The 57,671-nt window shown below is 70.8% G+C and carries 43 protein-coding genes and 1 pseudogene (2 of these 44 cut by a window edge); 19 read left to right on the forward strand and 25 right to left on the reverse strand.

Annotated features, from left to right (window positions below; all coding sequences use genetic code 11):
* On the forward strand, positions 1-1,058 hold the 3' portion of the coding sequence (locus tag ACIQF0_RS46180; protein WP_401041198.1) for a hypothetical protein. The gene continues 127 nt to the left of window position 1, outside the view; 1,058 of the gene's 1,185 nt are visible here — the last part of the coding sequence; its start codon lies beyond the left edge, outside the window; it ends in the stop codon at positions 1,056-1,058.
* 186 nt (positions 1,059-1,244) lie between these two features.
* Here ACIQF0_RS46180 and ACIQF0_RS46185 read toward each other — a convergent pair whose 3' ends face one another.
* From ACIQF0_RS46185 to ACIQF0_RS46205, 5 genes are all read right to left on the reverse strand, one after another.
* On the reverse strand, positions 1,245-1,394 hold the full coding sequence (locus ACIQF0_RS46185; protein WP_401041200.1) for a hypothetical protein: 150 nt from the start codon (positions 1,392-1,394) through the stop codon (positions 1,245-1,247).
* Positions 1,395-1,580: 186 nt separating this feature from the next.
* The gene (locus tag ACIQF0_RS46190) at positions 1,581-3,866 is read right to left on the reverse strand and encodes an ATP-binding protein (protein WP_401041202.1); all 2,286 of its coding nucleotides are present in this window, start codon (positions 3,864-3,866) and stop codon (positions 1,581-1,583) included.
* 482 nt (positions 3,867-4,348) lie between these two features.
* Complete coding sequence (locus ACIQF0_RS46195; RefSeq protein ID WP_401041204.1) at positions 4,349-4,519, reverse strand: integrase core domain-containing protein; 171 nt, start codon at positions 4,517-4,519, stop codon at positions 4,349-4,351.
* Between the two features lie 254 nt (positions 4,520-4,773).
* On the reverse strand, positions 4,774-4,983 hold the full coding sequence (locus ACIQF0_RS46200; protein WP_401041206.1) for a hypothetical protein: 210 nt from the start codon (positions 4,981-4,983) through the stop codon (positions 4,774-4,776).
* 471 nt (positions 4,984-5,454) lie between these two features.
* The gene (locus ACIQF0_RS46205) at positions 5,455-6,900 is read right to left on the reverse strand and encodes a recombinase family protein (RefSeq protein WP_401041208.1); all 1,446 of its coding nucleotides are present in this window, start codon (positions 6,898-6,900) and stop codon (positions 5,455-5,457) included.
* A 469-nt stretch (positions 6,901-7,369) separates the two neighbouring features.
* On the opposite strand from ACIQF0_RS46205, the gene ACIQF0_RS46210 reads away from it, so the two are divergent.
* The 3 genes from ACIQF0_RS46210 to ACIQF0_RS46220 all read left to right on the forward strand — a co-directional run bounded on the left by ACIQF0_RS46210 (position 7,370) and on the right by ACIQF0_RS46220 (position 10,342).
* A complete protein-coding gene (locus tag ACIQF0_RS46210; protein ID WP_401041209.1) occupies positions 7,370-7,813 on the forward strand; it encodes a hypothetical protein in 444 nt (147 codons plus the stop codon).
* Between the two features lie 450 nt (positions 7,814-8,263).
* Positions 8,264-9,376, forward strand: a complete 1,113-nt coding sequence (locus ACIQF0_RS46215) for a hypothetical protein (RefSeq protein WP_401041211.1) — start codon at positions 8,264-8,266, stop codon at positions 9,374-9,376.
* 276 nt (positions 9,377-9,652) lie between these two features.
* Positions 9,653-10,342, forward strand: coding sequence for a hypothetical protein (locus tag ACIQF0_RS46220; RefSeq protein ID WP_401041213.1), 690 nt, complete (start codon positions 9,653-9,655; stop codon positions 10,340-10,342).
* Positions 10,343-10,514: 172 nt separating this feature from the next.
* Here ACIQF0_RS46220 and ACIQF0_RS46225 read toward each other — a convergent pair whose 3' ends face one another.
* Together ACIQF0_RS46225 and ACIQF0_RS46230 are read right to left on the reverse strand one after the other, a co-directional pair.
* A complete protein-coding gene (locus tag ACIQF0_RS46225; RefSeq protein WP_401041214.1) occupies positions 10,515-10,811 on the reverse strand; it encodes a hypothetical protein in 297 nt (98 codons plus the stop codon).
* 75 nt (positions 10,812-10,886) lie between these two features.
* A complete protein-coding gene (locus tag ACIQF0_RS46230; protein WP_401041216.1) occupies positions 10,887-11,024 on the reverse strand; it encodes a hypothetical protein in 138 nt (45 codons plus the stop codon).
* 231 nt (positions 11,025-11,255) lie between these two features.
* Between ACIQF0_RS46230 and ACIQF0_RS46235 the strand changes: the two genes are divergently transcribed.
* Together ACIQF0_RS46235 and ACIQF0_RS46240 are read left to right on the forward strand one after the other, a co-directional pair.
* Entirely contained in the window at positions 11,256-12,407 is a 1,152-nt protein-coding gene (locus ACIQF0_RS46235) for a helix-turn-helix domain-containing protein (protein WP_401041217.1), read from the forward strand.
* Between the two features lie 181 nt (positions 12,408-12,588).
* The gene (locus tag ACIQF0_RS46240; protein ID WP_401041218.1) at positions 12,589-12,849 is read left to right on the forward strand and encodes a hypothetical protein; all 261 of its coding nucleotides are present in this window, start codon (positions 12,589-12,591) and stop codon (positions 12,847-12,849) included.
* A gap of 73 nt (positions 12,850-12,922) precedes the next feature.
* On the opposite strand, the gene ACIQF0_RS46245 is transcribed toward ACIQF0_RS46240, so the two are convergent.
* From ACIQF0_RS46245 to ACIQF0_RS46265, 5 genes are all read right to left on the reverse strand, one after another.
* A complete protein-coding gene (locus tag ACIQF0_RS46245) occupies positions 12,923-14,185 on the reverse strand; it encodes a glutamate synthase-related protein (protein WP_401041220.1) in 1,263 nt (420 codons plus the stop codon).
* A complete protein-coding gene (locus ACIQF0_RS46250) occupies positions 14,182-15,174 on the reverse strand; it encodes an asparagine synthetase A (protein ID WP_401041222.1) in 993 nt (330 codons plus the stop codon). Before ACIQF0_RS46250 ends, ACIQF0_RS46245 begins: the two co-directional genes overlap by 4 nt.
* Before the next feature lie 32 nt (positions 15,175-15,206).
* The gene (locus tag ACIQF0_RS46255) at positions 15,207-16,442 is read right to left on the reverse strand and encodes a methylaspartate mutase (protein WP_401041223.1); all 1,236 of its coding nucleotides are present in this window, start codon (positions 16,440-16,442) and stop codon (positions 15,207-15,209) included.
* Positions 16,439-16,876 carry a cobalamin B12-binding domain-containing protein gene (locus ACIQF0_RS46260; protein WP_401041225.1) on the reverse strand — a complete coding sequence of 146 codons (438 nt, stop codon included), beginning with the start codon at positions 16,874-16,876 and terminating at the stop codon, positions 16,439-16,441. The genes ACIQF0_RS46255 and ACIQF0_RS46260 overlap by 4 nt, the downstream gene beginning before the upstream one ends.
* 102 nt (positions 16,877-16,978) lie before the next feature.
* A complete protein-coding gene (locus ACIQF0_RS46265; RefSeq protein WP_401041226.1) occupies positions 16,979-17,344 on the reverse strand; it encodes a nuclear transport factor 2 family protein in 366 nt (121 codons plus the stop codon).
* Positions 17,345-17,482: 138 nt separating this feature from the next.
* Between ACIQF0_RS46265 and ACIQF0_RS46270 the strand changes: the two genes are divergently transcribed.
* Complete coding sequence (locus ACIQF0_RS46270) at positions 17,483-20,329, forward strand: AfsR/SARP family transcriptional regulator (RefSeq protein ID WP_401041228.1); 2,847 nt, start codon at positions 17,483-17,485, stop codon at positions 20,327-20,329.
* 48 nt (positions 20,330-20,377) lie between these two features.
* On the opposite strand, the gene ACIQF0_RS46275 is transcribed toward ACIQF0_RS46270, so the two are convergent.
* Genes ACIQF0_RS46275 through ACIQF0_RS46285 form a run of 3 tightly spaced genes read right to left on the reverse strand, consistent with a single transcriptional unit; the run spans position 20,378 to position 23,861 of the window.
* A complete protein-coding gene (locus ACIQF0_RS46275) occupies positions 20,378-21,142 on the reverse strand; it encodes a thioesterase II family protein (protein WP_401041229.1) in 765 nt (254 codons plus the stop codon).
* Positions 21,143-21,150: 8 nt separating this feature from the next.
* The gene (locus tag ACIQF0_RS46280) at positions 21,151-22,824 is read right to left on the reverse strand and encodes an amino acid adenylation domain-containing protein (RefSeq protein ID WP_401041231.1); all 1,674 of its coding nucleotides are present in this window, start codon (positions 22,822-22,824) and stop codon (positions 21,151-21,153) included.
* A complete protein-coding gene (locus ACIQF0_RS46285; protein ID WP_401041233.1) occupies positions 22,821-23,861 on the reverse strand; it encodes a TauD/TfdA family dioxygenase in 1,041 nt (346 codons plus the stop codon). The genes ACIQF0_RS46280 and ACIQF0_RS46285 overlap by 4 nt, the downstream gene beginning before the upstream one ends.
* A 192-nt stretch (positions 23,862-24,053) precedes the next feature.
* Between ACIQF0_RS46285 and ACIQF0_RS46290 the strand changes: the two genes are divergently transcribed.
* From ACIQF0_RS46290 to ACIQF0_RS46325, 8 genes are read left to right on the forward strand one after another with little or no spacing between them, the layout of a single operon-like run.
* The gene (locus ACIQF0_RS46290) at positions 24,054-28,694 is read left to right on the forward strand and encodes an amino acid adenylation domain-containing protein (protein ID WP_401041234.1); all 4,641 of its coding nucleotides are present in this window, start codon (positions 24,054-24,056) and stop codon (positions 28,692-28,694) included.
* Positions 28,691-33,133, forward strand: coding sequence for an amino acid adenylation domain-containing protein (locus ACIQF0_RS46295; RefSeq protein ID WP_401041236.1), 4,443 nt, complete (start codon positions 28,691-28,693; stop codon positions 33,131-33,133). The genes ACIQF0_RS46290 and ACIQF0_RS46295 overlap by 4 nt, the downstream gene beginning before the upstream one ends.
* Before the next feature lie 33 nt (positions 33,134-33,166).
* Positions 33,167-33,361, forward strand: coding sequence for an MbtH family protein (locus ACIQF0_RS46300; protein WP_401041238.1), 195 nt, complete (start codon positions 33,167-33,169; stop codon positions 33,359-33,361).
* Between the two features lies 1 nt (position 33,362).
* Positions 33,363-33,653, forward strand: coding sequence for a phosphopantetheine-binding protein (locus ACIQF0_RS46305; RefSeq protein WP_319973836.1), 291 nt, complete (start codon positions 33,363-33,365; stop codon positions 33,651-33,653).
* Positions 33,650-34,417: a thioesterase II family protein gene (locus tag ACIQF0_RS46310; RefSeq protein WP_401041241.1), complete on the forward strand. Its 768-nt coding sequence runs from the start codon at positions 33,650-33,652 to the stop codon at positions 34,415-34,417. Before ACIQF0_RS46305 ends, ACIQF0_RS46310 begins: the two co-directional genes overlap by 4 nt.
* On the forward strand, positions 34,398-35,573 hold the full coding sequence (locus ACIQF0_RS46315) for a cytochrome P450 (RefSeq protein WP_401041243.1): 1,176 nt from the start codon (positions 34,398-34,400) through the stop codon (positions 35,571-35,573). The genes ACIQF0_RS46310 and ACIQF0_RS46315 overlap by 20 nt, the downstream gene beginning before the upstream one ends.
* 14 nt (positions 35,574-35,587) lie before the next feature.
* Positions 35,588-36,817, forward strand: coding sequence for an MFS transporter (locus ACIQF0_RS46320; protein WP_401041244.1), 1,230 nt, complete (start codon positions 35,588-35,590; stop codon positions 36,815-36,817).
* Between the two features lie 15 nt (positions 36,818-36,832).
* Positions 36,833-45,271: an amino acid adenylation domain-containing protein gene (locus tag ACIQF0_RS46325; RefSeq protein WP_401041246.1), complete on the forward strand. Its 8,439-nt coding sequence runs from the start codon at positions 36,833-36,835 to the stop codon at positions 45,269-45,271.
* 22 nt (positions 45,272-45,293) lie between these two features.
* Here ACIQF0_RS46325 and ACIQF0_RS46330 read toward each other — a convergent pair whose 3' ends face one another.
* From ACIQF0_RS46330 to ACIQF0_RS46340, 3 genes are all read right to left on the reverse strand, one after another.
* The gene (locus ACIQF0_RS46330; RefSeq protein ID WP_401041248.1) at positions 45,294-45,941 is read right to left on the reverse strand and encodes a hypothetical protein; all 648 of its coding nucleotides are present in this window, start codon (positions 45,939-45,941) and stop codon (positions 45,294-45,296) included.
* The gene (locus ACIQF0_RS46335; protein WP_401041249.1) at positions 45,938-46,573 is read right to left on the reverse strand and encodes a DUF1028 domain-containing protein; all 636 of its coding nucleotides are present in this window, start codon (positions 46,571-46,573) and stop codon (positions 45,938-45,940) included. Before ACIQF0_RS46335 ends, ACIQF0_RS46330 begins: the two co-directional genes overlap by 4 nt.
* 78 nt (positions 46,574-46,651) lie before the next feature.
* Positions 46,652-47,461: an alpha/beta hydrolase family protein gene (locus tag ACIQF0_RS46340; protein ID WP_401041251.1), complete on the reverse strand. Its 810-nt coding sequence runs from the start codon at positions 47,459-47,461 to the stop codon at positions 46,652-46,654.
* Between the two features lie 187 nt (positions 47,462-47,648).
* On the opposite strand from ACIQF0_RS46340, the gene ACIQF0_RS46345 reads away from it, so the two are divergent.
* A complete protein-coding gene (locus tag ACIQF0_RS46345; protein ID WP_401041253.1) occupies positions 47,649-48,515 on the forward strand; it encodes a diacylglycerol/lipid kinase family protein in 867 nt (288 codons plus the stop codon).
* Between the two features lie 283 nt (positions 48,516-48,798).
* On the opposite strand, the gene ACIQF0_RS46350 is transcribed toward ACIQF0_RS46345, so the two are convergent.
* Positions 48,799-49,476: a hypothetical protein gene (locus ACIQF0_RS46350; protein ID WP_401041255.1), complete on the reverse strand. Its 678-nt coding sequence runs from the start codon at positions 49,474-49,476 to the stop codon at positions 48,799-48,801.
* A gap of 658 nt (positions 49,477-50,134) precedes the next feature.
* On the opposite strand from ACIQF0_RS46350, the gene ACIQF0_RS46355 reads away from it, so the two are divergent.
* Positions 50,135-50,896 carry an endonuclease/exonuclease/phosphatase family protein gene (locus tag ACIQF0_RS46355; RefSeq protein WP_401041257.1) on the forward strand — a complete coding sequence of 254 codons (762 nt, stop codon included), beginning with the start codon at positions 50,135-50,137 and terminating at the stop codon, positions 50,894-50,896.
* Between the two features lie 95 nt (positions 50,897-50,991).
* Here ACIQF0_RS46355 and ACIQF0_RS46360 read toward each other — a convergent pair whose 3' ends face one another.
* The 4 genes and pseudogenes from ACIQF0_RS46360 to ACIQF0_RS46375 form a co-directional block, all read right to left on the reverse strand.
* Positions 50,992-51,210: a hypothetical protein gene (locus ACIQF0_RS46360; RefSeq protein WP_401041369.1), complete on the reverse strand. Its 219-nt coding sequence runs from the start codon at positions 51,208-51,210 to the stop codon at positions 50,992-50,994.
* A 107-nt stretch (positions 51,211-51,317) separates the two neighbouring features.
* A pseudogene (locus ACIQF0_RS46365) lies at positions 51,318-51,515 on the reverse strand (recombinase family protein); the annotation flags it as partial.
* 246 nt (positions 51,516-51,761) lie between these two features.
* The gene (locus ACIQF0_RS46370; protein WP_401041258.1) at positions 51,762-52,133 is read right to left on the reverse strand and encodes a hypothetical protein; all 372 of its coding nucleotides are present in this window, start codon (positions 52,131-52,133) and stop codon (positions 51,762-51,764) included.
* Positions 52,134-52,310: 177 nt separating this feature from the next.
* The gene (locus ACIQF0_RS46375; protein WP_401041259.1) at positions 52,311-53,189 is read right to left on the reverse strand and encodes a hypothetical protein; all 879 of its coding nucleotides are present in this window, start codon (positions 53,187-53,189) and stop codon (positions 52,311-52,313) included.
* Between the two features lie 149 nt (positions 53,190-53,338).
* Here ACIQF0_RS46375 and ACIQF0_RS46380 point away from each other — a divergent pair, with 149 nt between their 5' ends.
* Both ACIQF0_RS46380 and ACIQF0_RS46385 read left to right on the forward strand, forming a co-directional pair.
* A complete protein-coding gene (locus ACIQF0_RS46380; RefSeq protein ID WP_401041260.1) occupies positions 53,339-53,710 on the forward strand; it encodes a hypothetical protein in 372 nt (123 codons plus the stop codon).
* A complete protein-coding gene (locus ACIQF0_RS46385; RefSeq protein ID WP_401041262.1) occupies positions 53,710-56,241 on the forward strand; it encodes an Hsp70 family protein in 2,532 nt (843 codons plus the stop codon). Before ACIQF0_RS46380 ends, ACIQF0_RS46385 begins: the two co-directional genes overlap by 1 nt.
* Here the strand turns inward: ACIQF0_RS46385 and ACIQF0_RS46390 are convergent.
* Both ACIQF0_RS46390 and ACIQF0_RS46395 read right to left on the reverse strand, forming a co-directional pair.
* Positions 56,226-56,555 (reverse strand): hypothetical protein, encoded by a 330-nt coding sequence (locus ACIQF0_RS46390; protein ID WP_401041264.1) that lies wholly within the window; start codon positions 56,553-56,555, stop codon positions 56,226-56,228. The two genes, ACIQF0_RS46385 and ACIQF0_RS46390, sit on opposite strands and share 16 nt — an antisense overlap.
* Before the next feature lie 57 nt (positions 56,556-56,612).
* A protein-coding gene (locus ACIQF0_RS46395) for an integrase core domain-containing protein (RefSeq protein ID WP_401041266.1) crosses the window boundary here: on the reverse strand, positions 56,613-57,671 show its 3' portion. Its footprint extends 12 nt past the window's final position; 1,059 of the gene's 1,071 nt are visible here — the last part of the coding sequence; its start codon lies beyond the right edge, outside the window; it ends in the stop codon at positions 56,613-56,615.

Here is a 57,671-nt window from a genome sequence, read left to right on the forward strand (position 1 = left end):
AGGAGTACCTCGCGGTCCTGGCCTCTGACATCCGCAAACCGCATTCAGTGCTGACCGAGCCGGCTCTCGTGGGGTTCCTCAACGACGCGGAAGCGTGGAACCTTACTGATGTGGCTGCCCTCCTCACGACCGCCGCCCCGGGGAGCAGGCTGGAGCAGCTCGAAGTGGTTCCCTCACAGTGCTGGCCGGTACTCGCCGCACACGACCTCTTCCGTTCGACGGTGCGGAACGTGCGAAGCTACCTCTCGACTGTCGGCCCCATCGACGACCACCTCGCGGCCCTGCTCGTCCGAGCCGGAAACATCGAGCAGGACGAGCACAACGACCAGGACCAAGCGAACGCCGTCGCCATCGAAGTCCTCAACGCCACCGCCACCATCCCTGACGCTCGTCACCGGATCGGGTTGGTCGTGAGCATGGACCTCCGCCAGGTCATCCCGGCCGCGGGGATCACCCCAGAAACAGGCGTCCTCCTAGCGCTGCTGCTCAAGCACAATCTCGTCGACGACAGCGCTGACACCTTCCTGCACTTTCGCAGCGCCGGTTGGGAGGCGATCGAACCCGCGATCGCCCAGTCGTCCGGATTCGCTGAGTTCATGTCGCCCACCCTGGTCGACGGGTTCGTCGCGGAGCTGCTCGCCGGCGAACGGGTACCACTGCCGGTCCGTGACATGGTCGTCAGCGAACTCGCGCAGTACGTCCCGCAAGATGACGCCGCCGCGCTCCGTGCGGCAGGACTCCACGTCCTGAGCTTGCAGCGGTCGCTCCCGCTGGACCAGGTGTGCAGGGTGGCCGCGACGACCCACGCCCCGGACCTGACGAGCCAGCTGCTGGTCGCCTGCACTCCCCTGCCCTCCGGACAGGACATCGCTTCGGTGCTGGCGCAACTCGGCGAGCCGTACAGCTCGCTGGTCACCCGCGACGAGAACGAGTTCGACGTACCGGAAGACCAGCCGCACCGGACTCTGTTCGAGAAGATGAAGAGCGACGGTGTCATCACCGGCCTCAAGAAGCGACCGAGAAAAGAGATTTTGGTTGTGTCGCTGGAAATTTCATGACACGCCGAACTGAGCCTCCTTCATCCTCGCCCGGATGTATTGGCACGCAAGGGATGTCGATCCCAAACGGCGGTATTCGGGGTGTCAACGCCCGGACGTGACGAAGCCCGTGGCAGTAGAGCTTTCGACCAAAATCGTCCCACTCCCAAGGTCTTCACGTGCTGTTCTACCGTGCTGCGCTTCCGTCTATCGCGGACGACCGTGAGTACGGCGCAACACCGCGACCTCATGCCGCAACACCAGCAACTCGACGTCCTGCGCTGCCGGAGACCGGCCGAGCAGGATCAGCCAGCCACCTAGCTTGGCAAAGATGAGGTATAGCAGTCGCAGCGCCACGCCCACGATGATGCCGACCGAACAACAGGGCCTGGTCACCGCAGCTCAACGGATATGTGCAGACGTCTGGCACCCCACAGCCTGATCCAGGCAGCGCTCACGATCAACACGCTCATGCAGGACCAAGGCTTCACCGACGCGATCGCGGGCTGCGTCCAAGCGGCGGCGAGCTTAATTGACCGAAGTCTAGTTTCCGAATTCGACCTCCCGAGGTGGCTGGTCAGCGTCGTGGTTCGTGCCGAGGTCATCGAGTTGCCGCTGCACGCGGGTGGCGTCGTCGTCGCGGCCTTGTTCCTGGTATAGCTCCAGCGCCTCCTGCCACGCCTCGCAGGCCTGCTCGAGTTGTCCGAGGGCGGCTTGGGGGTGGCCGAGGTTGTCGAGAGTGGTCGCGACCTCGTAGGCATTGCCGAGGGTGCGGTGCAGGGCGAGCGCCAGGTGGTAGTGGTCGAGGGCTCGCTGGTGGTCGCCGGTGCGGTGGGCGATGAGCCCGAGGCTGTCCAGGGTGTACGCCTCACCGTCGGGGTCGTGGTGGTGCCGGTTCAGGGTGAGGGCGGCGTGGCAGTGGTCGCGGGCGGTGTCGTAGTCGCCCAGGCGCGCGGCGGACCGGCCCACCACGTTGAGCGCGTCTGCTTCCCACACCGGTTGGTCGAGGGTGCGGTAGTGGTCGAGGGCGTGTCGGGCGTGCCCCAGTGCCCGCCGGTCATCCTCCCGCTGCCCCCAGGCGTATGCGAGCGTCCGGTGGGTGTGTGCCTGTGCGGTGGGGTCGTGGTGGCGTACGGCTAGGTCGAGTGCCTGGTCCAGGTGTCCGATGGCCTCCTCGTGCAAGCCAAGCACGGCACAGACATAGCCGAGCATCCGGTGCGCACGGCTGAGGATGGCAGGGTCGCGCAGGTGGGTAGCGGCGTCCAATGCCGCCCGCCACATGGCGAGCGCGTCCCACCGGTGCCCCCGCCGGAGGTGAAAGGTGTCCAGTGCCCAGGCGAGGTGCCAGACGGCGTGGTGGCGGCCCAGGGCGGCCGCGGTGCGCTGGGTGGCCAGGAGGGTGCTGTGCTCGGCCTGCAACCAGGCCATCGCGGCCGCAGTGTCGGGCAGCGAGTGTGGGTGGACGCCGGGTGCGGGTGGGTCGGGTTGCATGAGCGTGCGGTCGGGGGTCAGGATGCGGTTGGCGATGTGGGCGGTATGCAGGTGGAAGTCCATCACCCGCATCAGGGCCATCTCTCGCAGATCGTCGGGCAGCTGGTGGGCGGTGGTGGCGGCGTAGGCGCGGACCAGGTCGTGCATCGCGTACCGGCCGCCCGGTCGTCGTTCGAGCAGGGACGCGTCCTCCAACGCCGATAGCGCCTTGCGGACGCGGGCCGGAGGCAGGCCGGTGAGGGCGGCCACGGCGGGCGGGGTGGTGTCGGTGCCGGGGGTGATGCCCAGCAGCGCGAACACGGTGCGGTGTTCGTCGTTGAGCCGGCGCAGGGACCAGGAGAGGACGGCGGGCAGGCTGGCGGCGGGGTCGGTGTCGTGGTCGAGCATCTCCAGGCCGAGCTCGCGCAGTTCGGCGGCGATCTCGGTCAGCGGGAGGCCTGGTCGGGTCGCGGCCTGGCGGGCGGTGATCGACAGGGCGAGCGGGTAGCCTCCGCACAACGCGACCAGCTCGTCCACGGCGCCGTCCTCGGCTGCAACACGGTCCGCGCCCAGACGTGCGGCCAGCAGGGCACGCGCCTCGTCCCGGGTCAGAACGTCCAAGGTCAGGTGACGGGCGCCATGCCGATCAATCAGCGAGGCGAGCCGGATGCGACCGGTGATCAGTACGGTGCAGGTCGGGCTGCCCGGCAACAATGGGATGACCTGCTCGGCGGTGGCGGCGTTGTCCAGCACGATCAGCATCCGCCTCCCGGCGCACAGGCTCCGATACAGCGCGGCCTGTGCGTCAAGATCTGCCGGGATCCGGCCGGGATCGACCCCGAGGGCGTCGAGGAATCCGCGCACCGCCACCGGCGGAGTCATCGGCTCATGTGTGGGGCTGAACCCGTACAGGTCCACGAACAGTTGCCCGTCGGGGAACCGGTCCAGGTGGCGGTGTGCCCACGCCAACGCGAGCCAGGTCTTGCCGATCCCGCCGGCCCCACCAATCGCCGAGACCACCACCGTCACACCCCCGACAGGCACATCAGCGGGCACGGCGGCGCGAGCCGGTCCCCGCACGGCCGTGTCCCCGTCTGACGTGGTGGCGGCGGTCGACGCACGGTCCAACCTGGTCAGCTCCGTCGTCCGCCCCGCGAACAGTCCTGGCGCGGCGGGCAGCTGACGTGGCACCACCGGCCCAGGTGGCGTCGCTGGCGAGTGCAGATGCACGTCACCGTGCACCACCCCGGCCTGCACCACCGCACCCACGACACCGCAAGCCGTGTTGTGCACACTAGAACCGTCACCGCTGACGGGCTCGGCGTCAGGGTCGTTGGGTTCTTCCACCTCGGGTGTCACAAACGGAAGACACCTCCCGGTCCGGTCACTGACTGGCGGCTCCCCAGAGTTCCACCACACCACTGGGACACCGGTTGGTGCCGACGAAATTCACCTGACCGCCGAATCCATTTCACAGGAAGAAGAATCCACAGCGTGCCGCTCACCACCCCGTGTCACGGTGGCGCCTGGGTCTGTCAAACGAACGGGGTAACTCGGGTTGAAGAAAACTAATCGCGTCCGGCGGCCAGGCAGCCGTCGAAGGCGATGCCGAAGGCGATGTCGAACGCGTTGAGCGCGGGTTTCCAGCGCATCGTCCAGCGTGTGCGGCCGGTGCCGGTCGGATCCTGTGGGGTGCCAAAACCCGGCCCAGCAGCCTGACCTGCGCATCACGCTGCTGCAGGTTCGTACTCGTTGGTCAGTCCACCTAGTACTCGCCGACAACGCACGGACCTGCAGCGCGGCTCTGCGATTGGGTGATCGGGTCGTGGTGGAGTGTGGCGTCACGCTCGGTGTGGTAGCCGGTGGTTGTAGTGGGAGACGTAGCGGTTCAGCACTGACTCCAGGTGCCGCTCGTTGATGATCAGCAGCCGGTCGGTGAGCTCGCGTCTGACGGTGCCGACAAAGCGTTCCGCATAGCTGTTAGCCCGCAGACATCGCGGTGGGATCTTCACAACGTCGATGCCGGCGCCAGCGAGAACGGAATCAAACGACGCCGTGAACTGGCCAGCCCTGTCACGAACCAGGAAACGAAACTCGCTGGCCGAGCACCCAGCTCCATGAGGAAGTTACGAGCCTGCCGTGTAGTCCACCGGCCGTCAGGGTTGGTGGCAGTGCCAAGAATATGGACATAGCGGGTGCCGACCTCCATCACGAAGAACACATATACCCGCTTCAACGTGACCGCGCAGTCGACATGGAAGAAGTCTCACGCCAGCATGCTCGCCGTCTGAGCACGCAGAAACCGCCGCCACGACGTGTCGGTATCCCGGGCCGGCGAGGGCGGTATCCCCAGACGCTTCAGCACCCGGCGAACAGTCGACGCGGACGTCCGGTGACCAAGCTTGAGCAGCTCACCTTGGATACGGCGGTAACCCCAGCCGGCGTTCTCCCGCGCCATCCGCTCGATCAGTGCCACGACAGGCTCATCGACCCTGTGCGTGCCGAAAACTACATCCATGCTGGTCAAGGCACATGGCGATACTCGTGGATGACTCAGTCGAGAAGAACATGTCGATCTTTGATGCGGCGTTCGATCTGAGCGGGTTCGCCAGGCTGAGGCCGGCTCCGCAGGGATGCCGCGTCAGCGAGCGATCGGCGGGCTCGGTGCTCGCCGCAGTACCGCTCGTACTCACCCAGCGCCTAGCGCAAATGGGCCTGATTCCAGATAAGCGGGCGGTCGAAGAGGTCGCCGCGAAAGTTCTTGCTCCAGTCGATACTGATCAGCACAAAAGATTGATTAGTGTCGACTGGCCCTCTATACTGGGTTCGAGCTATCCAATAGCGCATGAACACACGAACTGCGCACGCTTGCTACACGTGGGGGGCCAAGTCCCCCTCGGACACGGAATTGCCCCACGGGAGCGATTTTCCCTGTGGGGCAATTGATTTATATGGGCACCGGCGGCGTTCCCGATCCCCAATCCAGCGCTAACGCCGCTTGCGTTGCAGGTAGAGTTCGCGCGGGATTTCGGCTGGTTAGCCAGGGTCTTAGTTCCAGATCAGACCCTACGCAGGTAATTGCTAGTTGTAGATCGTGGAGTTGTGCTGCCAGATCGGACTCCGGATTGCGCCCGCGCTCAGCGATTAGTCCTGATAGCGCCTGAAGCACGACGTCCTCGCGGACGTAGGTGTTGGCCGGCGCGTCCGGAGGCCTGGTCGACGCACTGTTGAAGCCGTGCCGACACCGGTAGGCAGGCCTGCCGTGCACCCAGTGAGCGTCCATCCTGCGGTCACAAGTCCCACAAACGATCAGACCAGCCAACGCGTATCGGCGTGCCCCGCCGTCCTTGGTCTGCCTCGATGCTCTGATTCGATGAACCACCACAAAGGTCTCATCGTCGACCAACGGCTCGTGCGAGAGCTTCTCCGAGACCTCCCATGCCGTGACCGGGTTGCGGTTCACTCGGCCCGCGGCACGACCACCGCGCCGGCCTCCAGGTCCCCTCCCCCGCGTCCCGTGCCGATTCCACACCTGCCTGCCGGTGTACCGCGGGTTCTCGAGAATCGCCGCGACCGCGGTCACCATCCACCGCCCGCCCGTCCTATGCGAGTTGCGTCCCGGATCCGCACTCGACGGACACGGAACACCACGGCTATTCAGTTCGCGCGCGATCGACGCCAGCGCACGACCACCCGCACGCTCACCGAACATCCACCGCACCCACGGCGCGGTCACAGGATCCGGCGCCAACACCTGCACCCGCCTACCCCACCCGCTGTGCCGGGCATTCGGATGCGGACCACCGTCGACCAAGCGGTACCCGTAGGGCGGACGGCCGCCTAAGAACCGGCCCTGCTGGCTCGTCTGCGCCCGCATCGCCGCGAGCACGCGCTGCCGGGCGCGGGCCACCTCCCGCTGAGCCTGTGCACCAAGCAACACCATCAGCGCCTGATGGACTGGACTGTCCAATTCGACCGGACCGCCAGCCTCAGGTAGCCACACCTGAACACCCAGCTCGTTCAGCCGCGAGACCACTTCGCGGAACTGACCTCCGTAGAAGGCGCGCTCGTACTCACCGATCACCACAGCGTCGAACACACGGTCTGACCGGGCCGCCGCGGCAAGCAACGCAGACGACTCTGGACGCTCCCACCACGACCAACGACGCGACCGCCCCATATCGAAGAACTCCACCACCACCGAGCCGACGCCCTCGATCAACTCATCCGACACGGCACGCTGCCACGCTCGAGAGGTCTGCGGGTCCTGGAACTCACTTGTCGACATCCGGCCATAGAACGCGAACCGCACACCCGCCTCGTGCATCGGCGTTGGCACTGGTCGGTGGTTTGCCACCACAGCCAGCAATTCGACGTTCGTCAGCATGGTCATCATCGGCTCCTCAGGTCAGAGCCGAGACCGCAACGCCCCAGGGCACATGACGAGACCCGGCGCACGTCCACCCGAACAGCGCAGTCCGCCACTCTCGGACTGTTCTTCGCCGACGTCGGGCACGAGGTCCCGACCTGTGCGTGCCGAAAATTACGTCCGCACAGCTCAGGCGACATGCCGATACTCGTGGAGGACTCCACCGAGCCGGTCCCGTCGGAGTACCGCAAGGCGTTCGATCCGCCTCATGGTTGCTGCCACGGCGACGCTCCGTTCCTCGGACATCGGCCCTTTCTTATTGCGCCCCAACACGCGCTCGTTACACAGGTGGTCCCGTTGAGCCGGCCGAGTGAACCTCCGCTGGAACGGTCACAACCGAACTCGGGCCACCGATAGGGGAAACGCCGGTCCGGCAGCCGCGCGTCGACAGAAGACGATGCGGGCGGAACCGCGCGCTCACAAGGAAGTAGCCATGACTCGTCGCACGCTGGTCGTGACATTCACGGTCGTGCTGGTGGTCATCGGCGCGGCCATCGCGTTCCTGTTGCGCGGTAGCGGCTCGGCGACCGACGCGACGACGTCGTCGTCGACCACCGCGCCACCGAGCACGTACGTTCCTCCTCCCCTGACGAAGGAGCAGGCGACGGCGATGGCCGCGAACCTCACGAGCGGGTCGGAAGAGCGGTTGCGGCAAGCGATCGCCGTCTCACCGCAACAAGCGCTCGACCCTGCTGTGGCGGGTCAGCTGGCGTCGATCTCGTCGGTGGAGCTCGACATCGCGACCTTCCGCGTGGAGGGGGACGGCACAGCTCGGATGACCGCACGCACGAACGGACCGGCCGCGGCGGTGTGGACGGTGGCGCTCGTCGCGGTCGACGGCCAGTGGCGGATCAGCTGGACAGAGGCCACGCCATGACAACACGCGTGCGCAAGCCGACGGCGTACGTCCTGGCGCTCCTGCTGGCGGTGTCCCCTGCCGTTCCGGCACGAGCGCAGCCCACAGCGGAGGAAAGCTGCGCCGGCACCCCGCCGAGTCTGGAGCACACGGACCTCTCGGCATCGCGACGCCCGGTCGTGCTGGTGCATGGGTGGACCGGTGGGCGAATGACGGAGACGGCGACGATTCTGCAGGAGAAACTCGGCAACCGGGTCAGCACGTTCACGTTCGACTACGGTCCTTGGTCGTTGCATTGGGCGTCGGACGCGCACATCGCACCTTGCCTCGCCGTCTACATCAAGAAGGTGGCAGAAGCCCACAAGAACGTAAAGGGCGACGGCAAAGTAGTCGTTGTCGCGCACTCCATGGGCGGTCTCGCACTGCGCTACGCGATGAGCCAGATACCGGCCGGCACGCACGGTGCTGGAAGTGATCACACTCGGCACACCGCACCTGGGGTCGCCGTGGGGTGGACCGGACGTCGCGCCGCTCTACGAGAAGGCCCTCACCCTCCTCGGCAAGGAGGAGCCACCTGACGCGAGCGGTGGGTTTTGCCTCCCCTGGCACGAGAAGGGGGCGCCGCTGCTGGGAGACTGCGGTCCGCTGCCGCCCTACCTGCCGGCCGGGGTGACGGTGACCCAGCTCGCCGGGGGCATCACCGTGGACCGCTCGTTGTTCGGGTTCACGATGTACTCGCTTCCGCTGTCGACCGACGGGATCGTGCCCGTGACCTCCGCACACGGATACGCGACATCCGGCGAAGGTGGCGCCAGCCCGCCCGGCCGCGCAATGGTGCGATCGCGCACCCAACCGTGCCGGGCCGACTTCGCCAAGCTCCACGAGACCGCCGCCCTGGCGACTTTCGCACCCACCGTGGCGTTCGACTTCCTCACCATGCAGGACCTCCAACGAGGCAGCCAGACGCCGACGGTGATGGGTCTGGCGTTCGCAGCGATGTTCATCGCCTCGTGCGGACACAAGAAGCAGCCAGCAGACCCCAAGACGACCGACCAGATCGTCGAGGTGATCAAGGCGATGCCTCCGCCGTTCGTCGACACGTCGGAGGTCCGGTTCGACGGCATCGGCGAGTTCACCCTCGCCCTCACCGCCACGGATCTTCGCGCACGCGGTTACGTCAACAAGGGCAACCAGTACGCGGGCCCGAACGCCGTCTGCGTCCGCTACGCCCGCGAGGGCCAGCCGCTCGGCTTCAGCGTCGAGTCGTCGACCGGCCGCGTCCTGGCGATCAACAACTCCGCGGGGGTCAAGGCCCTGCACACCAAGGTCGGCAACATTCGCGTCAACTCCACCCTAGGCGAGCTGCGCACCGCCTTCGCCAGCCATCAGATCGAGGAGCTCCTCGACCACGACTTCGGTCAGGGCAGCAACGGCGTGATCGTCAACGGCCCGGATGGCTCAATCGCGTTCAGTCTCGACGATGCACCGAACGCCGACTACGCCTCCGGCCGGGCCAGGATCACCTATCTCAACGGCGTCGGGCTGCGAGGCCACGCCCCCACGAGCGCCGAGGACGGCTGCTGAGGCAGGGCTGGCACCAGCAAGGATCAGCGGAGTGACCTGATCGTTGTGCAGCCGTGGGATTCCTAGGGTTCTGGCCATGGTCCAGCATCTGACTCCCCTGCGCCGCAGGGCGATCGCGCTCGGTTCCGCGGAATATCAACTACTCGAACAATGAAGCGTACCAGCCTCAAGGGCCAGTTCCTGCGGGGCGGGGGAAGCGGAGAACGCCCGCGTCTACCCGCAGCCGAAACGGACCATCTGCCTTTCCCAAGTCTAGCCCCGTCATAGGATCCGGTCATGGCGAACCGTTCGTACCTGTACAGCACCGGCAACCGGCCGGAGTCCTATGAGGATCGGCCGGAGACAGTCTCCGGGTTGTCGGAATGGCCCTACGCCATCCCGTTCTCCTTCCTGGTGCTCCTGTCCGGCGATCCTCGGCTGTGCGCGTCCCTGATCGCCGACGGGTTCGACGGCGAGCCCCCGGAGAGCAGGACCACGCTGTACGCCATCAGCGGTGAGTTCGACGCCGGGTTCGCGCGGCTGACGAAGTTCGCCGCCGCCGTGCGCGCCGTGAGCGACGCCGAGGGCCTGCACACCGGGCTCGCCGAGGCGGAGCGGTTCCTCGACGCGCACCGCGACCGGTACGTCCTGCTCGAGACCATCGAGCTCGACACCATGATCGAGAGCGGCGAAGCCGAGCTGCGGGCACTCATCGAGAGCCACCTCGACCTGTGCCGGGCGGCAGGCGCGGCCATCGACGCGCTGCCCGACGACGCGGCGGCGGCCGGGGCCGTGCTCGCCGCGGCAGCGGCCGAGCGGTCGGTGCCGCCGTTGGACGCGTTCCACGGGCTCGTGCTGACCGACGACTTCGACAACACGCGTGACGACAGGACCGAGCACCCGATCGGCCTCAGCTGGTGGACCGACGTCCTCTACTTCGCGCTGTGGAACCGGGCGGAGTACGCCGCGAACCAGCCGAATCAGTAACCCGCGGCGGCCAGGAGCGGCCAGAAACTCCCGCCATGTCGTGCCGTATCGCCGCGGCGCCGGATCGATGCCCGCGCGGTTCAGGATCTCCCAGACTGTCGAGGCGCCCAGGCGATGGCCAAGCCGAACCAGCTCGCCATGGATCCGCCGATGACCCCACCGCGGATTCTCTCTAGCGAGTCGGAGTACGAGCGCCTTGATCGCTGCTGCGGTTGAGGGACGTCCGGCGCGCGGTGTGATCCCACTTCCGGGCCTGCCACCACGAGCGATGCACCAGTCTCGACAGCACCGCGAACCAGAACCGGTCCGCAGGCTCGTAACGAACCGGCCCCGTCAACTGCCGACGAAGCACGACGTTCTCGTGCCGCAGAACAAGAAGCTCCGCATCCTTGGCCGCCTCACCTCGAAGCAGCACGGCCGGAACAGACAACAACTTGCAGACCACCCGGTACAACAGCGAACCGACCACCCAGACATGCTCTCAGCTGGGAATACCGCACCGCTCGGAGCACCGATGACTTTCCGGGCTGCACAGGTGGCGAGCTCACTCCCAGGGGTTGCTGCCGGCCACCGTGGTGGGGGTCGCGTCGGTGATGGCGTGGGCGGTCGTGGCGCCGAGGGTGGTCAGGGCCGCGAGGACGAGGGTGGCGGCGGCGATTTTGGCGATGACGGTGCGGGTCATTTGGGGCTCTCCTAAGTTGTTTCTCCGGCGACGAGACAAACGTTATGAGGCTCGATAATCTCGCAGCTATCACGTGGTTTATCCCAGCGCTATCACGGTCACAATGGTGACGCCAGACAGGTCCTGAGCTGGGAAGATGCGGGATAGCGCCGGTGATTTACGGTCGGGATATCGGCGGGGATGGCAGCGTGATAGCGGGGGTGCAGACGATTGGCGAGACAAAATCCCCCCGTGAAAGAGGATGCCGAGATGGCCATTCCGCCCGCCTTGGACCCCGGACTTCCGCCCTTCGCCCGGCTGTTGCGCAGGCACCGCAGCCGGGTCGGGTTGACGCAGCGGGAGCTGGCCGATCTGTCGACGGTGAGCGTGCGGGCCATCCGGGATCTGGAGCAGGGGCGGGCGTTGCGGCCACGGCCGGACACCGTGCGGTTGATCGCCGAGGGGTTGCGGCTGGGCAGCCGGGCTCGGCACGACCTGGAGGTGGCCGCTGACCCTCACCGGCGCGCTGAGGTCGACTCAGCTGCCGCTGTGCCGCCCACCGCGTTGGCCGCCCAGGTGGGGCGTGACCTCGAGACCGGTGCGCTGGCGGCTGAGCTGGCCGACGGGTGTCGGCTCGCTACCGTCGTGGGGTTGCCTGGCGTGGGGAAGACGCGGTTCGCTGCGGCGGTGGCCGGGGTGGTGCACGCCAGGATGCCGGTGCTGTGGGCGGGGCCGGATGGCACGCCGTTGCGGGACCCGCGCTTGGCCGAGTTGGTGACGGCGTGGTCTACGGCCGTGCGCACGGGTGGACGGGTGGACGACGACCTCGCCGAGGTGGTCGGCGCTCGGTCCGCGCTGGTGGTTCTCGACGGGGTCGACGGGCCGGTATGCGGGGACAGCGTGCTGCGCCTGCTCGCCGACTGCCCCGGGGTTCGGGTGCTGATCACCGCGCCGGCGCCGCTCGGACTCGCCGGAGAACGGGTGTTCCTCCTCTCGGGCCTGGAGCCCGCCGACAGTGCCCTGCTGTTGCTCGCCGACCACGGTGGCGCGGCGGACCCGGTGGACGTCGATCGCCTGTGCCGTGCCCTCGACGGACTGCCCGCGGCGCTCGCCGCCGTCGGTTCGTGGCTGTCGGTCTACCCGTTGCCGGAACTGGCTGCGACCGACCCGACCTGCCTGCTCGACGACACCCTGTTGCGCGCCCTGGCCGGCGCCGCCGAGCCCTACCGCCGGATCCTGGAGAACCTCCCGCCGCGCTTCGGCCCGTCGGCCGACACCGGCCGCCTGCTGCGCGACCTCCTCCACCGCGGCCTGGTGCGGCCCGTCGAGACCGAGACCGGCCGCAGCTTCACCGTCTCCCCTCTGATCCGCTCGGTGCTGGCGGCCACGCCGCCGACGCCCTGACACGCCCCCGGTCTGCCTCCGCGACTGCCGAGGACGCCGCCTTCCTCGTGGTGGACTGGTCTTCGGCGCCGAGCACGGGAGCGTGACCATGGCCCACATGACCGACAACGGTCCGATAGGCGTCGCAACGGCATCCCCTGTGCACGCCTTTTTCGTTCCCTCCGGCCCGGAGGTTCTCAGCGTGTGGCCACCCACCCCGCACGCCCGCCGGGCGGCGGCGTGGGCCCTGCGGACGCTGGGGTACAGCCACCTGGGCGGCCTGGTCTGCCTGATCGCCCCCACCTCCGACGCCCGCGCGGAGTGCGTGGCCACCGCACTGGCCGTCGCCGACGCGGCAGCCGGCGGGCACCGACCACCGGGACCACTCCCGGACCTGGCCGTCCGCCTGCGCGCCGACCCGGTCCACCTGTGCGGCCTTCGTGCCGCCGCGGGGCTCGACTGAGCCAGGAACACCACGTGCCCGCACCGGACATCGGTGCGGGCACGTGGTGTTCCCAGGACGCAGAGGACGTCAGCTATCCCTGCGCCACCAACGGTCTGACGGCGGGGACCGACCAGCCGTCCGGGAACCACAGGTCCTCAGTGGACAAAGCGGCCGGGTCGTACTTGCCCAGTGCGCTGATGAGGAGACGCAGTTCCAGGATCATCGCCTCCACCAGGCGGGTCAGGCCCGAAGCGGGGTTCTCGTCGACCGCCAGCAGGGCCGCCCGGCCGAGGCCCGTGGCGGTGGCCCCGGCCGCCAGGCACTTCACGGCGCGCAGCCCCTCCCAGACCCGGCCCGACACCAGGAGACAGCCACGCGGGGAACCGATGCGGCGCAGGCATTCCGCGAGTGGGAGGCCGACGCCCGCCAGCGACGCCGTGGGGGCCCATCCGCTGCCACCCTCGGCCCCGTCCACGGTGACCGCGTCCGCGCCCGCCTGCCACGCCACGTCCGCCGCCGCGGCGACGTCGCGTCCCGGTGGGAGCTTCACCCACACCCGCGCACGCGGATAGTTGTTGCGCATCAGGCGGACCTGCTGCCGGAGGATCTCCTCGGTGAACGTCCCAGGGCTGGCGCAGCGCAGCACCCGGTCCCCCGCGGGGTCGATCAGCGTTTCCAGGGCGAACTGGTCGGCCAGCCGGTCCGCCTGGGCGCGATCGACGACGGTCAGGCCGCCGATCCCGGGTTTCGCGCCCTGACCGACCTTGAGCTCGAAGCCCAGCCGTCCCGACTCCAGCAGGGAACGCGTCGCCGGGTCGCTGTAGACGCGGTTCCAGACCTCGGCGTCGGCGTCCTCCGTGCTCTGCTGCACCACGACGCCGCCCACCCCGTCCGGGACGTGGCCGGCGTAGGCGGAGATCCTGGCCAGCAGGGACCGTTCGCCGGTGTAGCCGTCGACCGGGACGACGTTCTCGCCGACGACCATCGGTATACCGAGGGCACCCGCCTGGGCGGCGGCGGCACGGCCCAGGTCGGTGCCCACGGCACGGGTCGACCCGAAGGCGGACAGGTACAGCGGTAGCCGTGCGGCGAAACCGCCGACGGTGGTCTCCAGGTCGACGTCGCCGTGCAACGGTTCGCGGGCCAGGTCGATGAGCTTCTCCAGGCGCCGCGGCATGAACACCGGCGGCACCAGGCGAACGGCGTCGAGGGCGTCGCCCGGCGAAGAGCCCTCCGGCTCGCCCAGCAGGGCGCGGCCGTAGTCGGTCAGCGGGGGGAACGCCGCCGCCGCACCGGTGCGGGCCCGCTCCCGGACGGCCTGTTCCGGGAAGGTGTCCGCGCGCAGCGCGGTCACGGGGACACCACGCCGGGGATCTTCGGGAAGGCGCTCGCCTGCCAGACCGCGTTCAGCCCGCACAGGTAGCGGACCAGCCGCTCCAGGCCGATGCCGAAGCCCGCGCTGGACGGGACGCCCTCGCGCACCATCTTCAGGTACCAGGCGTACTTGGCCGGGTTCTCGCCGGTTTCGCGCATCCTGGCGATGATGGCGGCGTACTCATGTTCGCGTTCGCTGCCGCTGCACAGCTCGCCGAAGCCCTCGGGGGCCAGCAGGTCGAAGTTGAGCAGGTGGCCGGGGTCGGCCGGGTTCTCGCGGTCGTAGAAGCCGCGGGAGCCCTTGGGGTAGTCGGTGAGGAAGAACGGCCTGCTGGCCTTGGACGACAGGACCGCCTCCCCGACCCAGTCGATCTCGGCGTCGGGGTTCTGGGCGTGCCCCGTGTCGTGCAGGTCGGCGACCGCGGCGGCGTGGGTGCGTCGCTCGAAGGCGCTGCCGGACAGCAGATCCGCGAAGGCGTCCGGGTCGCGGCCCAGGACTTCCAGCTCGGCGGCGCAGCGCTCGACGACCCGGCGCACGACGTGCACGACGAGGTTCTCGGCCACCCGCGTGGCATCGTCGCGAGAGGCGCCGGCGACCTCGACGTCGATCTGGTGGAACTCGGCGAGGTGCCTGCTGGTCGAGCTGGTCTCGAGCGGCTCCAGGCGCACGTTGGGGGCGATGCAGAAGATGCGGTCGAAGGCGGTCAGCGACGCCTGCTTGTAGAGGATCGCGCTGGTCATCAGTTTGTAGCGGTGGCCGTAGTAGTCGACGTCGACCTGCTTGGCCCCGCGCGCGCCGGGGTCGGTGACCGGGCCGATGACCGGGGGAAGCATCTCGGTGAAACCCTTCCCGCCCAGGTGCTCGCGCACGGCGTCGAGCACGCGGTGCTGCACGCGCAGCACCGCGCGGGTGGCAGGTGAGGTCAGATGGGCGCGCGGGTCCGCCGGCGCCGGGGTGGTGGTGTCCATCGTGGTCACTCCTTGGGGACGGGGCGGGGGTTTCAGCCTCGGTCGAAGGTGCGCTCGACGTGGGTGAGCGAGCGCAGCAGTTCGTCAGCGGTGGGTGTGGCGGCGGGGACGGCACGGTCCGCGGGCAACGGCAGGGCACCGAGGCGCGACCACTGCAGCCGCCCGTCGCCGTCGACGAACGCCCGCGTGCGGCCGGCGTTGTCCTGGTGCAGGCAGTAGGGCACGTCGAGGTAGCCGCGCTCGACCGCGCGGACCAGGGCGATGCCGACGTCGGGCGCGAGGTCCAGCACGGCCTCCACGAGCGCGCGGGCCTCGGCGAGCACGCCGGTGTCCTCGACCACGCCACCCGGCTCGGCACGCGCCGCCGCTGCCCCGGCGGCCACCAGCGCGGCGACGTTCTCGGCGACGGTGGGGATGCGGTGCGCCTCCGCCGTCGTCTTGACGATCAGCCTCTCCGCGCCGGTGCGCACGGCCAGCTCCGCAGAACGTTCCAACAGGGCGGTCGCGCCGCGCGGGGTGCGCGGGAACACGCCCATGTACGTGTAGAGCACGACATGCCAGTCCACATCGGACAGATGTTCGGCGGCGAGGGCGCGCAGTGCCGCCACGGCCTCGGCGTCCTGGTCCTGGTCGGTCTGCTGGGCGTAGCTCAACGACATGCTGTCCACGCCGTGCTGGCGGAAGAACAGGCCCTCCAGCACGCTGATCGCCACCAGCAGGCTCGGCGGGCACAGCTGGCCCATCATGCAGCCGCCGAAGGACTCGAGGTGCGGCCGGGCGCCGCGCTCGCGGGCGTCGGACAGCAGCAGGCAGGACTCGGCCCACGCGCGCACCGACTCGGCGACCGGGACCCTGCTGTAGGGCAGGCAGTACGACAGCGGCCCGCCCTCCGTCGCATCCAGACCGGCGGCCAGTAGAGCCGCGACGATCTTCTGCGGGCACGCCGAACCGTGGCGCACCTGCACCGGGAAGTCCGGTCCGTGCAGGCCGTTCAGCACGGACCGGGTCATCTCGGGCGAGTGGGTGGCGATGGGATAGCCGTTGAGGTCGGCGCCGGCGGTCAACGCCTTGCGCACGGCGACGTGGTCCCCCACGCGCGTGAAGCTGTCCACGGTGATCGTGCCCGCCGCCCGCACCCCGGCCCCGTGCACCGCGGCGAGACCTGCCCGCATCTCCGCCGGGCCGGGCACGCCCATCCTGGGCTGCACGACCAGTTCGCCCGCGGCGGCGGCACGGGCGACGAAGTCGCCGAACGAGCCACCGGTCACGACCGCACTCCTGCGGCGAGCCGGTCGACGTAGCCGCGGAACGACGTGATCGCGTCGGCGTCCTCGAACACCGCGTCGAACCCGGCGGCCAGCAGCTCCTGCGCGTGGCCGCCGCTGCCGTCGACGCCGAGCTTGCCTCCGATCACGACCGGGGTGCTCGCCAGCCGTGCGCGCAGCGGTCCGATGACGCGCCTGGCGTCCTGGAACCCATGGCCGTTCACGCTGCTGAGCACGACGAGGTCCGGTGCCACCTGTCCGCACCGGGACGTGAGCAGTCCGTCGGGGACGCACGCACCCAGGTTGGTCACGCGGTGGCCCATCTCCTCCAGCACCAGCTGCAGGTAGACGAGGTTCCAGGTGTGCGCGTCGGAGGCGAGCCCGGAGACCACGATGTCGAGGCGGGCTGCGTCCGGCCGGGCGGCGTCCAACTCCATGGGGCGAGCTCCCTGTGTCGCGGGGTGGTTCCCTGCCCCGAAACTAGAAGCCCCGCCCCGCGCCGCCAGGCAGCGGCGACGGCAGCCGTCCGGCAGTTGGCGCTATAGGGACGGCGGATCGAAGTAGTAGAAGCGCCGGCTGCACAGCAGCAGTCCCTCGTCCGACAGGGTCACGACGTCGGCGAACTCGGACGGGGTGCTGCTCTCCGCCTCCGGAGGCGGGGTGTAGCGGCCCACGACGACCACGGTGTCCTTGCAGGCCACGACTTTGTGGATGTGGTGCCGCCCCCGCAGGGCGGGAATGGCGTTCAGCAGCCGGACGGTGTCCTCCCGGCCGTGTCCCGGTGGCGCGTCGTGGCGTTTGAGCTGCATGTCCGGGTGCAGAAGCGAGGCGTAGCCGTCCAGGTCCCCCATGTCGAGGTAGTCGTAGGAGAGGCGGACGTGGTCGACGCCTGCGGCGGAGCTCATGGCGGTTCTCCTCACGCGATGAACGACAACCGTCCCGCCGCCGGGCAACCTGCCGATATCTCCACGCTATCGCCGGGTTGTACTTCTTCGTAACCGTCTGATTACCTCGGGGTGTCTCAGACCTCGAAGGGTGGCCGCATGTCTCCAGGGAGGTTCCGGGTTCTCGGCCCGGTGGAGGTCGACGGTCCCGGAAGCGCGGCGCGGATCCCGCCTGGCAGGCAGCAGATGATCCTCGGGCTGCTGCTCGTGGAGGCCAACCGGATGGTGAGCACCGAGACGCTGGTCGACGCCCTGTGGGAGGAGAACCCTCCGGACACCGCCCGCACGCAGGTGCAGATCTGCGTCTCGCGGCTGCGCCGCACCCTGGCCGCGGCGGGCATGTCGGCGGTCATCGACACCCGTCCGCCGGGCTACGAGCTGCGCCTCAACGGCGACACGCTGGACCTCGCCGACTTCCTCTCCCGCACCGCCGAGGCCCGCGTGCTGGTCAAGGAGGGCCGCACCGCCGAGGCGGCCGCGCTGCTGCGGGAGGCCTCGGCGCTGTGGAGCGGGCCGTGCCTGGGCGGGGCCCCCAACCGGTCGCTGCGCACCCGTGCGCTGCGGCTGGACGAGGAACGGCTCACCTGCGTCGAGGACCACCTGGAACTGGAGCTGGAACTGGGCCAGCACCACCAGCTCGTCGGGGAGGTCACGCGCCTGGTCCACGAGCACCCGTTGCGGGAGCGTCCGCGCGCCCTGCTGATGGTGGCGCTGCACCGCTCCGGCAGGCAGGCCGAGGCCCTCGACGTCTACCGCACCGGTCGTACCCTGCTGATCGACGAGCTGGGTCTGGAGCCGGGGGAACGGTTGCGCGGCCTGGAAGCGGCGATCCTCGCCGGCGAGATCCCGGCCCAGCCCCGTGCCGGCACCGCGGCGCCCGCACCGCAGAGCGCCGACACCACACGACCGGTTCGGCCACGGCAGCTGCCCGCCGACACCGCCGACTTCGTCGCCGACGAGGAGATGTTGCGCGGCGCGGAGTCCGTGCTCGTCGGGAGCACCGCGCGCACGGCCGTGGGGGTCGTGGTGATCACGGGGCGGCCCGGCGTCGGCAAGAGCACGGTGGCCGCCCACCTCGCGCACCGGGTGGCGCAGGAGCACTTCCCCGACGGGCAGCTCTACTGCGACCTGCACGGCACCGACCAACCGTCCGCTGTGGACGATGTGCTGGGCCGTTTCCTGCTGGCACTGGGAATTCCAGGGCATGTGATCCCCGACGGCCTCGACGCCAGGCTGGAGATGTACCGGACGCTGCTGGCCGACCGGCGGGTGCTGGTCGTGCTGGACGACGCGGCCTCGGAGGGACAGGTCCTGCCGCTGCTGCCGGGCAGCAGCACGTGTGCGGTGGTGGTGACCAGCCGGTCGCGGCTGACCGGTCTTCCCGGTGCCCGCCAGGTCGAGCTTGACGTCCTCGACGCCGGGCAGTCGCTGCGGTTGCTCGGCCTGGTCGTCGGAGAGGATCGGGTGGCTCGCGAGCCCGAGGCCGCCGCGGCGCTGGTGCGCACCGTCGGCGGACTGCCGCTGGCGCTGCGGATCATCGCCGCCCGCCTGGCCGCCCGGCCGCACTGGACGCTCGCGTCGATGGTGCAACGGCTCGCCAGCGAGCGGCACCGGCTCGACGAGCTCGCCCACGGCGAGCTGACCATCCGCGCCAGCCTCTCGTTGACCCACGACGGCCTCGACCGCCGGTCCCGGTTGCTGTTCGGGCTGCTGAGCCTCGCCGAAGGGCCCTCCGTCCCCGGCTGGGTCGCAGGCGCGGTCCTCGACGACGACCGGTACTTCCCGTCGGACCTGCTCGAACCGCTGGTGGACGTGCAGGTGCTCGACGTGGTCTCGGTCGAGCCGACCGGCGAGTTCCGCTACCGCTACCAGGACGTCCTGCGCCTGTTCGCCAGGGAGAAGGCCGCGGAGGAGATCCCCGCCGGCGACCGCGCCGCCGCCGTGTCCCGGCTGCTCGGCGGGTGGCTCGCGCTGGCAGAGCAGGCACATCGGGGCGTCTACGGCGGTGACTACACCGTGCTGCACGGAACCGCGCCGCGCTGGCAGCCCCCGTCCGTCCTCGCCGACCCGCTGGAGTGGATGGACGGCGAGCTGGCGAACCTGCGCGCGGCCGTCCAGCAGGCGGCCGCCGCGGGTCTGGACGAGCTGTGCTGGGACCTCGCGGTCACCTCCGTCACCCTGTTCGAGTCGCGCGGCTACCTCGACGACTGGGAGCGGACCCACGACGTGGCACTGAAAGCCGTGCGCGCGGCGGGCAACACCCGCGGCACGGCGGCGGTGCTGAGCTCGCTGGGCACCCTCCACATCAACCGGGGCCATCTCGACGCGTCCCGTGCCGTCCTTCACCCGGCTGCGGAGCTGTTCGAAGACTTGGGCGACACACACGGCCTGGCGCTGTGCCACCGCGACCTGGCCCTGATCGCCCGCAACACCGGCGACGACACCACCGCGCTCGGCCTGTACGACCGTTCCCTCTCGGGTTTCACCGCGGTAGGCGACATCGTGGGCCGCGCGATCGTGCTCACCCAGCGCGCCTTCATCCTGGCCAGGAGCGGCGGGGCCGACCAGGCCCGCACCGACCTCGCCGAGGCGATGGCCGTCCACGAGTCAGTCGGCTACACCGGAGGCGCCGCCCGCACGCTCAGCCGCATCGGCCAGGTCCAGGCCATGGCGGGCGAGCACACCGCCGCCATGGCGACCATGCGCCGCGTCCTCGACATGGTCCGCGAAGCCCGCGACGTCATCGGCGAAGGCCAGCTCCTGCGCAACCTGGGCCAGGTGAGCACGGCCGCCGGTCGCTACGCCGAAGCCCGCGGCTACCTCGAGCAGGCCTTGTCCATCCGCGAACGGATACTGGACCACACCGCCGCGACCACGATCCGCGCCGAACTGGCCGTCCTGGCCGCACGGGAGACCGATCCTCACACCCTGGTGCCGACGGGCTGACCAGCCGGCCGGAGGGAGGTCGACAGGACGGCGACCTCCCCCACCCGATCACACTCCGGCGGGGACGGGCTCCAGCGCCGGGATGAACCGGGGCAGCGACCGCCACACCTCCTCGGTGTAGAAGTGCCCGCCCGGCAGCTCCACGTGCCGGTACTCGCCGCCCGCCAGCTCCCGCCACTGCGCCGCCGTGTCCGCGACGATCACGTCGTCCTCGGCCCCCGTCAGCACCTGCAGCGGCACACCGACCCTCGTCCCGTCCGTGTAGGCGAACGTGTCACGGACGCGGATGTCGGCCCGCATGAGCTCCAGCGCCATCTCCCGCAGCTCCTCGTTGCCGAGGACGTAGTCCGCGAGCAGCCCGTTGACCGTCATCCACGACAGCAGCCCGGCGTCGGTGTCGCTCTGCGCGGGGAACATGTCGCGTGGCGTCAGTCCGCGGCTCGGCGCGTTGGCCGACGACACCACCAGGGCGTCCGGGCGGCGGCCGCCGGCCTGCTCGATCCGGGCGGCGACGTCGAACGCCATCCACCCGCCCATGCTGTGTCCGAAGAGGACGTACGGCCGGGTCGCCGCCGCGAGCACGGCCTGCGTGGCGTCGGCCGCGAGTGCCTGCCAGTCCTCGGCGTGGTCCTCCAGGAACCGCCCGTCCCGCCCCGGGTAGCAGATCGCGGCGAGCTCCACGTCCGCCGGCAGGACGTCGGCCCAGGGCAGGTACGGCCCCGCGCCGCCACCGCAGAACCCGAGGCACACCAACGACCTCGTGGCCTCCGGTTTGCGGCGGGGGCGGACCACCACGTTGTCGATGTTGTCCACAGTTTCTCCTATACGCGCAGGGACTCGACGTGCCGGGCCAGGTCGGTCAGGCGGGGGTGGCGGTAGACGTCCTTCGTGGACATCTTGAGGCCGAAGGTCTTCTTCACCTTCGACACCACCCGCAGCGCGACCAGGGAGTGGCCGCCGAGGGCGAAGAAGTCGTCGTCGGCGTTCACCGAGTCACGGCCGAGGACCTCTGCCCACACGTGAGCGATGAACTGCTCGAACTCACCCTCCGGAGCGGTACCGGCCGCGGCGGGCGGCGCGGGCAGGGCGGCGGTGTCGAGCTTGCCGCCGGGGGTCAGCGGCAGCGCGGCGACCTCGACGAACGCGGCCGGGACCATGACCTCCGGCAGGGACGCCGCGGCGTGCTCGCGCAGCTGCTCCGCGCCTGCCAGGCCCGAGGGCACGTAGTAGGCGACGGGCTGGCCGGCCAGGTCGTCGCGGACGACGACGGCGGCCGCGGCGACGGCAGGAGAGGACCGCACGACGGTCTCGATCTCCCCCAACTCCACCCGGTGGCCGCGGATCTTCACCTGGCGGTCGGCGCGGCCGTGGAACTCCAGCAGGCCGTCCGCGGTGCGGCGCACCAGATCGCCGGTGCGGTACATGCGCGCGCCCGGTTCACCGGAGGGGTCCGGCAGGAAACGGGCGCCGGTCAGGCCGGAGCGGCCGAGGTAACCGTGGGTGACACGAGGGCCGGCGACGTACAGCTCGCCGATCTCACCGTCGGGGACCTCGCGCAGCGCGGTGTCGAGAACCAGGAGTCTGTTGCCGGGCAACGGGTCGCCGATGCTCGGGTGGTCGCCCTCGACGACGGCGACCGTCGCGTCGACGGTGCACTCGGTCGGGCCGTAGAGGTTGAACGCCTCCACGGTCTCGGCGGCGGCCAGTTCCCGCCACACCGGCACGCTGATCGGCTCGCCGCCGATGAACAGGCGCAGCCGCCTGCCGTCGGGGCGTCCTGGCAGCAGGTGCTCGCGCAGCATCTCCCAGTGCGTGGGCGTCATGTCCACATCGGACACACCGCACTCGTCGAGCCACGCGGCCAGCTTCGCGGGTTCGGTGCGGTGCGCGTCCTCCAGGACGACGATCGTGTCGCCGCGGCAGACGCGGGCCCACTGCTGCACGGACGCGTCGAAGGACGCGCTGGCGTTCCAGGCCACGACACGGGGCTCGGCCGCGTACACGGCCATCTCCTCCAGTCCGTCCACAAGGGACGCGACGCCACCTCGGGTGGCCTGCACTCCCTTGGGCAGGCCGGTGGAGCCGGACGTGTAGATCACGTAGGCGGCGTCGTCGGCCGATACGGCGACATCGGTGTGCACGCCGTCGCGGGCCCCGGCCAGGTCGTCCGGCGTCACGGTCGTCGTGCGCACGGCGGCGTCGGCGGTCATGTGGGCCAGGCGGTCGGCGGGGTAGGCCGGGTCGAGCGGCACGTAGGCCGCTCCGGCCCGCCACACCGCGAGCAGCGCGACGAGAAGTCCGCTGCCGCGCGGCACGCTCACGCCCACGCGGTCGCCGCGGACCACTCCGCGCGCCACGAGCACGGCGGCCAGTGCGGCCGTGCGGGCTTCCAGTTCGGCGAACGTCAGCGCGCCCTCGGTGTCGCGCACGGCGACCCGTTCGGGCGCGGCCCGCACGACGTCGTGGAAGCGGGACAACAGGTCCTGGCCCGTCATCGGTCCTCTCCGCTCATCGGGGTCGCCGACGGGGCGACGGTGGGCGCGCAGTCCAGCACGGAGACCGGCTCGCCCATGGCGACGACGATCTTGCGGTCGCCGCGGAACGGGTCCCGGCCGTGCGTGGACAGGATGTTGTCGACGAGGAGCAGGCCACCGCGCTCCCAGCGGCGGCGGGTGGTGGCGGCCTCGTAGGCGGCCTGGATGGCGGCGAGCTCCTCGCGGCTGAGCGCGGTGCCGTCGCCGAACGCGGTGTTGAACGGCAGGTCCTCGACGCCGAACTCGTCGACCAGCGCGTCGCGCAGCTCCTCGTCCAGCGCCCACTCGTTCCAGAACGCCATGTGGTTGAACCACACCTCGGCGCCGGTCACCGGGTGCGTGATGATCCCGGGACGCAGCTGGGTGGTGCGCAGGTGGCCGTCGGACTGCCACTGGCAGGACACCAGGTTCTCCGCGCCGTACTCCTCCACCTCGTCCTTTGTGGACGCGGCGAACGCGGTCTGCCACGAGGTGGAGATGTGCTCGGAGTAGCTGCGGTTGAGCAGCCAGCCGACCTTGCGCATCTTCGCCACCAGCTCCGCCGGCAGCGACGCGAGCACCTTGCGGCAGTCGGCCACCGGGGTCGCCCCGCCCTCGGGCGGGGCGATCAGGCAGGCGAACATGAGCAGACCGGGGAACGTGAGGGTGTAGCTGTTCTCGTTGTGCATGTGGATCGGCTGCGCGGCGGGCAGGTCGGTGGAGGAGAACACACCGTTGCCGAAGTCGCTGCGCGGCGTGGCCTTCTCCCGGTACGGGGTGCGCTCGGGCATGAGCGTGTCGCGCACGAGGGCGAAGTCGTCGACGTCGTGCACGGGCAGGCCGCGCACGTACACCGAGCTGTGCTCGTGCAGCAGACCGCGCAGAGCGTCGGCGTTGGTCCGCAACCACTCCGTGGCCTGCTCGATCGAGTGCACGTTCTCGGCGTCGACGGTGGCGGGCGCGCCGGGCTCGAACGTGCACACCAACGGCGTCGTACCTGACAAAGCGGTGGGGCTCATCGCACTTTCCTCTCTGCTGGCGTGGTGCCGACGCTAGGGACGCGACGATCCCTTGTGCGGCAGGCGGTGCGGCAGCTGCTGGGGCAGGTGCGGGCTTCCGCCAAGGTGCCGCTCGACCTGCCGATCCGGCCGTCGGCGCGCGCCTAGCTTTCGACTCGAACGTCCACCGCGCACACCGATCCGGAGGGTGACATGTCGCTGCACGAGGAGGTCGGCCGCATCGCGACCGCCACACCGGATCGCACCGCGGTGCGGACCGGGGGAAGGTCGACCGGCTACGCCGAGCTCGACCGGCTGGCGGGCGCGCTGGCCGTGGCACTCACCGGCGCGGGGCTGCGGCCCGGCGGCGTCGTCGCGGTGCGCAGCAGTGCGCGGGCGGACTACGTGACCGCGATGCTCGCCGTGTGGCGGGCGGGCGGGGTGTACCTGCCGCTGGACCCCGAAGCCCCCGCAGGGCGCACCCAGGACATGCTCGACGACGCGGGCGCGGCCCTGCTCGTCGAGGACGGCGTGGTCCGCGAGACCGGCATCGCCGCCCGCGGCGCGACCGCCGGCCTGGCGTACCTGATCTACACCTCCGGTACCACCGGCCGTCCCAAGGGCGTCGCCGTCGACCACACCGCGCTGGCCGCGCACGTCCCTGCCATCGCGGAACGCTTCGGGATCACCGGCCAGGACGTGGTGCTGCAGCTCGCGGGCCCGTCCGTCGACGTCGCCGTCGAGCAGATGCTGACCGCGCTCACCTCGGGTGCGTGCCTGGTGCTGCCCGAACGGCGGTTGCTGTCGGTCGACGAGCTGCTGCGCCTCGTCGAGGACGAGCAGGTCACCGTGGCCAACCTCCCCGCCGGCTACTTCCACGACTTCGCCGCCGCTCTGGACCGGGTGCCGCCGTCGTTGCGTCTCATGGTCTCCGGCAGCGACCGGTTGTCCCCTGCCGCGGCGGCCGAGTGGACCCGGCGCACCGGCGTGCGGCTGCTCAACGCCTACGGCCCCACCGAGACCGTGATCACCGCGACCGTGCACGAGACCGCCGGGGAGACCGGTTCGGTGCCGATCGGCACGCCGGTCGGTGGGCGGCGCGCGCACGTCCTCGACGGTCTGCGCCCGAGCGACGAGGGCGAGCTGTACCTCGGCGGTCCCGAGCTGGCAGTGGGCTACCTCGGCAGTGCGGCGCTGACGGCCGCGCGCTTCCTGCCCGACCCGTCCGGCCCCGCGGGGTCGCGCATGTACCGGACGGGCGACACCGTCCGCCGTGGCCCTGACGGCGTGCTCGACTTCGTCGGCCGCGGTGACGACCAGGTCAAGGTCCGCGGCTACCGGGTGGAGCTGGGCGAGGTGCAGCACGTCCTCGCCGCGCACCCGGCCGTGGAGACCTGCGCGGTCGTCCCGCACGGCACCGGCCTGGCCGCCTACGTCACCGGCACGGCGGACGCCGCCGAGGTGCGCGACTTCCTCACCCGTCGGCTGCCCGCGCACATGGTCCCCGCCTCGGTCACCGTGCTCGACCGGTTGCCTCTCACCGACGGCGGCAAGGTCGACCGTGCTGCGCTGCCCGTTCCCGCCACTTCCGAAGCCGTCCCCGATGACGACGCTCCTCGCGACCACACGGAGCAGTTGCTCGCCGGGATCTGGGCCGACGTCCTGGGGGTTCGCCGAATCGGTCTGCACGACAACTTCTTCCACCTCGGCGGCGACTCCCTGACCGCCGTCCGGGTCGCGAGCCGCGTGTTCGAGGCGTTCGGACCGGTCTCGCCCTACCTGGTCTTCGAGGCCCCCACACTCGCCGAGTTCGCCGCCGCGCTGCGTGCCGGCTCGACGCCCGCCCGGCCCGGCCCGGTCGCTCTGCCCGGCTCCCCCGCGCCGTTGTCCCGGTTCCAGCGCGGCCTGTGGCTGCGGGAGTGCTGGGAGCCCGGCGGCTCGGTCTACAACGTGCCCTGGCTGTTCCACTTCTCCGGTCCGCTCGACACCGCCGCGCTGCGCCAGGCCCTGCAGTCGGTGGCCGACCGGCACGACGCGCTGCGCTCGACCGTCGGCACGGACGCGGACATGGCACCCGTGCTGGTCGTCCACGACCGCGTGGAGGTCCCGTTCACCGAGTCCCACGCGGAGCTCGAGCACCAGGTCGCCGACGTCGCGCAGCTCCCGTTCGATCTCGCAGAAGGGCCGCTGCTGCGGGCACGCCTGGTCCACACCGGCCCCGGCGAGGCGACTCTCGTGCTCGTGCTGCACCACATCGTCTGGGACGAGGGTTCGCTGCGGGTGCTCGACCGTGAGCTCCGCGAGTGCTACCTCGCCGCCGTCGAGGGCCGTGCGCCTCGCCTGGCCGATTTGACCGTCCAGTACAGCGACTACGCACGTTGGTCCACCGAGGACTCGCTTGAGTCCGATGTGGACTACTGGGTCGAGCACCTGCGTGGTGCTCCGTCGGCCCCCGCCATCAGTCCTGACCACGACGGCACCGCCGCCACCGGACGTGGCGGAGTCCTGCCCTTCGCGTTCGAACCGGAGCTCGCCGAGGGAGTGCGCGCCCTGGCCCGTGCCGCCGGCGCCACCCCGTACCTCGTGCTGCTGGCCGCCCTCGTCGAGGCGCACCGTCGCCGCGGGGTCGCCGACGTGGTGATCGGCACCCCGGTCAGCGTCCGCGACCGCGCCGAACTCGACGCGCTCGTCGGCTACTTCATCAACCTCGTCCCGCTGCGCTTCCGGCCCGACGGCGAGGAGCTGACCGGCCGCGACCTGCTCGACCACGTGCGTTCGGTGGCGCTGGACGGCTTCCGTCACCAGGGCGTGCCGTTCGAGGAGATCGTCGCCGCGACGTCCGGCGAGCGCAGCGGCGCGGGCACCGTCCTGTTCCAGCTGGTCTTCGAGATGCACACCGCCGACGCCGCGACGGCCCCGTACGGCGCGGTCGCCGTCGAGAAGCGGTTGCACTCCAACGAGTTCTCCCGGTTCGACCTGTCCTGGTCGGTCGAGGACGACGGCGTCGGCTTCCACGGCCGCGTCGAGTACGCCGCCGACCTGTTCGACCCCGCCACCGCCGAGGCGCTGGACGCCCAGTGGCGGGCGGTGGTCGAGGAACTGGTCGCCGACCTCGACGCGGAACTGCCCGCCCCGGCCGAGCCCGTCGACATCCACACCCCCGTGCACTTCCGCATCGCCGAGCAGGCCGGGCGGACCCCTGACTCGACCGCTCTCGTCTCCGGCGCGGAGTCGCTGACCTACGCGGAGCTCGACGCCGCCGCCAACCGCGTCGCAAGGCACCTCGCCGCGCTCGGGGTCGTCCCCGGCGACGTGGTGGCCGTCCGCATCCCCCGCGACACCGCCCTGGTCGTGGCGCTGCTCGCCGTGCTCAAGGCGGGTGCGGCCTACACGCTGCTCGACCCCGACCTGCCCGCCGCCCGCCAGGAGCAGGTGATCACCGATGCGGGTGTGCGGCTGGTCGTCACCGCCGACACGGTGGCAGGAGCTTCGGACGACACCGGCGAGTTCGCGGTGCCGGTCGACGCCGATGCCGTCGCCTGCGTCATGTACACCTCCGGCTCCACCGGCCGTCCCAAGGGCGTCGCCGCCACGCACCGGGCGCTCGCGGCCACCTACAGCGGCCAGGACTACGCCGGTTTCGCCTCCGACGAGGTCTGGCTCCAGTGCTCGCCGGTGTCGTGGGACGCGTTCGGGCTGGAGCTCTACGGGGCCCTGATGTTCGGCGGGACGTGCGTGCTGCACCCCGGCCAGCGGCCCGACCCGCAGACCATGGCCGAGCTGGTCGCCCGGCACGGGGTCACCCAGTTGCAGCTGTCGTCGAGCCTGTTCAACTTCCTGGTCGACGAGCTCCCGGAGGTCTTCGCCGGCCTGCGGGTGGCGTTCACCGGCGGTGAGCGCGCCTCGGCCGCCCACATAGCCCGCCTCGCCGAGCGGTACCCGCACGTGCGGGTCGTGAACGGCTACGGGCCGGTGGAGAGCATGGGCTTCACCACCACCCACGACGTGGCTTCGCTCGACGTGAGCGCGGCGGTGCCCATCGGCCGGGCCGTGGTGCACAAGGGAGTGCACGTCCTCGACGAGAAGCTCCAGCCGGTCGGCGGCCGCGAGCAGGGCGAGATCTGGGTGACCGGCGCGGGCCTCGCGCTGGGCTACGTCGCCCAGCCGGGGATCACCGCCGGACGCTTCCTGCCCGACCCGTTCGGCCCGCCGGGGTCCCGGATGTACCGCACCGGCGACATCGGCGGCTGGAACCCGGACGGCACGCTCGCCATCACCGGCCGCGCCGACGACCAGGTCAAGATCCGCGGGTTCCGGGTGGAGCCCGGCGAGGTGGCCACCGTGCTCGCGGGGTGGTCCGCGGTCGGTGACTGCGCGGTCGTGGCCCACGAACCGGTGCCCGGACAGCCCCGCCTCGCCGCCTACGTCACCGCCCGCGGCGACGTCGTCCCGGATCTCGCCGGCGTGCACGACTTCCTGGCGGGCCTGCTGCCCGACTACATGCTGCCGTCCAGCGTGACCGTTCTCGACGTGCTCCCGTTGACCCCCAACGGGAAGCTCGACCGGGCCGCGCTGCCCGTCCCCACCGAGACCCTGGCCGCTCCTTCAGGCGGACCGGCCGCGACCGACGCCGAACGGCTGGTGGCGCGGGTGTGGGCCGAGGTGCTCGGGCTCGCCGAGGTCGGGCCGCACGACAACTTCTTCCGCGTCGGCGGCAACTCCCTGGCCGCCGTGCGGGTCGCCATGCACCTGTCCAGCGCGACCGGGTCCCGCGTCCTGCCACGGCAGGTGTTCGCCGCACGGACCGTGAGCGCCCTCGCCCGCACGCTCGAGACGACTGGAGCAGCACAGTGAGCACCACGACGCCGGTCTCCGGCCTGCAGCGCGGCCTGTGGTTCATGGACCGCTGGAACCCGGGGTCTCCCGCCTACCTCGTGCCGTGGGTCTTCGAGTTCGACGGCACGGTCGACGCCGATGCCCTGCACCGCGCGCTGCGGTTGCTGGTCGGACGACACGAGGCCCTGCGCACCACGTTCGACCTCGGCCCGCATGGTCCGGTCAGGACGGTCCACAGTGAAGTCCGACTGCCGTTCGCCTCGGTCGCCGTCGACGGGCAGGCCGCCCTGGACGCCCTGCTGGACTCCGAGACCCGCACCGGGTTCGACCTGGCGGAGGGGCCGCTGCTGCGGGCCACCCTGGCCACCGGACCGGGGGTGCCGGACACGCTCGTCCTCGTCGTGCACCACATCGTGTGGGACGGCTGGTCGGCCTCGGTGTTCGAGCGGGAACTGGCTGCGGTCTACAGCGCGCTCTTGGCGGATCAGGAGCCCGACCTCGCTCCTCTGACCCCCGTCCACGACATCGCGATGTCCACAGAGGACTCGCTGGCGTACTGGACCGAGCGGCTCGCCGGGGCGCCCGCCGAGCTGACGCTGCCCGCCGACCGTCCCCGCCCGCCCAGCCGGACTTTCGCCGGCGGCACCGAGGCGTTCGGCCTTCCGGTGGGCACCGCCGACCGCGTCCGCGACCTGGCCGCCGACCTCGGCGCGACGCCGTTCGTGGTACAGGTGGCCGCTTTCGCCGCACTCCTGCACCGCTACACCGGCGCCAGGGACCTGGTGGTCGGCACCCCCGTCACCACCCGCGACCGCCCCGAACTTGCCGACGTGGTCGGCTACTTCGTCAACATCGTCGCCCTGCGCGTGACCGTCGACCCCGCCGCCACCTTCGCCGACCTGGTCGAGCAGGTCCGCGACGCCGCCTTCGACGCCTACGCCTGCCTGGACGTGCCCTTCGACGAGGTCGTCGACGCGCTGGCGCTGGAGCGCTCGGCCCGGCACGCGCCGCTGGTGCAGGTCGTCTTCGGCGCGCACGCAGAGGACCCGGCCCCGCTGCGCTTCGGCGCGGCCACCGCGACCCGGCGCATGCACCACAACGGCACCAGCAAGTTCGACCTGACCTGGTCGACCTTCGACGACGGCGAGCTGCGCGGCGAGGTGGAGTACGCCACCGACCTGTTCGACCGGGAGACCGTGCTGCGCATGGCCGGCCACTGGCGCACCCTGCTCGCCGCGGCGCTGGACGCGCCGGAGGACCCGCTGTGGCGGCTGAGCCCGCTCGACGCCGCCGAGACCGCCGCCGCGCTCGCACCTCCGCGCACCGCCCTGGCCGCCTTGCCGTCGTCGGCCGCTCCTCTTCCGCTGCACCGCGCGTTCGAGGCCGCTGCCGACGCCCACCCCGACCGCCTCGCGCTGACCTGCGGGGAGCGGTCGTGGACGTACGCGGAGCTGGACGCGGCCGCCAACCGCGTCGCCCACACGCTGGCCGCCGACGGCGTGCGCCGGGGTGACCGGGTCGGGGTGCTGCTGGAGCGCGGCGAGCGGGTCGTCACGGCGATCCTGGGCGTGCTCAAGGCGGGCGCGGCCTACGTGCCCGTCGACCTGGCAACTCCCCGCGACCGCGCCGAGTTCGTCTTCGCCGACACCGGCGTCGACGTGGTCGTCACCGACGACTACCTGGCCGGGCCGCGGCTGGCGCAGGCGCCGTCGCACCGGCCGGAGGTGTCCGTCGAGCCGGCCGACCTGGCCTACGTGATCTTCACGTCCGGCTCGACCGGCAGGCCCAAGGGTGTCGCGGTCTCGCACGAGCACGTCGGCAGGTTGATGCGGTCGGGCGCGGACCACTTCGCGTTCGCCGAGACCGACGTGTGGACGCTGTTCCACTCCTACGCCTTCGACTGGACGGTCTGGGAGCTGTGGGGGCCGCTGCACCACGGCGGACGGCTGGTCGTGGTGCCCCGCGTCGTCAGCCGCTCGCCCGAGGCGTTCGCTGATCTGCTGGCATCCGAAGGTGTCACCCGGTTGTGCCTGACCCCGTCGGCGCTGCGGACGCTCGAGGGCGTGCTGCGCACGTGGCCGCTTCCGTTGCCCGCGTTGCGCTCGGTCATGCTCGGCGGCGAGGCGCTCGACCCGGCCGTGGTCCGCCGCTGGTTCGCACTGGAGCACTGCCCGCCCGCGGTGCTGTGCAACCTCTACGGCATCACCGAGACCACGGTGCACGTCACCACCCTCGACCTGCCCGACGCGGCCGCGTTCAGCCGCAGCCTGGTCGGCGAGCCCATGCCGCACCTGTCGGCGCTGGTGCTCGACGAGCGCCTGCAGCCGTGCCCGGTCGGCGTCGCCGGCGAGCTGTACATCGGCGGCGGGTCGCTGGCCAACGGGTACTGGGGACGGCCGGGGCTCACCGCACTGCGGTTCCTGCCCGACCCGTACGGCGTCGTGCCCGGTGGCCGGCTCTACCGCACCGGGGACGTGGCGCGGCGGCTGCCGGGCGGCGGCCTGGAGTACGTGGGCCGCTGCGACGACCAGGTCAAGGTCCGCGGGTTCCGCATCGAGCTCGGCGAGGTCGAGAACGCCGTCGCCGTCCACCCCTCGGTCACCTCGTGCGTGGTCACGGTGCACGACGACAGGCTTGCCGCCTACGTCACCGTCGACGGCACGCCGCCGTCGTACGCCGAGCTGCGCGCGTTCCTCGCGGAAACGTTGCCAGAGCACATGATCCCGGCGACGGCGACCGTGCTCGCGGTGATCCCGCTGACCGTCAACGGCAAGGTCGACCGGGCCGCGCTGCCCGCCCCCGACCTCGGGTCCGTGCGCGACACCGACGCGCACGTGGACCCCGCCACGCCGCAGGAGCACGCGCTCGCCGAGGTCTACGCCGAGGTACTCGGTGTCGACGGGGTGGGTGCCCGGGACAACTTCTTCCACCTGGGCGGCGACTCCATCCGCGCCGTGCACCTCGCGGGGAAGCTGCGCGAACGCGGCTGGACCCTGTCGCTGCCGGACCTGTTCGGCGCGCCGACGCCGGCCGAGCTCGGCCCGCTGCTGAAGTCCCCCAGCGGCCAGGAGAAGCGGTCAGCGCCGTTCGACCTGGTGTCCGAAGTGGACCGGAAAGCGCTGCCCGACGATGTCGTGGACGCCTACCCGATGGTCGCCATGCAGATGTCGATGATCTTCCACATGGAGCTGTCCGACGACGCGGGCGGCTACCACAACGTCAACAGCTACCGGGTCGCCGGCTCGCTCGACGAGACCGCGCTGCGGCAAGCAGTCGGCGACGCCATGACCCGGCATCCCGTGCTGCGGACCACCCTCGAAGTCTCGCGCTACAGCGAGCCGTTGCAGCTGGTGCACGCCGAGGCACCGATTCCGGTGCACGTGGAGGACCTGCGCGGGCTGAGCCCCGACGAGCAGGACGCCGCGGTCGCCGAGGTGTTCGACGACAACGTCGCCGCCCGGTTCGACCTGCGCACCGCCCCGCTGTTCCGGGTCACCGCCCAGCACCTGGCCGATGACGCCTTCCAGCTCACCGTCGCCGAGCACCACGCCATCCTCGACGGCTGGAGCTTCACCTCGTTGCTCGCCGAGGTCCTCGAACGCCACAGCGCTCTCTCCGCCGACCCCGGCCACAAGCCGCTGGCCGAACCCAGGTCGACCTTCCGCGAGTTCGTCGCCGTCGAACGGGAAGCGCTGGCCTCGCAGGACAGCGAGCGGTACTGGAAGTCCACACTGGACGGAACAAGCGGCGCGATCTGGTCCAGCGGGCCACCGGAGCTGGACGAGCCGGAGATCCCGCGCACGATCGAGCGCGTCGTCCCCGGCGCCGACGCGATGCTGCGCGAGACCGCCCGCCGGCACGGCGTCACGGTGAAGACCGTCGGCCTCGCCGCCCACGTCGCCGCGCTGCACCGGGTCACCGGCCTGCCGCGCTTCACCACCGGACTGTCGGTCAACGGCAGGCTGGAGACCGACGGCGGCACCGAGGCGTACGGCCTGTTCCTCAACACCGTTCCCCTGGTGGTCGACTTCGCCGAGACCGGCGCGGACGCCACCCGCCTGATCACGGCGATGCACGAGGCCGAGGCGGCGATGCTCCCCCACCGCCGCATGCCGTTCGCCCGCATCGCCCGCCACCTCGCCGACACCCGGCTGGAGGCCTGCTTCGCCTTCCTGCGCTTCCACTCGCTGGGCAGGCTGGCCGACTCCCCGACCCGCCTGCTCGACGACCGCATCGGCTGCGAGCCGACCATGCGCTACGAGCCGACCAGCTTCGCCCTCGGCGCCGCCCTGGTGCAGGACCCCTCGTCGGCACGGGTCCTCCTCGCCGTCGACCACCTGCCCTCGGTCGTCCCCGACGAGGTCGCCGACGCCTACACCGACGCCTACGTCGAGGCGCTGCACGTGCTGGCGGGCAACGCCACCGCGGACCTGCGGGCCCCGGAGCTCGCCCGCTAGCCCCAGATTTTCCCGTCAAGGAAAGGAAAACCCATGGACGCGTTCACCGACTTCGCCGTGGTGATCAATCACGAGGAGCAGTACTCGATCTGGCCGACCGAGCTGGACGTGCCGGCGGGCTGGCACACGGTCGGCAAGAGCGGCGCGCAGCAGGACTGCCTCGACTACATCGACGAGGTGTGGACCGACATCCGCCCGCTGAGCCTGCGCACCGCGCTGGGGGTCTGACATGACCGCCACCACCGACATCGAGGACGTGGTCGCCGCGGTGTGGGCCGACGTGCTCGGCGTCGAGCGGGTCGCGCCGACCGACGGGTTCTTCGCGCTGGGCGGCTACTCGCAGCAGGCGGTGCGCACCGTGCACCTGCTGCGCGACCGCCTGGGCGTGGCCGTCACGCTGCGGGACCTGATGTCGGCGAGCACGCTGGCCGACTTCACCGCCGCCGTGCGGGTCCGTGCCGAGGCGGGCGCGCCCGCCCGGCCGATGCCGCGCCTGACCGGCAGGCGCGGCACGCGATGACCACCGCCGTCGCCCGCCCGGTCGTGCTGGACGACTGGTCCTACCTGCCCTGTCCGCAAGGGCCGCGGGCCCGGCGCCTGGTGTGCTTCCCGCACGCGGGCGGCGACGTCGGCACCTTCGCGGAGCTCGCCGCCGCGGTCGGACCGGACGTCGAGGTGCTCGCCGTCCGCCTGCCCGGCCGCGGCGGGCGCTTCACCCACCCGCTGCCGGGGACGTTCGCCGAGCTGACGTCCGCGGTCGCCGCGGGCATCGGCCCCCGGATCGGCCAGGACGCGGTGTTCTACGGCCAGAGCTTCGGCGCCCTGCTCGCCTACGAGGTGGCGGTGGCGTTGGGGCGCAAGGGTCCCGCAGCGGTCGTGGCCGCCTCGGCTCCCGCCCCGGCCGACTGGGAACGCACCGTCCGGGACGTCGTGGCCGACCCCGCCGCCGGAGCCGAGCGGTTGCTCGCCGAGTGCGCGCTGACCGTGCCCGACGACGACGCGGTCCGCGCCATGGTGCTGGCCGTGCTGCGCGCCGACATCGCCGTCGGCGCGACCTACCGGCACCGGCCGGGCCCGCCGGCCCGGTTCGCCGTCCACGCCCTGGCGGGCGCCGCCGACCACGGCGCCAGTACGCCCGGGACGTGGGCGAACACCACGGCAGGCCCGTTCACCTCGGCGGTGCTTCCCGGCAGGCACCTGCTCGTCGCACCCGGCGACCCCGGGCCGGCCGACCTCCTCCGAACCCTCTGCCTGGGAGCGCGCAGTGACCACCACGACCGTTGACCTGACCGACGCCCGCCTCTGGGCAGACCCCGGCATCGGCGCGCTCGTCGACGACCTGCGCGCCCTCGCCCCGGTGCAGCTCACCCACACCGCCCAGGACGGTCCGGTGTGGTCGGTGCTGTCCTACGAGCACTCCTCCGCGGTGCTCACCGACGCCGCCACGTACGGCTCCACCGGCGGGTCCCTGCTCGGCACCGGTGGCGCACCTGCCGGCGCCGGGAAGATGATGGCGCTGACCGACGGCAAGCACCACCGCGACCTGCGGGCCCCGCTGCTGCCGTTCTTCTCCCCCAAGGGCGTGCGCGGCAGCGCCGAGCGCATCGACGACCTCGCCGCGCAGGTGGTCGCCGGCGCGGTGGCCAAGGGACAGGTCGATCTGGTCGAGGTCATGGCCACCGTGCCGTTGGTGGTCATGTGCGACGTCCTCGACATCCCCGAGTCCGACCGCGACATGGTCGTGTCGGTGTGCGACGCGGCGTTCCTGGGCACCACGCCGCAGGACCGCAGGGCCGCCCACCAGCGGCTGCTGCCGTACCTGTTCGACCAGGCGATGCGCCGCCGGATGGCACCGGCCGGCGACCTGATCAGCGTCCTCGCCACGCACGAGGTCAAGGGCAGGCTGCTGCCGATCGAGGACGTCGTCCTCAACCTGGACAACATCATCGTCGGCGGCGTGCAGACCGTCCGGCACACCGCGGCGATGAGCATCATGGCGCTGCTGGACAACCCCGCGGAGTTCCAGCGGCTGCGTGAAGGCGCCGTCGACGTCGACTCCGCCACGGACGAGCTGCTGCGCTACACCTCCGTCGGCCTGCACGTGCTGCGCACCGCCATGCGCGACGCGGTTCTGGGCGGGGTCGACATCAAGGCCGGCGACAAGGTCGCGGTGTGGACGTGGGCCGCCGACCACGACGCGGCCGCGTTCGACGCCCCGCACGAGTTGCGCCTGGACCGCTCGCCCAACCGGCACCTGGCGCTGGGCGTCGGCCCGCACTACTGCATCGGCGCGCCGCTGGCCAAGGCCGAGCTCGGCGCGGTCTACCGGGCGCTGCTGGACCAGGTCGCCGAGATCGAGGTGACCGGGGAACCGGTGCACAACCAGTCGATCATCAACTTCGGCTTCGACCACCTGCCCGTCACCCTGCACGCGCGCTGAGAGAGGTCTTTCCCATGTCCCAGACGACTGTCAGCGACGCACGCCCGTCCCCACCCCGAAGGCCCGGCTGGACGCGCGTCGGCGTCGTGCTCGGCGGCCAGGGCGTGTCGCTGATCGGCGACCAGGTGTTCTTCATCGCCGCGGTGTGGGCGGCCGCCCAGATGGGCGGGACCACCGCCGTCACACTGGTCACCCTGGCCGAGTCGGTGCCCCGCGCCCTGGCGATGATCTTCGGCGGGGTGCTGTGCGACGCACTGGGACCGCGGGTCGTGTTGCTGCGCACCACGTCCGTGCGGATCGCGGTGCTCGCCATAGCGACGGTGATCGCGCTCAACTCGCCGTCGGTGTGGCTGCTCGTCGTGGTGGCCGCGCTGGAAGGCGCGTTGCTGGGCCTGGGCACGCCGTCGTTCGGCACTCTCATGCCCCGCATGGTGGAGGGCGACCAGCTCGGCAGGGCGAACTCCATCCGCACCATGGTGGCCCGGTTCGCTCCGATCATCGGGTCGCCGTTCGGTGCGTGGCTTGTGGCCGAGGGGCAGCTCCCGATCGCGCTGGGCGTGGTGACGGTGGGCTGCGTGGTCGCGCTGCTGTGCCTGGCGCCGGTCACCAAGGAGATCTCCGCGCCCACCGCGGCGCCGAGCGGGGTGCCGATGTGGAAGCGCACCGGCGACGGGCTGAAGCTGCTCCGCTCCGACCGCAAGCTGCGTCTGCTGTTCCTCTCCGCGCTGTGCCTCGACTTCGCCTTCGCCTGGCCGATGAACCCCGGCCTGCCGGTGCTCGTGATCGAACGCGGCTGGCAGGTCTCCGCCGTGGGCCTGGTGATCGCCTGCTGGGCGGGCGGCGCGCTGGCCGGAGCGGGAATCAGCGCCGTCGTCGGCGAACGGGTACCGCTGTCGATTCGGCTGGTGGGCAGCGGCGTCGGCATCGGCGTGCTGCTGGTGGCGATGGTGTTCGCTCCCACCCTGGTTCTGATGGCCGTCCTGTCGGCGGCTCTCGGCGTCTGCTCCGGGCTCAACGGGCCCGCGGCCGTCACGCTCTACCAGAAGGCCGCCCCCGCCGACCGGCTCGGCACCGCCATGGCGATGCTCGCGCTGGCGGGCATCGGCTGCGCCCCCTTCGCCTACGCCCTCTCCGGCGCCCTCGCCGGCCTCACCTCGCCCGAGCTCGCCTGGGCGGTCACCGCGCTGGTCGCGTTCGGCGGGCCCATCACGGCCGCCCGCGCGCTGCGGATCCCGTCGGTCTAGAAAGGAAAGCCCACCATGTCAGCACTGTCGTTCGGCCAGCAACGGCTGTGGTTCCTCGACCAGCTCGACGGTCCCGGGGCCGCCTACAACGTCCCGGTCGCCCTGCGGCTGCGCGGACCACTGGACGTCACCGCCCTGCGCGCCGCCGTCGCCGACGTGGCGGACAGGCACGAGGTGCTGCGCACGGTCATCCCGGTCGTGGACGGGACGCCGGGGCATCGCGTGATCGAGGACGCGCGACCGCCCTTCGAGGTCGTCGACGCCGAACTGCCCGCGGCGCTCATCGCGGCGGCGTCACGGCCGTTCGACCTCTCCACCGAGATCCCGTTGCGCACCACGCTGTTCCGCGTCTCGCCCGACGAGCACGTGCTGCTGGTGCTGCTGCACCACATCGCCGCTGACGGCGGTTCGTTCGGCCCGCTGCTGCGCGACCTCGACACCGCCTACACCGCCCGTGCGACGGGCGTCGCCCCGAACTGGGCGCCGCTGGAGGTCCAGTACGGCGACTTCGCCCTGTGGCAGCGCGAGGTGCTCGGCGCCGAGGACGACCCGGACAGCCTGCTCGCCGAGCAGCTGGCGTACTGGGAAGGCAGGCTGGCCGGCCTTCCGGAGCGGATCTCGTTGCCCGCCAACGGACAGGGCACGGGCGCCGGGATCGTCGAGGTGGAGCTGCCCGCGCCGCTCTGCGCGAGGCTGGCCGACGCGGCGCGCGCGGCAGGCTGCACCCCGTTCGTCGGCCTGCAGGCGGCGGTCAGCGCCCTGCTGGGCCTCAACGGCGCCGGGCAGGACGTCGTGCTGGGCACCCCGGTCTCGGGCAGGCAGGACCCCGCGCTGGACGACCTGGTCGGCTTCTTCGGCAACACTCTCGCGCTGCGCACCGACCTCGCCGGCGACCCCGGCTTCGCCGAGCTGCTGCGCCGGGCCAAGGAGACCGCGTTCGACGCCTACGCCCACCAGGACGTGCCGTTCGAACGGGTCGTCGAGCGGCTCGGCGTGGACCGCGGCTCCCCCGCGCACCCGGTCTACCAGGTCATGCTGGTCCTGCAGGAGGACTCGGCCCCGCCGCGGCTCGACGGGCTCGGCGTCACCGTGGAACCGCTCGACCTCGCCGCGGCCAAGCTCGACCTGAGCGTGGTGTTCGCCCGCCGCACCGACGGCGGCATGGACTGCCAGCTCGAGTACGCGGCCGACCGGCTCGACCGCGCCTTCGTGGCGCACCTCGGCGACACCCTGGTGCGTCTGCTCGACCTCGCACTGTCCACTCCGGACGTCCCGCTGTCCCGCCTCGGCCTGCCCGCCGCGCCGGCCGCCTCGGCTCACGTGGAGAAGCCGGCGCCGGCCGAGGAGGCACCGGTCCGCCGGGAGCCGCGCGACGAACGCGAGCGCGTCCTCTGTGGACTGTTCGCGGACGTGCTCGGCCTGGAGTCGGTCGGCGTCCACGACGGGTTCTTCGCCCTGGGCGGGCACTCCCTACTCGCGACGCGGCTGATCAGCCGCGTCCGCGCGGCGCTGGGTTTCGAACTGGGCCTGCGCACCTTCTTCCGCGCGCCCACCGTCGCCGGGGTCGCCGCCGCCCTCGACAAGGCCTCCGGTGCGGCCCACCCGCCGCTGGTGGCCCGCCCGCGCCCGGAGGCGGTGCCGTTGTCACCCGCCCAGCAGGGCCTGTGGTTCCTCGCCGGCGTGCGCGGCCAGGACCGCGCCTACACGATCCCGTTGACCCTGCGCCTGACCGGACGCGTCGACGTGCCCGCCCTCGCCACCGCCCTGCGCGACGTCGTCACCCGCCACGAGAGCCTGCGCACGGTGTTCCCCGCCGTCGACGGGCAGCCGCGCCAGCACGTCCTCGCCGAGTTCGGCGACGTGCTCACCGCGCGCCGTTGCGCCGCGGCCGACCTCGACCGGCTCGTCGACGAGGCCGCCGGCGCACCGTTCGACCTCGCCGCCGACCTCCCGCTGCGCGCCACCCTGCTGTCCACATGCGACACCGCGTCGGTGCTCGTGCTCGCCCTGCACCACATCGCGGGCGACGGCGTGTCGAGCGGTCCGCTGCTGCGCGACCTGGGCACCGCCTACGAGGCCAGGCTGGCCGGCTGCGCACCCGGTTGGACGCCGCTGCCGGTGCAGTACGCCGACTACACCCTCTGGCAACAGGAACTGGACCTCGACGGCCGCGTGGACTTCTGGAAGACCGCGCTGGACGGCCTGCCCGAGGAGATGGCCCTGCCCTACGACCGGTCCCGCCCGGCCGACCCGACCCACGCCAAGGACGCCGTGACCGCCCAGGTCGGCGCCGGCACCCACGCCGCCCTGGCCGCCCTGGCCCGCGCCAACCAGGCGACGCTGTTCATGGTCGTGCACGCCGCACTCTCCGCCGCGCTGACCCGCATGGGCGCGGGCACCGACATCGTCATCGGCACCCCCGTGGCCGGCCGCGCCGACGAGGTCCTCGACGACCTGGTCGGGTTCTTCGTCAACTCCCTGGTGCTGCGCGTGGACACCGCCGGCGGGCCCGCGTTCACCGACCTGCTCAGCCGCGTCCGCGACACCGACCTGGCCGCGTACGCCGCCGCCGACGTGCCCTTCGATCGGCTGGTCAAGGAGCTCAACCCGCCGCGCGTGCTCGCCCGTCACCCGCTGTTCCAGGTGGCGCTGTCACTGACCGGCGGCGAGGAGGCCGGACCTCGGCTGGCCGGACTCGACGTCCGGCTGGCCGACGGCACGCAGGGCAACGCCAAGTTCGACCTCACCCTGACCGTCGACGAGAAGCCCCGCGCCGGAGGCCTGGACTGCACGCTGGAGTTCAGCACCGACCTGTTCGACCCGGCCACCGCGCGGCGTCTGCTCACCGCCCTCACCCTCGTCCTGACCGCCGTCGCCGCCGACCCCGGCAGGGCCGTCGACCGCCTGCCCGTGCTCGACCCCGCCGACAACGCGCTGCGGGAGTGGAACGACACCGGCGCGGCCTTCCCGGACGAGACCGTGCACGCCCTGTTCTCCGCCCGCGCCGCCGCCTCCCCCGACGCCGTCGCGCTGATCACCGACGACGCGCAGATCAGCTACCGCGAGCTGGACGAGCGGTCCAACCGCGTCGCCCGCCACCTGCGCGACAGTGGCGTGCGGCGCGGGGACGTCGTCGGCATCGCGCTGGAACGCGGCGTCAACCTCGTCGCCGCCGTGCTCGGCGTGTTCAAGGCGGGCGCCGCCTACACCGTTCTCGACCCCGCGCTGCCCGCCGCGCGCGTCCGCGAGATCGGTGCCGACGCCGGCGTCGGCACCACGCTCACCCCTGAACGGATGGCGGAAGCCGCCGGACTCTCCGCCGCGCCGGTCGACATCCCCGGCGCGCCCACCGACGCGGCGTGCGTCATGTTCACCTCGGGCTCCACCGGGCGCCCCAAGGGAATCCTGGGCTCGCACCGCTCGATCGTGGCCAGCCTGCTGTCGCAGTCCTTTTTGGACCTCAACGCGGAACAGGTGTGGCTGCAGTGCTCGCCGGCGTCGTGGGACGCCTTCGTGCTGGAACTGTTCGGACCGCTGCTGTCGGGGGCCGCCTGCGTGCTGCACCCCGGATCGCGACCCGAACCCGCCGTCGTCGCCCGGCTCATCCCCCGGCACGGCGTCACCACCGCCTACCTGTCTGCCAGCCTGTTCAACTACCTGGTCGACGAGCACCCGGAGGTCTTCGCCGGGCTGCGCCAGGTGATGACCGGCGGTGAGGCCGCCTCCACCCGCCACGTCGGCGAACTGCTGCGCCGCCACCCGCACGTGCGCCTGGTCAACGGCTACGGCCCGGTGGAGAACATGATCATCGGCACCAGCCACGCGCTGACGCCGGCCGACGCACTCGGCCGGTCGGTCCCGATCGGCCGCTCCCTCGCCAACAAGCGCACCCACGTGCTCGACGCCGCCCTCCAGCCGGTACCGCCTGGCGTCATCGGCGAGGTCTACCTGTCCGGTCTCGGCCTCGCGGAGGGGTACCTCGGCCAGTCCGGCCTCACCGCGGGCCGGTTCCTCACCAGCCCGTTCGACGGTCCCGGCGAACGCATGTACCGCACCGGCGACCTGGGCCGCTGGCGTGCCGACGGCGTGCTGGAGTACGTCGGCCGCACCGACGACCAGGTCAAGATCCGCGGCTTCCGGGTGGAGCCGGGCGAGGTCGGCGCGGTGCTCACCCGCCACCCCGCCGTCGCCCAGGCCGCCGTCGTCGTCCGCGAGGACCGCCCTGGCGACAAGCGTCTGGTCGCCTACCTGGTGCCCGCGGACGGCGCGCTCGACACCGCCGGAGTCCGCGCGCACGCCGCCGGAGCGTTGCCCGACTACCTCGTGCCCGACGCGTTCGTCGTGCTCGACGCACTGCCGTTGACCCCCAACGGCAAGCTCGACCGCCGCGCGCTGCCCGCCCCGTCGGCCGAGGCCGCCACCGACCACACACGGCCGCGCACGGCCCGCGAGGAGATCCTCTGCGGGATGTACGCCGACCTGCTCGGCGTCGGCGGTGTCGGCGTCCGCGACGGCTTCTTCGACCTCGGCGGCCACTCGTTGCTGGCGGCCAAGCTCATCGCCCGCGTCCGCACCACCTTCGACGCGGAGATCGCGCTGGCCGACGTGTTCGCCGATCCCACTGTGGAGGGCGTGGCCGCCGCCGTCGACCGCGCCGCGGGCAGGCCGGTCCGCCCGGCGCTGGTCGCGGGTCCGCGGCCGCGGGTGCTGCCCCTGTCGCCCGCCCAGTCCCGGCTGTGGTTCCTCAACCGCCTGGAGAACCAGGGCGCGGGCTACGCCGTCCCCTATGCACTGCGCCTGACCGGTGCGCTCGACCGCGACGCGCTCGAGGCCGCCCTGCACGACGTCGTCGGCAGGCACGAGGCGCTGCGCACGGTCTTCCCCGAGGTCGACGGGACCCCCTGCCAGGTCGTGCTCGACGACTGGCGGCCCGCGTTGGACGTCGTCGGCCACGCGGACCTCGACGCCGCGCTCGCCGACGCCGCCCGCCAGGAGTTCGACCTCGCCGTCGACGCGCCCGTGCGCACCACGTTGTTCGTCACCGGCCCCGACGAGCACGTGCTTCTCCTGCTGCTGCACCACATCGCCGTCGACGGGGCGTCCCTGGGCCCGTTGGTCCGCGACCTGCGCACCGCCTACACCTCGCGGCTGGTGGGCGCCGAGCCCGGCTGGACGCCGTTGCCGGTGCAGTACGCGGACTACACCCTGTGGCAGCGCGACCTGCTCGACTCCCTGCTGGCAGGCCAGGTCGAGCACTGGCGCGGCGCGCTCGCGGGCCTGCCGGACGAACTGGCGCTGCCCACCGACCGTCCCCGCCCCGCCGTCGCCACCCACCGGGGCGGCACGGTGCCCGTCGAGATCGACGCGGCCCTGCACGCCCGGCTGCTGGAGCTGGCCAAAGAGCACCGGGTGACGCTGTTCATGGTCCTGCAGGCCGCGCTCGCGACTCTGCTCACCCGTGTCGGCGCGGGCACCGACATCCCGATCGGCACGCCGGTCGCCGGCCGTGCGGACCGCGCGCTCGACGACGTCGTCGGGTTCTTCGTCAACACCCTCGTGCTGCGCGTCGACACCGCAGGCGACCCCGCCTTCACCGACCTGCTCGCCAGGGTCAGGGAGACCGACCTGCGCGCGTTCGAGCACCAGGACGTTCCGTTCGAGCGGCTCGTGCGGGAGTTGAACCCGGCCCGTTCCCTGGCCAGGCACCCGCTGTTCCAGGTCTCACTGGTGCTGCAGAACACCGACCAGGCCGACCTGTCCCTGCCGGGCCTCTCAGTCGCCGAGCACGAGATCGGCGCCCAGAGCGTCAAGTTCGACCTGGGGCTGGGCTTCGCCGAGGCGCCCGGCGGCGGGCTGGACGGCTCCCTGGCCTACGCGGCCGACCTGTTCGACGCCGGCACCGCGCGGAGCCTGGCCGACCGGTTCCTCCGCGTGCTGGCCGCGGTCGCCGCCGACCCCGGCCTGCGCACCCGCGAGATCGACGTCCTCGACCCTGCCGAGCGCACGCTGATCCTTCAGGACTGGAACGACACCGCCGCCGACGTGCCCGCCACGACCCTGCCCGCCCTGTTCACCGCCCAGGTCGCCCGCACCCCGCACGCCCCCGCGGTCGAGTTCGACGGCACCGGCCTGACCTACACCGAACTGGACGAGCGCGCCACCGCGCTGGCCCACGCCCTGCACCGCGCGGGGGCAACCCGTGGCCGCACGGTCGGCGTGGCGCTGCCGCGTTCGCTGGACCTGATCATCGCGCTGTACGCCGTGCACAAGACGGGCGCGGCCTACCTGCCCGTCGACCCCGGCTACCCGGCCGACCGGGTGGCGCACATGGTCGCCGACGCCGCACCGGTGCTCGTGCTCACGCCGGAGTCGCTGGCCGCTCTTCCTCTTGCCACCGAGAAGATCCCGCTGCCGACGGCGACGCCGGACGACGCGGCGTACGTCATCTACACCTCCGGCTCCACCGGCAAGCCCAAGGGCGTGGTCGTCCCCCACTCCGGCATCGTGAACCGCCTGCTGTGGATGCAGGACCGCTACCACCTCACGCCGTCGGACCGCGTCCTGCAGAAGACCCCGTCGAGCTTCGACGTGTCGGTGTGGGAGTTCTTCTGGCCGTTGATCACGGGCGCGGTGCTGGTCGTGGCGAAACCGGAGGGCCACAAGGACCCCGCCTACCTGGCTGACCTGATCGAGAACGCCGGCGTCACCGTCGCCCACTTCGTCCCGTCGATGCTGGAGGTCTTCACCGCCTCCGTCGCCCCCGGCCGTTGCCGCAGCCTGCGCCAGGTCGTCTGCAGCGGTGAGGCCCTGCCCACTCCCCTGGCCGAGCGCTTCGCTTCGGGCTTCGCCGCTCACCTCGACAACCTCTACGGCCCCACCGAGGCGTCCGTCGACGTTACCTGGCAACGCTTCCAGCACGACCCGACCCCGTCCGTCCCGATTGGACGTCCGGTGTGGAACACCCAGGTCTACGTCCTCGACCCCGCTCTGTCCCCGGTACCTGCCGGCGCGACCGGCGAGCTCTACCTCTCCGGCACCCAGCTGGCCACCGGCTACCTCAACCGCCCCGCCACCACCGGCCAGCGCTTCGTCCCCAACCCGCACCGCCCCGGCGAGCGGATGTACCGCACGGGTGACCTGGTCCGCTGGCACGACGGCGGGGTGCTGGAGTACCTGGGCCGCACCGACGACCAGGTCAAGATCCGGGGCGTCCGGATCGAGCTGGGCGAGGTCGCCGCCGCCGTCTCCGCCCACCCGTCGGTGGCCCAGGCGGCCGCGGTGGTCCGCGAAGACCGTCCCGGCGACAAACGTCTGGTGGTCTACGCCGTGCCTGCGGGGACTGCCTTCGACCCGGCCGCGGTGCGCGAGTTCGCGGCGCGGTCACTGCCCGAGGCGATGGTCCCCTCGGCCGTCGTCGCTCTGCCGGAACTACCGCTGAGCCCGTCGGGCAAGCTCGACCGCAAGGCCCTGCCCGCCCCCGACTTCACCCGCACTCCCACCCGCCCGCCGCGCGACCACCGCGAACGCGTCCTCTGCGCCGTGTTCGCCGACGTCCTCGGCCTGGACTCCGTCGGTGTTGACGACGACTTCTTCGACCTGGGCGGCCACTCCCTGCTCGCCACCCGCCTGGTCGACCGCGTCCACCGCGCCCTGGGCGTGCGCGCCACCATCCGCGCCGTCTTCGACGCTCCCACCCCGGCAGGACTGGCCACCCGCCTCGACGAGACCGACACCGACCCTCTCAACGTCATGCTCCCGTTGCGCTCCAACGGTTCCAAGGCGCCGCTGTTCTGCGTCCACCCCGCCGCGGGCATCGGCTGGGTCTATTCAGGACTGCTCCGCCACCTCGACGACCGCCCCGTCCACGCCCTGCAGTCCCGCGCCCTCACCGAACCGTGGGCCGGCACGCTGGACGAGATGGTCAAGGACTACGTGGCCGAGATCCGCGCCGTCCAGCCAGAGGGCCCCTACCACCTCCTGGGCTGGTCCTTCGGCGCCCAGGTCGCCCACGCCATCGCCACCCGCCTGCAGGCCGAGAACGCGGAGGTGACCTTCCTGGCCCTCCTCGACGGCTATCCCGGCACCCCTGCGGACTCCTCTCCCCCGATGCCCTCCGACCCCACCGCCGACCTCCTGGCCTCCCTGGGCCGCACCTCCCTCGACGACCTCGTCCCCGTCCTGGGCGCCCGCGCCGTGGCCGCCCTGCCCGCCGTCTTCGCCCACAACCGCCATCTCTCCGACACGCACACCCCCACGACCGCCTACCGCGGCGACGCCCTGTTCTTCCAGGCCACCGAGGGCCGAACCGACTCCTCACCGCACCCCGAGGCGTGGGCCCCCCACATCACCGGCACTCTGCACCTCCACCCCGTCGCCACCACCCACGGCGACATGACCCATCCCGCCCCCATGGCGGAGATCGCCAGCACCATCGCCGGCCACCTGAACCGCTGACACCCCAACGGAACCGGCGCACTCAGCCGGCGGTGGTCGGGGCCGCACCGTCGAGCGTGTCCGGCGGTGCGGCAACGGGTGTCAGGATCCGGTGCTTCACGTGGCGGGCGTACTCGTCGACGAAGGTCTCGAGGCCGACGTAGAGCTGAGAGCCGATCTCGGCCCGGCACTTGGTGATGTATGAGCGGCAGAGGTCGTAGCACCGGGTCATGGCCCCGCCGCGAAGATCGATGAGAAGGGGGATCTCGACGAAACCGCGAAAAGCCAGCGCGGAGAGGAACTCGTAGTAGTCCAGCAGGGCGATCACGTGCTGCATGTCCTCGGCCGGGACCTCGTCGTCGATCTCGCGGTGGGCCGCGATCCGCTGGGCCATCCACAGGTCCGCGGCCGACAACGTCAGCGTGCTCTGGAGGTTCATGAGCAACCCGACCGTGTACTGCCGGCGCTGGGCCTGCCGCAACTGCAGGACGGTCGCGACGCCGAAGACGACCGCCACCAGCACCGACGCCGCCGTCTCGTTGATCACGTTGCCGATGCTGAGGAAGGCGAACCCGACGACGGCGGCCACCGCCACGACGCCCGCCTGGGCGAGCAGGCGGAACAGCGGGCCTGCCAAATGCCACCTGAGCCGGAGCTGACGCGACCGGTAGTTCCGGGGACCGGTGCTCATGCCATGTCGTGGAGCTGTCTGTGGAGCTGGCGGAGCCGGATCAGCTCGCTGATCGGTGCCGGCGCATCGTCCACGCGGAGGTCCACCTCGACGTGAGTCCCGTGGCCGATTCCGTTCAGTCCCACGACGAACACGGCCGCGCTCTGCCGGCCGCGCCGGTCGCCGCCCGCTTCGTCTCCGGCGGCGAGCGCGGCCAGCAACTGGTCGGCCAGCGGAGTGGCGGAGTCAGCGCTGAGCCAGGCGGACTCCATCGCCTCGAGAACTTCCTCGCCCGCCAACAGGTTGCCCAGGACCGCGTACCCCTCGCCCAGCCTGGCGCCCGCGAAGGCCCCGCACTGCGCGCCGGTCCAGGCCGCGGCCATGCCGTCCCGGTCGACCACGCCGACCTGCCGTTCGCCCGATCGGTCGTCGTCGCCGACGAGCGCCTCGACGACCTCCGTGGCGCCGAGTCCCGCGCGCAACAGCGAGAGCCCGTCCTCGCGGTAGGCCATGTTGGTCCGGGCCTGGGTCGCCAGCGCCCCGACACCGAACTCCGCCGCGGGCACCATGGCGCCCACCGCGAGATACCTGCTCGCGACGGCCACGCCCCACGACTTCTCTGCCCGACTGTGAGCCACAATCGAAAGCGTCATGCGATTCACCATAGGGGGCCTGGCAATCGCACCGGCGCGACGTTCCACGGCGACTGTGGTTCCAGCAGCGGCAGTCCGTCACCACCGCAGGGCGCCGAGCTCACGGGTCAGGACGAGCGAGAGGGTCCCGTCGGCGGTGACCATCGCGTGGCCGACAGCGGGGAGCACCACGCGGTGGCCCACTACTGACGCGAGCTGGTCGGTCATGTGGCAGGGCACCTGGGGGTCCAGCTCGCCGCAGGTCAGCAGCACCGGCATCGGCGGCAACCTGCGTGCGACGTCGGGCGGGAAGACCGCGTCGTCCGTGGTCACGAAGCGGCGGTTCGGTCCCACCAGCAACTGGAAGAGCGCGGCGAGCGGTGCCGGCATGGTCGTCGTGTCGACGGCGCGGCCTCCTCGCAGGTCCGGGACAGCCACGTCGATCGCGCGGTCGATGAAAACGCCTGGGGCTGCTGCATGAGCAGCGGCACGCTGACGGGGAGGTGCGTGCGCGGCGAGCACCAGTGCCGTCACGGCTCCTTCACTGTGACCAGCCAGCGCCACCCTGTTCGGTGCCACCTCGGCGCGGCGCCGCAGGTGGTCGCGGGCTGCGACGGCCTGGCGCACGAAGGCCGGGTAGTCGAGGTCCTGAGGCCGCCTGGCGAAGGCTCCCAGTCCCGTGCGGCCCGTTCCGCATTTGTCGAACAGGAGGGTCACCACCCGGTCGCGGTCGAGCGCGGCGGCGAGATCGCGGAGGGTGTTCGGCGTGAGCAAGGGCGGCTGGTTGCCGTCGCGGTCGGTGGGACCGCTGCCGGGCAGCAGAAGGGCGGCGGGCAGGCGTTCACCGCACCTGTGCCGCTCGAAGGTAATCGTCGCTGGTAGAGCGAGGGACAGGAGCCGGTCGGACATCCCTGTGGCCCTTGCCGCACCAGCGCTGGTGATACGGGGCGTCACTGTGGACCCGGCCCGGCCGGGTCCACAGCGCTTTGCGTGTCACGTCCGCGTGTGCGTTCGCGTGTCGCGGGGCATCCGGGCCGGTGTCGACTTCGTGAAGGCGGTTCGGGTGGATCCATGGCGTGACGGGCTTCGTGTGGCGGTGGTCGTTCATCCGGTCGCCGTGGTGGACCACTCCGGGTTGCGGGACCTGGTGTCTCGTACCGCCCGGGACCGCGGCTGGTGCGAGCCGCAGTGGTTCGAGACCACCCGTGACGATGCCGGGACGGGGGTGACGGCACTCGCCCTGCGCGACCACCCGCGGCTGGTTCTGGCATGTGGTGGAGACGGCACGGTGAACGCGGTGGCCGCCGGGTTGGCGCACACCGGGGTGGCGATGGGAATCGTGCCGATCGGCACGGGCAACCTCGTGGCCCGGAACCTGGGAATCGGCAGTGAGGTGGAGGACGCCGTCACGTCGGCGTTCGACGGGGCGGACCGCCGCGTCGACATGGGCCTGCTGAACGGTCGCCCTTTCGTCGGCATGGGTGGGATCGGTCTGGACGCGGAGATGGTCCGCGACACCTCGCCCAGGATGAAGCGCCTCCTGGGGTGGCCCGCCTATGTACCAGCGGTCCTCAAGGGTCTGAGGTCGGGCACCAGCCGGGTGACTGTCCGGTTGGACGACGGCGGCCGGCTGACCCGCCGCGTCCTCGGGGCGGTCGTCGGCAACATAGGCGCCTTGCAGGGCGGGGTTTCCCTGCTGCCGGAGGCAGATCCCGCCGATGGGCTCCTGGACCTGGCGTTGCTGCATGACGTGCGCACCGGGGGTTGGCTGGTCACGGCAGGTCGCCTGATCGGTTCCCGCCGAGTGGACGGGCCGGCGGTGGAGCGGTTCCGGTTCCGACGCTTGGAGTTGCGCAGTAGCCGCACCAGGCCGTTCGAGGTCGACGGAGAAGTCTGCGGGACAACCAGATCACTGAAGGTCGAGGTGAACCCCGGAGCGCTCATCGTCAAAGTGCCGGCATGAACTCGGCGCGCGGCTGTACGCCGACACGATGGCGCGCAACATGCGCGAGCAGAACGCCGACGCCCGACACGCCCTCGCCAGCCCGCCCCCGGACATCAGCGGCTACGACATCGTGCTGCTGGCCACTGGGACACCACGATGGTGGCCATCACCGGTGATCCAGAACTGTCGGACGAGGAGCTCATGCAGTACCGCAACCTCTGGGCACCCCTGTGGGGTGCCAAAACCTCGGCCTAACGGGCCTGAACTGCGGATCAAGCAGCTGCAGGTTCGTACTCGTTGATCAAGCCGCCGAGCACTCATCGTGACGCTCGTTGATGATCAGCAGTCGGTCTGTGAGCTCTCGCCTTACGGTGCCGACGAACCGCTCGGCGTAGCAGTTGGCCCGTGGACATTGCGGCGGGATCTTCACGATGTCGATGCCGGCGTCAGCGAGAACAGCATCGAACGACGCCGCGAACTGGCCAGCCCTGTCACGAACCAGGAATCGAAAGTCGTTCGCCCGATCGTCAAGCGTCATAAGGAAGTTGCGAACCTGCTGAGAGGTCCACGGCCCGTCAGGGTTGGAGGTGGTCCCGAGGATATGGACGTAGCGGGTGCCGACGTCCATCACGAAGAACACGTACACCCGCTTCGACGTGACAGCACAGTCGACGTGAAAGAAGTCGCACGCCAGCATGCTCACCGCCTGAGCACGCAGAAACCGCCGCCACGACGTGTCGGTATCCCGAGTCGGCGACGGTAGTATCCGAAGCCGCTTCAGCACACGGCGAACAGTCGACGCGGCCGTCCGGTGACCAAGCTTGAGCAGCTCACCTTGGATACGGCGGTAACCCCAGCCCGTGTTCTCCCGCGCCATACGCTCTATCAACGCCACCACGGTGCCGTCGACCGGACGGCGTCCAGTCCGGTTCGGGCAGGTCCACTTCTTCGCGACTGGGCACCGGTGCCACCGCAGCACGGTGCCCGGGTCACCAAGCGATGATTCCGCAACCAGTCCGGTAGGCGCCGCACCAACACAGCCAACACCGCACGATCAGCCCAGTCCAACCGCAGGCGGCCATGGGTACGGCGCAACACGGCGACCTCGTGCCGCAAAACGAGCAACTCCACGTCTTTGGCCGCCGAGGACCGCCCGAGCAGAACCAGCCAACCGACAACCGAACGAAGACGAAGTACAACAGCCGAAGGGCCACGTTCGGGATCATGTCGTCAAGGCGACAGCAAACGATCACCGCAGCTCAACTGGCGAGTGCAGAGTTCTGGCACCCCACAGGGCTTGCTCGGACGCCGCCGGTCGTGACCGGATCCCGGGCCTCGCAACATCCACGGTGGCGTGAAGCGTATCGAGACGAGGTGCGACCGTTCGGACTGACGAGCTACGACACGCTTGAACTGCAAAGACGCATTTTCAGGCACGGAAGGCCAACACAACCCCACGCAACGCGGGCAGCAGGTGCGCGTCACTGTGAGAAAGACGTCCCTGCCGTCGGAGGTAGTTAGCCGTGCGAGTCTTGGTCTGCGTCATCCTGTTGGCAGCAAACCTGATGAATGCAGGGAATGCGGGGGCCTCCGAACGGCCGTTGATCGGACCCGCACGCGGCGATTCGTTGCACATCATGTCGTTCAACCTGAGATACGCCTCGCTCCACGAACCGAACTCGTGGACAACCAGACGGCCGATCATGGCCGAGCTGCTGCGGCGCGAGCAGCCGACCGTGATCGGCACGCAGGAGGGCCTTTTCGCTCAGCTCAAGGACATCGAGCGCGACCTGCCCGCGCAGTACGACTGGATCGGTGTCGGCAGGGCCGGGGGCAGCAGGGACGAGTTCACGGCCGTTTTCTTCGACAGCTCGCGGGTCGATCCCCTTGAGTTCGACCACTTCTGGCTGTCCGCGACGCCGACCGTGATGGGCTCGAAGTCGTGGGGCAACAAGGTGATCCGCATGGTCACGTGGGTGCGGTTCACCGATCGCGTGACAGGCAAGCAGTTCGTCGTCGTGAATACTCATTTCGACCACGAGTCGGAGACCTCCCGCCTGCGCAGCGCGGAGCTGGTGCGTGACCGGGTCGGTGCCATCGCGCCGGGACTGCCAGTTGTGCTCACCGGTGACTTCAACGCCGCACCCAACGCGCCCACACACGACATCCTGACGAGCGGGACGGGCCTGACCGACTCCTGGCTCGCCACCGTGGAACGCCGTACCCCGCTGTACGCGACGTTCCACGGCTACCGGCCGCTCGTGCCGAACGGGTCACGCATCGACTGGATTCTCATCCGAGGCGTCCGGGTGCTCCTGGCCGCGGCGATCAACACCTTCCAGCGAGGTGGCCGGCCCCCGTCCGACCACCTCCCGGTCCAGGCGTTGATCAGACTCTGACAGCGCCTCGTTTCTCAGCGGCGGACCCGCACGACGGTGAACCGACCAGCTGACGCTTTAGCCCTGTTCAGGTGGCTTGTGTGATCACCAGGTGCCTATCTGCTCCAGGTCGTGCCGGCCTGAGTGGCGAATCTGGTCATGGTGATCCACGACGCGGCCGCTACGCCGGGAAGGTAGCGCCGTACCTCGCCGTCTTTTGCAGGCTTCGCCATCCGCATTCCCTGAACGGCGACGAACGTCTCGTCATCCACGAGTGGTTCGTGCGCGATCCGTTCGGAGACCTCCCATTCGCTGACCGGATTCCAGCGCAGCACACCTGAACCGCGGCCGCCGGGACGGCCACCAGGCCGTGACCGGTTGTGCTGCTTCGGATCCACACTTGCCGGCCGGTGTAGCGCGGGTTCTCCAGGATCATCGCCACCGTCCGGACGATCCACCGCTCCCCCGACCTGTGCGCGTTCCGCTCGGAGTCGGCACCCGACGGGCACACCACGCCACGCTCGTTGAGCTCCCGTGCCAGTGAAGCCACAGTGCGGCCGCGGGCACGTTCGGCAAATATCCATCGCACCCACGGTGCCGTCACCGGATCCGGCGCCAACACCTGCACCCCTGACCCCACCGCCCATGCACCGGATTCGGATGCTGGCCACCATCAACAAGCCGATAGCCGTATGGTGGCCGCCCGCCCAGGAACCGGCCCTGCAGCCGCGTCTGAGACCGCATCGCCGCGAGCACTCGCTGCCGTGCCCTCGCCACCTCACGCTGCGCCTGCGCACCCAGCAACACCATCAACGCCTCATGCACCGGACTGCCGAGTTCCACCGGACCGCCCGCTTCCGGCAGCCATACTCGACGCCCAGTGCGTTCAGCCGGCCCGCGACCTCGCGGAACTGATCGCCGTGAAACGCCCGCTCGTACTCACCGACCACCACGGCGTCGAAGTCACGATGAGGGCTCGCGGCAGCGGCCAGCAACGCCGCAGCCTCTGGATGGTCCAGCCACGACCACCGCCGCGACACACCCACATCGAAAACTCCACAACGACCGAGCCGACGCCTTCGATCAACTCATCCGACACGGCGCGCTGCCACGCACGCGACGTCTGAACATCCTGAAACGAGCTCGTCGACATCCGGCCATAGAACGCAAAACGCAGGCCAGGCACCTCAGGCGGTGCCACTGGACGGCGACGTCCCGTCAACGCGGCAACCAGCTCGGCGTTCGTCAACGTGACCACAGTCAGCTCCCTCGGTCAAAACCGAGACCCAGCTGCCCAAGGCACCGTGACGACGTCGTGTCCATCTCCACCCGAACAGACCAAGAGCAAGCCACACCAGACATCAGGCCAGCTCACCCCCAGCCCGGAGTTCTCCCACACGGGCCATTCAAACCAGGCTCGACGTGCTCGCCTGGATCAACTTCCCTCAAGGCCCGCGTGACGCATCGACACCGAGAACCATCCTTCCGAGGCTTCAGTGCCACGACGAGGACACGCTTCCCGAGGCCGCAAGAAGCATCCAACCCCTACGGCGGCGTGGGTCAGGCGGTCGTGACGTCGTAGGTGTGGCCGGCGAGCCGCAGGCGATCGATCAGAGGCCGGCCCATGGCCGTCGCGGGCGTGAGTGAGCCGGACCGCTGCGGGAGGTGGTCGAGGGCCAGGCAGAGGGCGCTCTGCCCGAGCATGACGGCCCTTCGCACGAGCCTGTTCGCTGGGCCCGGTACCGGGCGCGGGCAGCACCCGGTCGAGCAGGCCGCGGACCGGCTTGACCGACATCGCGCCGACCAGCCCGGCCAGCCCACCGGTGATACCGGCCGCCATGAGCACTCCGGTCACGCCCTGCCCCGCGCCCATGACCTCGCCGTAGCGCAATTCCGGCCCGTAGGCCCAATCGAGCAGGGCATTGCTGCGCCGCACGATGCGGGTGTTGAACGGGGCCATCACGAACGGCGCCCGCCACGTTCCGTCGGCGGCGCGGGAGGGCATCCCCGCGTCACGGGGCTGGGCGGGCGCCGGTTCCGCTGCCCGGTCGGGACTGAGCGCATGCGGATCCGCGGCGACGCGGCGCAGGCCGGGATTGCTCTCGTAAGCCTCGATCTGCGCCCGCAGCGAGTCGATCGTGCCGCCACTGAAACCGCCGCGGACCGTGGCCACCAACCGCACGTCGGTGAGCGGACCCGCGCCGTCGGCCACGACCCGCTCGTGCAGCAACAACATGCCCAGGTCCGACGGGATCGAGTCGTAGCCGCAGGCATGCACGATCCGGGCTCCGGACTCCAGGGCCAGCTCGTGCACGGCATCGATCGCCTGCTGATGAACTGGCCCTCGAACAGCTCCAACGGCACCGCGACCAGATCGACGCGGCCATCGCCGAGGTGAAAAGCAACAAATCCGGCCCGCCGACGATCTAGAGGTCGAAGACTCGACGGGAAAGGTACTGGGCGATGGCTGATGTGGTGGTGCGTGTCGTCGACAGCGGGCTCACTGCGGCGGAACTCGACGACGTGCTGCACGACCTGCTCGAAGATCTCCGCGAGGTCGACGTCGACGGGGTTCGCGGCACCGACGGGCTCGTCCCGGAGGGCACGCGCGGCACCGAACTGGTCGAGGCGGCGTTCGTCGTCGTGCAGGGCATTGTCGAGTCGGGGCTCGCGCGGACCTTCATCGAACGGGTGCAGGGCTGGTTCGGCCGCAGCGCGGTCAACCAGGTCGACATCACGGTCGGCGACGACCACCTGGTGCTGTCCAACGCGACGGCCGAGCAGCAGGACAGGCTGGTGGATCACTTCATCAAGGCGATCGATGTGAAGCGCTGATGCGCAGACGTGCGTTGATCATCGCGAACCAGGTCTACGACGACAAGAAGTTCGCCGACCTGCCCGGTGCCGCCGCGGACGCGCGGGAACTGGCCGAGGTGCTCGGTTCGCGCAGCGTCGGCGAGTTCGACGTCGAGGTGCTGGCAGAACAGGACGCCCGCTCGATCCGCCGGGGTGTCGAGCGGTTCTTCGCGTCCGCCGCGCGGGACGACCTGTTGCTGCTGCACTTCTCCTGCCACGGCAAGCGCGAGGAACGTAGCCGCGAGCTGAACTTCGTCGCGAAGGACACCGAGCACGACCTGCTCGCCTCGACCGGCGTCTCCGCGCACTTCGTGAACGACAGGATCGAGCAGTCGCGGTCGCGGCGGGTGGTGCTCACGCTCGACTGCTGCTATAGCGGCAGCTACGTCAAGGGCCTCAAACCCAGGGCGGAGCAGCCGGTCAAGGTCGAGGTGGACCAGCAGTTCGACGGGCAGGGCAAGGCGGTGATCACCGCCTGCTCGGCACTGCAGTTCGCGCACGAGTCGACGTTGTTCAGCATGGAACCCGGCCAGCCGTCGGTCTTCACCTCGACGATCGTGGAGGGCCTGCGGACGGGCGCCGCCGACATCGACTCGGACGGCTTCGTGAGCGTCGACGACCTCTACCGCTATGTGCGGCACGAGGTTCCGCTTAAGGTCGCCGGGCAGACGCCGGAGCTGTCCGTGGACAGGGTGAGCGGGTCGCTCTACCTCGGCCGCAACATCCGGTCGCTCTACCTCGGCAGCGCGGTCGCGCCGCTCATCCCGGTCGCGCTGCACCGTGCGGTGGTCGACGGGACGCCGTGGGAACGCTTCGGCGCGACACTCGGCCTCGAACGCCTGCTCGAGGACGCCTCCACCAGGACGCGGGAAGCGGCGCGGGAGGCGTTGATCCCGCTCACCCGCGACGTCGATCCCGAGGTGGCGCAGCGCGCACGGGCCGTGTGGGAACGCCGGCTCGGCAGCAGGATCCCGATCTCCAGGTCGACCATGGATGCCGACCTGCCGACCGAGGCGAACGGGTGGAAGGCCGTCGGCATCGACTTCGGCACGACGAACTCGGCCATCGCCGTGCTCAAGGACAACACCGCCGTCCTCGTCGACAACACGCACGGCGCCAAGCTCACCCCAAGCGTCGTCGGTTTCGACGAGGGCGGCAACGTCGTCGTCGGCGAGGTGGCCAAGCGGATGGCCGCCCGGCAGGCGACCCGCACGGTGTCGGCGGTGAAGCGCAGGCTCGGCGCCGACTGGTCAGCCGAGATCGACGGGAACGACTACTCCGCGGAGATGGTGGCGGCCTTCGTGCTGGACCGCCTCCGCATCGACGCCGAGGCCCACCTCGGTCGCCCGGTGACCGGCGCGGTCCTCACCGTCCCGGTGAACTTCGGGGTGATCGACCGAGAAGCGCTGGTGCAGGCGGCCCGGCTGGCGGGCATCGACGCGGTGCGCCTCATCAACGAACCCACCGCCGCCGCACTGGCCTACGGCCTGAGGCTCGGGCACGACGAGAGGACCGTCCTCGTCCTCGATCTCGGCGGCGGGACCCTCGACGTCTCGTTGCTCGAGATGGGCGACGGTGTGGTCGAGGTCAGGGCCACGGCGGGCGCGGACGACCTGGGCGGCGAGGACTGGAGCCAGTGCATCGTCAAGTGGCTGGTCGACCGCCACGAAGCCGGGCACGGGGTCGACCCGTCCGCTGACCCGAACGCCCATCAGCGCCTCCGCGACGCCGCCGAGAAGGCCAAGATCACGCTTTCCGAGCATCAGGAGGCGGTGATCAGTCTGCCGTACCTCACCTCGGCAGGGGGAGCGCCGCAGCACCTGAACGCGGTGCTCACCCGCGCCGAGTTCGACCGCATGACCGCCGGTCTGCGCATGCGCTGCGCGGACGTGCTCCGGCGGGTCATCGACGACCTGGGCATTGAGCCGACCGACGTCGACGACGTGGTCCTGGTCGGAGGGGCAACCCGCATGCCCGCCGTGGCCGCGTTCATCAGGGAGCTGACCGGGCGCGAGCCCGCGACCGGCGTCGACCCCGACGAGGCGATCGCGATCGGCGCGGCGGTGCAGGCGGGCATCATGACCGGCGAGGTCGTCGACGTCCTGCCGCTCGACGTCACATCGCTCTCACTCGGGATCGAGACCAAGGGCGGGGTGATGACGGTGCTCATCCCGCGCAACTCGACCATCCCGACCAAGCGGTCCGAGATCTTCACCACGGCCGACGACGCCCAGCATTCCGTGCAGATCCAGGTCTTCCAGGGCGAGCGCGAGATAGCCGTGTACAACAAGAAGGTCGGCACCTTCCTGCTGCACCTCGATCAGCCGCAGCCCCGCGGCGTGCCGCAGATCGAGGTCACCTTCGACATCGACGCCAACGGCATCGTCACGGTCGCCGCCAAGGACCTCGCCACGGACAAACGCGTCTCCATGACGGTGTCGCGCGAGACCGCGGTCGAATCGGCGGATCACCGCTCTCAGGAGGAGATCTCGGTCTACCAAGAGGACTGAGCGGGATCCCAGACCATCGCCGGGAAACGCGCCTCACGTGTCCGGCGGTCCAGCTCCTCGACCGGCAGCTCCGCCTCGGTCGACACGATGACCATGTTCCCGATCCCGTGCCCCTCCAGCACACCCACGTCGGCGATGACCAAAGGTGTGCCGAGCCGCTCGGTGATCGCCTCGACCAACCGCTCGGTCGTCCGCAACCCCGGCTGTTCCAACACGTTCACGATGTACGTACGATCACCGGTCAACGCCGCCGCCACGTCCGCGTGGAACCGGCGCTCGACGACCCCCGTGCCTCGCAACAGCTGCGGAAGCACGCCGAGGCGTTCCCCGTGTGGGGTGCCAAAACTAGGCCTGGCGGTCTGACCTGCGCATTAGGCCGCCGCGGATTCGTATTCGTTGATCAAGCCGCCGAGTACTCGCCGACGACGAACGGCGCCGCTGCCTGATCCTGTGAGCGGGTAGTCGGGTCGTGGTGGAGTGTGGTGTAGCGCTCGGTGTGGTCGCCGGTGGTTGTAGTGGGAGACGTAGCGGTTCAGCACTGACGTCAGGTGCCGCTCGTTGATGATCAGCAGCCGATCCGTGAGCTCGCGTCTAACGGTGCCGACAAACCGTTCGGCGTAGCAGTTGGCTCGCGGACAGCGCGGTGGGATCTTCACGACGTCGATGTCGGCGTCAGTGAGAACGGAATCGAACGACGCTGTGAACTGGCCAGCTCTGTCTCGGACCATGAATCGAAAGTCGCTGGCCCGATCGCCGAGGCTCATAAGTAGGTTGCGAGCCTGCTGGGTCGTCCAGCGTCCGTCAGGGTTGGTGGTGGGCCCGAGGATGTGGACATAGCGGGTGCCGACTTCCATCACGAAGAACACGTACACCCGCTTCAACGTGACCGCGCAGTCGACGTGGAAGAAGTCGCACGCCAGCATGCTCGCCGCTTGAGCGCGCAGGAACCGCCGCCACGACGTGTCGGAGTCACGAGTCGGCGAAGGCGGAATCCGAAGCCGCTTGAGCACGCGACGAACAGCCGACGCGGCCGTCCGGTGACCAAGCTTGAGCAGCTCACCCCGGATACGCCGGTACCCCCAGCCCGTGTTATCCCGCGCCATACGCTCGATCAACGCCACCACGGTCTCATCGACCCGCGGCCGACCAGCACAGTTCGGGTAGGTCCACTTCTTGGCGACCAGGCGCCGATGCCACCGCAGCACGGTGCCCGGAGACACCAACCGGTGCTCTCGCAGCCACACCGGTAACCGCCGCACCAACGCGGACAGCACCGCACGATCAGCCCAATCCAACCGCGAACGACCATGAGTACGGCGCAACACCGCGACCTCATGCCGCAACACCAACAACTCGACGTCCTTCGACGCCGACGACCGGCCGAGCAGAACCAGCCAGCCCCCCAGTTGGACAAAGACGAGGTACAGCGG

It is taken from the genome of Lentzea sp. NPDC092896, assembly GCF_044754905.1.
Classification (GTDB): domain Bacteria; phylum Actinomycetota; class Actinomycetes; order Mycobacteriales; family Pseudonocardiaceae; genus Lentzea.

Coding starts and splice junctions, on each gene's coding strand:
- ACIQF0_RS46355 (WP_401041257.1), top strand. CDS start 50,135: ATGTCGTTCAACCTGAGATACGCCTCGCTCCACGAACCGAACTCGTGG.
- ACIQF0_RS46270 (WP_401041228.1), top strand. CDS start 17,483: ATGTCTCCAGGGAGGTTCCGGGTTCTCGGCCCGGTGGAGGTCGACGGT.
- ACIQF0_RS46385 (WP_401041262.1), top strand. CDS start 53,710: ATGCGCAGACGTGCGTTGATCATCGCGAACCAGGTCTACGACGACAAG.
- ACIQF0_RS46210 (WP_401041209.1), top strand. CDS start 7,370: ATGACTCGTCGCACGCTGGTCGTGACATTCACGGTCGTGCTGGTGGTC.
- ACIQF0_RS46280 (WP_401041231.1), bottom strand. CDS start 22,824: ATGACGGGCCAGGACCTGTTGTCCCGCTTCCACGACGTCGTGCGGGCC.
- ACIQF0_RS46250 (WP_401041222.1), bottom strand. CDS start 15,174: ATGGACACCACCACCCCGGCGCCGGCGGACCCGCGCGCCCATCTGACC.
- ACIQF0_RS46325 (WP_401041246.1), top strand. CDS start 36,833: ATGTCAGCACTGTCGTTCGGCCAGCAACGGCTGTGGTTCCTCGACCAG.
- ACIQF0_RS46330 (WP_401041248.1), bottom strand. CDS start 45,941: ATGAGCACCGGTCCCCGGAACTACCGGTCGCGTCAGCTCCGGCTCAGG.
- ACIQF0_RS46340 (WP_401041251.1), bottom strand. CDS start 47,461: ATGTCCGACCGGCTCCTGTCCCTCGCTCTACCAGCGACGATTACCTTC.
- ACIQF0_RS46260 (WP_401041225.1), bottom strand. CDS start 16,876: ATGGAGTTGGACGCCGCCCGGCCGGACGCAGCCCGCCTCGACATCGTG.
- ACIQF0_RS46305 (WP_319973836.1), top strand. CDS start 33,363: ATGACCGCCACCACCGACATCGAGGACGTGGTCGCCGCGGTGTGGGCC.
- ACIQF0_RS46220 (WP_401041213.1), top strand. CDS start 9,653: ATGGCGAACCGTTCGTACCTGTACAGCACCGGCAACCGGCCGGAGTCC.
- ACIQF0_RS46205 (WP_401041208.1), bottom strand. CDS start 6,900: ATGACCATGCTGACGAACGTCGAATTGCTGGCTGTGGTGGCAAACCAC.
- ACIQF0_RS46380 (WP_401041260.1), top strand. CDS start 53,339: ATGGCTGATGTGGTGGTGCGTGTCGTCGACAGCGGGCTCACTGCGGCG.
- ACIQF0_RS46230 (WP_401041216.1), bottom strand. CDS start 11,024: ATGACCCGCACCGTCATCGCCAAAATCGCCGCCGCCACCCTCGTCCTC.
- ACIQF0_RS46310 (WP_401041241.1), top strand. CDS start 33,650: ATGACCACCGCCGTCGCCCGCCCGGTCGTGCTGGACGACTGGTCCTAC.
- ACIQF0_RS46265 (WP_401041226.1), bottom strand. CDS start 17,344: ATGAGCTCCGCCGCAGGCGTCGACCACGTCCGCCTCTCCTACGACTAC.
- ACIQF0_RS46290 (WP_401041234.1), top strand. CDS start 24,054: ATGTCGCTGCACGAGGAGGTCGGCCGCATCGCGACCGCCACACCGGAT.
- ACIQF0_RS46285 (WP_401041233.1), bottom strand. CDS start 23,861: ATGAGCCCCACCGCTTTGTCAGGTACGACGCCGTTGGTGTGCACGTTC.
- ACIQF0_RS46320 (WP_401041244.1), top strand. CDS start 35,588: ATGTCCCAGACGACTGTCAGCGACGCACGCCCGTCCCCACCCCGAAGG.
- ACIQF0_RS46300 (WP_401041238.1), top strand. CDS start 33,167: ATGGACGCGTTCACCGACTTCGCCGTGGTGATCAATCACGAGGAGCAG.
- ACIQF0_RS46335 (WP_401041249.1), bottom strand. CDS start 46,573: ATGACGCTTTCGATTGTGGCTCACAGTCGGGCAGAGAAGTCGTGGGGC.